The organism is Faecalibacterium sp. An121, assembly GCF_002160915.1.
Classification (GTDB): Bacteria; Bacillota; Clostridia; order Oscillospirales; family Ruminococcaceae; genus Faecalibacterium; species Faecalibacterium avium.
On sequence record NZ_NFLM01000017.1, the window covers coordinates 1 to 55,086 of the forward strand.

A 55,086-nucleotide genomic window follows, 5' to 3' on the forward strand; every position below is an offset into this window, starting at 1 on the left:
CCAGCCCACCGGGGGCTGGGGGCCGCCCCCGCTATACAGCTTATAACAATGTAGGGATAAGATCATGAAAAAATTTGACACATAAATCTATAATACTTTATAATAAGATTTAGGTGTCAAATTCTACACTCTGCCACTTATGCGATAGTTATTTGGTTCTGATCTCACAAAGAGCCAATGGTAAAGTGCCAGCTTTGTAGGTTCGTTCTCTATCCTTTAGGTCGTGGGCAAGAGTCGGCTAGCGCCTACGTTGTCTCGGCCTTACGGCCTCGACCGCCCATCGTTCCTTTTTAAGTTTTTTCACTCCGCTGCGCTCCGTGAAAAGAACTTAAAAAGCAAGCCAATGTCAGTTGGGTGGGGGTGGGGGTATAAGGAAAAGCATAGTAAATTTTTCGTATGCATCTCTGAAGGTCAAAGAGGGAGGACTATAGGGGCAGACCCCCTCTCTTTCCTTATTTCTTATGGCGTTCTTATAGCTAAAAGCAACAAGAAAACTTTGCATAACGTTGCTTACAGCATAAAAAGCTAATACATAGAAAGGAGAGCGGTTTATGGAATTAAACCTCAGCAAAATTACTGCTACTCTATCAGTAGGTCAACAATTCAAAAATTATAATGAGCTTTGTTCAACCTTGCATCTTGCTCCTAAAGGTGGTAATGGCAAAAAGTTGCAGATGCAAGAGATTGAACGCTTCATGAGTCTTGAGAAGCAAGGGCACAAGTTTATCATCAAAGAGATATACTCTACTCCCAAAGAAAAAAAGGCCAACAAGAGGAACATTAAGTACAAAGACTTGATCGAGTACCTGCTGGTTCAGCAGCTTTATGAACTGACACGAAATAATGAAAGCGAGAACATTGACATCATCTGTTGGTTTGATAACCTGACTTTTAATTTGAGCATGAGAAATGAAAATTTTGTACGATCACTCGCAGACAATCCGCTACTACAAGAATGGTTAAGCGATAACAACATATCGCCAGACATCTGCCAAACATTTTATTATGGTGCCAGACACATGTTAAAGAGCTATATTGATACTGCTCTGAGGAGCTTGGAAAAGAATTATGAGCTAGGATTCAAGAAAGAACAGCTGCTAATGAAATCTGGTCATTCAAGGTTCTTAACAGAAGAAGAAAGCAACTGGTATCGAGAAGCAGTGAAGGAAACAATAGACTCTTTCAATGCGCCGTCGCTAATAGGATTTGGCAAGCCTCTTATCAAAGAGAAAGAGTATTTCACTCTTAAAGATGTCATTCTGCATAAGAAGATAGATGACTTCTACGAACGCTTGAGCGAAAAGATCGCAGATTATTTTGGTGACGGCTTCAGAATTTATGAGGTCTACAGAATCTCCACAACTTCTAAGCTCATAGATTATGCTAAAAATCGGGTAAGCAGCTATGAAGAGCTGTTAGCAGGAGCTATCACTCTCAATGGCCTTCTGTGTGACGGAATGAAAGAAAGTAAGTTTCTGTTGGCACAGAATAAAATCACCCCAGAGCAAAGAAAAGCTCTGATCGACTGGATGATTGCTATTGATGCAAATGATTATGAGAAGCACATAGATGCACTATTAAACGGGAAAGGACTTCGTGATGCCCTTGTTATCGAAGAAATAACCAAGTACTTTCTTTGGAAAGAAGATCAACAATCATAAGCAGCATCATATCCAGCAATCTAATAAGCCGTATTGGAGTGATTGATATAAGTTATATAAAGAAAGGAAGATATTATTATGACTAAAAATGTTAAATCTACAAGACCCCAAGCAAAAGAAGATTACAACATGACTATTGACGCATTGGGAGAAGTTATTTCGGGTGATGAAGTTACAAAGGCATATCACCTATACCCATCTCTGGTTCATAGCATTGAAGAATACCTACCAGGCATTGATCTTGATTCGATTAAAGGTGAAATAGAAATCGCAACGCTAGACATTATACGGTATGGTAAGAAGCATAAGCAACAGGCAGAAAGTTACATGATAAGCCGAATCACCAAGTTAATTACCGAACTAATGAAAAGCAGCTCCGTGCAGCTTGATTGGCAAACAAATTATTGCTTACCGTCAATTATAAATTCATTAAAAAGTGAAGTTTAAAACAAATTACAGAGCAAATTCCAGCAGGCAGCTTTCATCAGCTCATTTTTGAGCCGATTGCAATATCCGTTCCCGCCGGGAATCAATAGAGGGTAAGGGAGCCCCAAAACGGAGCTGTTGACAAAAGGGCTCCAAAAGATCATCAGCCCCTTCAGAAGAAGGTTTTCACGCAAAAGAAAAAGGCCGGATTGCGGCCTTCACCAGTCGTATTAAGTTCATAGCGCATGCAGACAAGAGGCATTGCTCGGTTACTCGTTCAATGCCTCGTTTGTATGTCCACCTTAAATTGTGCTCTGATTTCTGGTGGGAGAAATTGCCTTCGCACCAGATCTTCCGCAGTCTCAGTGCAGCAAAGTATTCTGGTGTGTTCAGATTTTTCATCTGCTCCTGCCTGGCTTCTTCATGCATCAGGCGCTCAATGAGGCGGCTATTTTTGGAATTACCCATGCACTGTTGTCGGCATGGACAGATGCTGCAGTCTTTCTTTGCAGCCAGATATCTCTTCTTTTGGCTTTTCTTGCTATAACAAGAATATTCCAATATTTTTCCTTGTGGACAGACATAGAAATCTTTTTCTGAATTGTAGTTGAACGCCTCCGGTTCAAAGCCAGTTGTGTGAGAAGAAGCATTGTTGGGCTTTCTCTTTTTGGGAATATATGTTCGAATCCCGCGCTTTAACATGGCATCATACACTTCGCTGTTGTCATAACCAGCATCCGCGCAGATGGCTTCTGTTTTAAAGCCAAACTTATCAATCTGTGTTTCCAGTCGACTGGTATGAGGTGTGCAGTCATTGACATTCCCGGGCGTAACGAAAACATCTGTAATAATACCACATTCAGCATCACTGGTCTGGTGGTTCAGATAACAGAAAGCGTTGGGTTTTCCTGGACGATTCATAAGTCCTGATTCCGGATCAGTGGTACTCTTAATAATAGTTTTGGTCTTTTCTGGATATGTGACAGCTTCATCCAGCAGACCTGCTTCCAGAGCTTCCCGGTCCAGCTTTTTCACATACTCAGAAGGCGTGTCTGGAACCTCGATAACTTCCCGTTTTTCCTTTGCCGCATTTGCAAGAATGTGTGTAGAATCTGTCAGCAGAAGCTTTCCTGATACCAGTCCAGCAGCCATACATTTGCGGACAACTTCGTCAAAAATATCTTGAAACAGGGTTGTCTTCCCGAATTTTCGGCGTCGAAGCTGAGAAACGGTAGAATGATCCGGAACAGGCTCGTCAAAGTCGATTCCCAGAAACCAACGGAAAGCGATATTTATTCGAACTTCCTGCTCCAGCTTCCGCTCAGAAGGAATACCGTACAGGTATCCCAAAAGGAGCATTTTTACCAGAAGCACAGGATCAACGGAAGGTCGTCCCACTTTGGCGTATAGCGGTTCAACGATATCGTAAATGAAGCTGAAATCCACACACTGCTCCAAATTGCGAAGGAAATGACTTTCCGGCATCAGTTCCTCCAGCGTCAAAAAGGTCATTTTCAGTTGTTTGCTGCCGTCTCGTCTCATCATACGCTTCACACTCGTTTTTTCTTTATTGTACCATGGTTCAGATGATAAAGCGAGATTTCAGAGTTTGTCAACAGCTCCAAAACGGGGCCCCCTTTTGTTATTGCTTGATGCCGTACTCTTTCAGCATCCGATCCAGTGTCGGCCTGGACACATGGAGTGCTTTGGCAAACTGTCCTTTATTCAATTCCCGGCGGGTATACCTGGCATAAAGTGCGGGAAATTCCTCTGTGATAGCAACCTTCTTGCGCCCTTTGTAGACGCCGTTTCGTTTGGCAATGGCAATTCCTTCCCGCTGCCTGTCAAGAAGATTCTGCCGTTCAAATTCATTGATGGCGGCTATCATGGTAAGCATCAACTTTCCTGTAGGCGTCCCTGTGTCCAGCTTCTCTTTGTTGCTAATAAGATGAACGCCCTTCTTTTGCAGCTGTTCTACCAGTTCCAGCAGGTCTTTGGTGCTTCTAGCAAGACGGCTAAAGTCATGAATGTACACGGTGTCCCCTTCCCGCACAAAGTCCAGCATGGCTTTAAGCTGTGGACGTTCCGTGTTCTTGCCGCTGATCTTCTCCGTAAACCATTTCTCAATGTTGTGTTGCTTCAGGGCTTCAATCTGCCGCGCTTCATTTTGTTCTTCCGTGCTGACACGCACATAAGCCACTCGCATTTGATTCAGTCCTTTCAAAATAGCCTTAGAGCTGCCCTGCAAAATTGAAAAGAATTGCCAAACCGACTTTATTTTTCAATCCTAACAGGGGCTCCAAGGCTGCAAATTAGAGTACACTCTATTTTAATAGGTAGGGAGAACGATCTATTCACTGTATTAAAGTGAGCAGGAATCGTTATCAAGTCCTAGCACTGGGTTCTTTGGTAAAGTGCCAGGGCAATCTTCCCTTTAATTTCATCCGATGAAAGCACACCTTCAGCTGACCATCCATAGTCCTTATAATTAAAGGTGAACGCATTGCCAGCCAATGTAATGCCTCCATCCACACAGCCTGGCGGATTCAGCTTGTATTTGATGATGGAATAGTCCTCGCTGTTCACAAGCGTGAACAGTTCAGTTTGCACATTCATGTGAAACCATGCGCTGCCGCTGCATGGAGCATGAAAACAGGCCAGCTTATAGCTCTTGATGAAAGCATAGAGCTCTTGTGCGGTAAACGTCCTCTTTGTGTTCTTCATATAGCCTCACTCCCTTCTTTTCAATAGGAAAGTCCCAGCAACCAGTCGGAAGATACATCAAAGCATTTACATATCCCAATGATTGCATCATAAGAGGGAAGTTTTCTTCCCCGTTCCCATGCTACTACTGCCTCACGGGAGTAATTCAGCATGGATGCCAGTTGATTCTGTGTCATGTTCCGCTCTATACGCAAAGTTCGTAGATGCTTGGGAAAATCATTCATAGCCTGATCTGTCCCCCTTTCAGCTTAGAGCATCCAGTGTGATGATGCTATTGATAGTGGCAATTTCGTACTCTGTAATATCATTCAAGCACGGTATGCGTTCCATATGCAAGATGATGTCCAGGTCAATGGACAGACACCTGTTGTGGTTTGCAATGACAATGCTACCATCTTCACGGTAACAGGCTACACGCTCCATGTGGAAAGCATCTGTGCTGTGTGGCGTGTCTATGACGCCTGTAACGGTCTTACCGTTTATTTCTGTTACAAAGTAGTTGATGGATATATAAGGATAAGGCATTTTCTGATCCTCACTTGAAAACTAGTTTTTAAAATAATGCCTACTCTCACTCGGCCTGTCCATCTCTGTCTGCTGACTGCTACTCTGTCAGCTCAAAGGGTACGTTGCAATCCATGCACAGAACTTTTACCATCTTCGTGCTGCGGATGATAGTTTTACATTTAGGGCAAACCCACCTCTTATAGCTGCTGGGACGTTTGGGCCCTCTGGGAGCTCCTGTCTCACCTGTTCCCGCAGCTGTCCCCCTGGGGCCTGCAAAATCACTTAGCAACAGCTTTTCTTCCATCTGAATGTCTGTCCAGCCTTCACTAATAATGAAGTCCAGCAATTCTTCTGTGGGGCTTGTAATTGTCCAGCCATATTTTGGGTGCTGTTCAATGTGCAGGCCGTGTGCTTCTGCTGCATCCTTGAAGCGCTTGTTATGATACACTCCATTGTTGCTTGTGTCCTTGATGCCATTCTCCATGCAGTACAGGTGCACCATCTCATGCAGCAAGGTTGCTGTCGTATCTTCAATGGGGCGGGAAAGTGTGGCAGTGCTTATGTTTATCTCGTACCTATGTTCTGTGCCTGCCTGCCAGACCTTGCCGCAGGTGAAATGCCCATAGGCTCCCGGGGTTTTCTTCAGGCTGATAATGGGCTCTGATAGCTCTCCATTGAAATAATGTACATTCAACTCACGGAACATCTTTTCAAGCTGTCCAGCTGTGCGGGAGGTCTTAACGGTCTGTTTCATGATGTTTCCCTCTGTTCTCTTGAAAAAAGAAAGGGGCGATGTTATACTATCTATACACCGCCCCTTTGGCGGTTATCGTGGAGCCTGTACAGTGAAACTTTGGTCGGTGTCTACTGTATGGGCTCTTTTAGTTAATGGTGAGGCGCTTGCCTGAAACAGTTTTGCTGTACTGTTCATACAGTGCAGGGGCCACGGTCTTGATGGCTTTGCTGTCCAGCCTTGTCTGTGTGTAGTCGGTGAGCTTGATCTTGTGGCATCCGACTTCCAGGCTGTTTGTGTCCCGGCGGGCCAGCTCTTCCTTGATGCGATCACGGATGGCCTCTTGCTCTGCCTGTGCTGCTTCAATCAGCTGTGCAGCCTCTTTGTACTGTTCTACCAGTGCAAGCAAATTGTCCATACTCATTGTGTTGTTCCTCCTATTATGTAGTAGTGTGAACTGTTGTTCACTTGATGGGGTGTGAGGCCGTGGAGCCCTGTCCCTGAGGACACCTAAAGTATAGCATTTTATGGGCCCATAAACAATAGGCAAAATATACAAGCGTTATGGGCCCATAAAACATCAAATGTAGCACAATGTACAAACAGCTGAAAAATTGACGATATACTGATAAAAGCAAAAGGCGGTTAAACATGGCAAATATTAGAAAGTATAAAAATACAGATGAAGCAAAACAGGCGCAAAGAGAACAAAGAGCGCGATATATCGAAACCAACCTAGTAGAGATAAAAGCCAAGCTGCCCAAAGAGTACAAGCCAAAACTTGAATATATAGCTCAAAGAATGAATACAAGTAAAGCACAAGTGCTAAAAACACTCATAGATATAAAATACAATGAACTGATAGAAGCAGAGTCACAACAGCCAAGCCCTGAAGAATCTGATACCTGATAAAAAGAACCCGCTGGGGTAGTTTCCATTTCCAGGAAACATAAGCCCCAGCGGGATTGTTCTGTAGGAAAATCTAAAATATTAGCTTCAAAATTCACGTCCGTATATTTATACGATATATCGTTATTTATTCACATATAGCTCAAATTTCACAGTGAATTACAGGAATTTCTGCAAAGAACATCCTCACATGAAGAATTTGCCATGGAAGGCTTATACTCAAATTTTCCCATAACTCATGGGAGATTTTAGGCTATACGGCGATGCTAAGCACCAGTTCTCAAATGCCAACCAATCATCGCCATTTTTGGCAAACTGCTTTAGGAGCGGGAAATTTCCTGCCCCCTGCCTGGAAAGCATCTGCACGCAATCACTTTGTTTCGGCGCTTCTGCTGAAAGATCGGATGTATTGCCACTTGTCACAACAAGACAAGAAGTTCCCCTACAAATTTGGGGAAACTCAACCAGCGCAAAATTGCGCCCGTTAATGGAGTAGTAGATTTCCCAACTTGTGGGGAAAGATATTCAATCCAAAAGCTCTTTAGCGTCGCCACTTGTGCGATGGAAAGTGTAAGGGCAAAGGAGAGTCAAATTTGACGCCCCTTGATGAGCGTTGGCTTTGAAAGTTATGGACAAAAATGTCCAATAGCTGTTGCTTGGCGCAAAATTGCGCTCAGTCCAAATTTGGATTCAGTACTTTTTTGTACAGGTTGCCTATTGGTCGTTTTTGAGCGTAAGTCAGAGAGGCCAAAGGGAGGACGAGATTTCGTCCCCCTTCTAATCAAAAAGAAGGGCCAGATTTGACCCCTCCCGGTTTTTGAGTAATATAGGGTGCGTCAAATTTGACGCAAGGGTCATCAATTCAGTGACCCATTCTTATCGGATTCCCAAAACAGGAACCTGACCCGTCGTTTTGACTGGTCAGGTTTTTTTCTTCCTTTGCTAATAGAAAATAGGATGTGTTCTGCTGAAAGGCAAAAACTGTTCACGCAATGGTGTAATCTTCTATTTCTATGGTTCGGAAATAGAGAATTGAAGCTGAAACAACGCATCTCACAGGATTCTCTAAAGATAATTGCAAAAGTACCTTTACCTAGCTCTAAGTCGCTGTCAATCACTCTGCTTCATTTCCGCTCCCGGCGGGCCAAACATAAGAGACAAGGGAGATGTTGTGCTTTTTCTCTCTTAAAACTTAGTATTCAAAACAGCTTTTGCTACAAATAGAAAGACCTCTACCTATTGAAAGGCAGAGGTCTTTAGTTTAGGTGTTAACTTTGCTTTTAAGCTGCATTATACAGCTTTACGGCCTTCCGCTTTACCAGAAGAAATGTAGTGCTCATAGTATTTTACATTGTCATCACCAAAAGCAGCTACAAGATCGGGATTGTTTAATATCCAGATAGCATATTCAGAATTTCAGACATTTCATTATAATGTTCAGTACAATAATATTCGGTTTCACCAGAAATTCCTATGATGGAATGTGTACCTTCCTTTGAACATACTTCACAAGTGTGTTTACTTGCTGTGCCTGTCCCAACATCTTCCTCCATCATACCAATAATATCCATTATTTCATCATAATGTTCTTGGCAATACCATTCTGTCTCACCCGATATTCCAGAATAAGATTTTATCCCTTCCCTCATACATCCATCCGCATCACAATAATGCATGATAGTAGCCTTAGAACCAGTCGATACACTACTAGAGCTTACAGAATTACTTTCAGGTTTATTAGAAATTGTTGTAAATATTACGCCACCTGCAAACAAAAGCATCGCCATACTAAAACATACAATAACCCCAGATATCAACTTGTGTTGCATCTGAAAACCTCCACTTCATTTCTTTGGACTTGAAATAACTTTCCATAACGCCCATACAATTAAAACCAGGAGCCACGCTCCACCAGTCGCCACTACCAAGAGAAGATTAATAATTACCATTAAGAATCCCATACTAACCATCCTTTTTATTACCCAGGAAGATGAAATGCGTTCAAATACTTTGCCAGTGCATGGAACACCAGCGACGCAAGCAAACTAGAACAAAGTAATAGCCCTATATTGTCTTTCCTCACCCCACCAGTGAACTATTTTCACAAGAATAACACAAGCTTGTCATTATGTCAAGCAATAGAGCCAAAATGATAAAGATAAATCAAATTGTCCAGCTATACTTGACAAAAGAGGTGTTGCACATGACTGCTGATCGAATCAAAACGCTGCGGGAAGCACGGGGTTGGACACAGGCTGAACTGGCACGGCGGTTGAATATGACACGCAACGGCGTTAATTCCTGGGAACAAGGACTGTCTATGCCCTCTCCCCCTCTACTTGTAGAGCTGGCAAAGCTGTTTTATGTGTCTACTGACTATCTGCTGGGACTTGAACCTCACCAGACTGTTAATGTAAGCGGGCTGGATGAAAAGGACGTGGCTCTGATTGCACAGCTGGCAGACCGATTGAGGGAACGCTGAACGGTCTTTATTTTAAATCTTAGCATTCAAAAAGGGCAAGCCTTTCACGGGCCTGCCCTTTTATTTTGTCATGTGATTCAGGGGACTGTGTTTCCTGTACAGCTCTGCCAGATCGTCCTGTGTGATGTCCAGATATGCCTGTTCTGTAATGGTCACACTGCTGTGCCCCAAAAGTCTGCTTAGCGTGTAAATATCTCCCCCATTCATCAAGAAGCGCTTAGCAAAGTTATTGCGGAACACATGAGGGTGAATGTTGGCAAGACCAACACGCTTTGCATATTTTGTTATATTTTTCTCAAAATTGGACACCTCTACGGGCTTTCCCTGATTTGTACAGAATAGGAAATCACTGTCTCTGTATCTGTCCTTGTACTTCAGCCATCTCTGAAGCATGGAAGCCATCTTGTCCGAGTAGAATACATATCTTCCCTTCTTGCCTTTCGTATGGTCAGAAGGCAGGTAGATACAGTGCTTTCTCAAATCCACATCTGTCACATGAATCAGCAGACATTCGCTGATCCGCATTCCTGTGTCCAGAAGTAGCTGTACAATAATGGAGTCTCTGTACTCGCTGAAATGGGATATATCCATACACTTCAGCAGCCTGCGGAAGTCCTCATCTGAGACAAACTCAAGAGGCTTTCTCTCCACTTTGAGGTAGTCTCCCTTCTTGATCGGGGAGCGCAGCATCAAACCTTCTTCCACACACCAGTTGAAGAATACACTCATATTCCTCAAGTAATTATTGATGGTCGTAGGAGATACTTTCTTTCCGTAGTCTCTCCGGCGTTCTGGACAGTTACTGCTGTATGAGCTGACAGCTACGGTGTACTTTCCTCTCTGTTGAATGCATCTGACATAATCTCGTATCACTGTGTGCGTGATCTGATCTATCTGGTGAATTCCCTGTGCATCCAGATACTGAATGAGTAGGCGCAGCGTCTGCTCATAACTGGCAATCGTTTTAACGGCCAGACCTTTTTCCGTACAGTGTTCTATAAAAATCTCGACATCCTGCAACAGCATACAGCCTCCTGTCTTCCCAAGCTTTCACCCAATGAATACAGGAAATTGGTTGCCCTGAGCCAAATAAATTGGTTGGCCTGGATCCATACGGCCATACGTTTTTTCAAAAATAGGTCGGCATGGATGTTGCCATGCAGGAAACAGCACCAGAAAAACGGGCTTTTTATCGCTGTTTTATCAGCCTGTGCGGCGTTTTTTGTCCAGACGCATTTTGTCGGCGATCATGGCGATGAACTCGCTGTTGGTGGGCTTGCCGCGCAGGCTGTGGACGGTGTAGCCGAAATAGTGGTTCAATGTCTCCACGTCGCCCCGGTCCCAGGCCACTTCAATGGCGTGACGGATGGCGCGTTCCACCCGGCTGGCGCTGGTGTTGTTCATCCGGGCGATCTCCGGATACAGGCGCTTGGTCACCGCGTTGATATAATCGGGATCGTTCATGGTCAGCAGGATCCCGTCCCGCAGGAACTGATAGCCCTTGATATGGGCCGGCACCCCGATCTGGTGCAGGATCTCGGTCACCGTCATCTCGTCGCTGTCTGCACTGGAATAGGCAGGCTGGCGGTTGCGTCCGGCCGCCGCTTTCAGCACACGGGCCGCGAGGATGTTCTCATCGAAAGGCTTGACAAAGTAGTAGGAGAACCCCGCATCCAGCAGCTCCTGGATCACGTTCTCACTCTGAAAGGCCCCTGTCACAAAGAAAGCTGTGCTCAGCTCCCCCGCGGTGTTGTAGCGCTGCTTGACCGTCAAAGCATCCAGCCCGGGCATAAAGGCGTCCAGAAGCACCACATGGGGACGAAGCACCAACATTTTCTGCAGTACCTTTAAACCGTCCTTTTCCACCACGGTCACTTCAATGCCTTTCTGCTCCAGCGCTTCCCGGCATAAAGGGGTGACATCCGGCCCCGTATCAGACATCAAAAATCTCACTTTGTCCATGATCGTTCCTCCAGCATGTGTCAAAAGGTTTCACAGCGGCAGGGCCGTCCGCGCCCGACAGGGCAGCGGACAGTCCGTGGAAATGTCCCAGCACAATGGATTTTACCATAATTTCCCAGTTACTTCAACAGTATAAATTGGCAATTTTTGGAAATTACAGTCATCTGCCAACCGCCTTTTGTCCTGCAGCACAGCTTCGACAGGTTACGATCCGATCATCGACAAAAACTCCGCCTCGCTGAGCACCGGCACACCCAGCTGGCGGGCCTTGTCCAGCTTGCTGCCGGCGGCCTCGCCTGCCAGTACATAGGCTGTCTTTTTGGACACCGAGCTGCTGGCCTTGCCCCCGTTCTGAACGATCATCGCCTCGGCTTCCTTGCGGGAAAGGGTGGGCAGCGTCCCGGTCACAACGATGGTCTTGCCGGCCAGTTTATCGGTGCGCACCTGGCCCTGCCACCGCATATTCACTCCCTGGGCGGCCAGACGCCGCACCAGGTCGGCAGTCCCCTCCCGGGCGAAGAACTCCACCACACTCTGGGCCATCACCGCGCCAAATCCGTCGATCTCACAGATCTGCTCTGCGGTGGCGGCGGCCACTGCCTCCATCGTGCCAAAGTGACCCGCCAGCAGGGCGGCGGCCTTGTCGCCGATGTTTCGGATCCCCAGGCCGAACAGCAGCTTGTCCAGGTTGTTCTCCTTGCTGTGGGCAATGGCCGCCAGCAGGTTGTCGGCGCTCTTGTCCTTGAACTTGTCCAGGGTCAGCAGCTGCTCCCGGGTCAGGGTATACAGGTCTGCGGCCGAGCGCACCAGGCCCCGGTCCACCAGTTGGGTGCATACCGCCACTCCCAGCCCGTCGATGTCCATGGCATCCCGGGAGGCAAAATGGATCAGGTTGCGCAGGGCCTGGGCGGGGCACTCGGGGTTGACACAGCGCAGGGCAGCTTCATCGGCCAGATGGGCCACAGGCGCCCCGCAGCTGGGGCAGACGGCAGGCATCTGCCAAGGCTGCGCCTCCGGAGCGTGGGCGGTCACACCGATCACCTCGGGGATGATCTCCCCTGCCTTCCGCACCTGGATGGTGTCCCCGATGCACAGACCAAGCTGCCGGATAAAATCCTCGTTGTGCAGCGTCGCCCGGGACACGGTGGTGCCCGCCAGGGTGACCGGCTCAAAGGAAGCCGTCGGGGTCAGCACGCCGGTGCGGCCCACCGCCACCTCGATGTCCAACAGTTTGGTCTCCTTGACCTCGGGGGGGTACTTGAATGCAATGGCCCACCGCGGGAATTTGGCAGTGGAGCCCAGCTGGGTCCGCTGGGCCAGGCTGTCCACCTTGATCACCGCGCCGTCCATGTCGAACCCCAGGGCTGCACGCTCTGTGCCGATCTGCTCGATCTCCGCAATGGCGTCCTCGATGTTGTCCACCAGGTGATACCGGGGAGACACCGGCAGCCCCAGCTGTTTCAGATAGTCCAGGCTGGCGGCATGGCTGGTCAGCTCCATCCCCCGCACCTGCTGCACATTGAAAATGAAGATGCCCAGACCACGGCTGCCTGTCACCTTGGGGTCTTTCTGGCGCAGGCTGCCGGCGGCGGCGTTGCGGGGATTTTTGAAGGGGGCCGCTCCCTGCAGTTCCTGTTCTTCGCATAGCTTCTGGAACGCCTTGTGAGGCATATACACTTCACCGCGCACCTCCAGATAGGCGGGGGCCCCTTCCTTCAAAGTCTTGGGGATGCTGCGGATGGCCCGCACGTTGGGGGTCACATCCTCCCCCACCTCGCCGTCCCCCCGGGTGGAGGCCCGTACCAGCTGGCCATTCTCATACTCCAGGCTGCAGGACAACCCATCGATCTTGATCTCCACCACGTACTGTGGCTGGATCCCTGCGTCCCGCACACGGCGGTCAAAGTCCCGCAGTTCGTCGTAGCTGAATGCATCCAGCAGGCTCTCCATTTTGACCGTGTGGGTCACCTTGGCAAAGCGGCCGCTGGGGGTGCCGCCCACGTGCTGGGTGGGGGAATCGGGGGTGACCAACTGAGGGTACTCCGCCTCGATCTGACGCAGCTCCCGCATCAGGTCGTCGTACTGGAAATCTTCCAGCTGGGGGGCGTCCTGGTCGTAGTACAGGCGGTTGTTGTATTCGATGACCCGCCGCAGCTCCTGTGCACGCTGGCGGGCCTGTTCCAGTTCCATCATAGATCCTCTCCTTCCGCCCCGGCAGCCGGGGCCTCTCTTACATAATACCATAAAACGCCCGGGAAGGGAACGTTCCAACCGGAATCCATCTCTTTTAAAAATGTGACCCGCTCACAGGGAAGGTTGACTTTCCCGCCGTTCCATGCTATGATTAGTACATACAAACCACACGGCTGCACCCGCAGCCTTTTGACCATACACAGGAGGTTCTTTGCCATGGATCAGAAAGTTTATGAACTGCTCAACGCCCAGATCAACAAGGAGTTCTACTCCGCCTACCTCTATCTGGAGATCGCCAACTACTATGACGCCAAGGGCCTGGACGGCTTTGCCAACTGGTACGAGATCCAGGCCAAGGAAGAACAGGATCACGCCATGCTGTTCTACCGCTACCTGCACAACAACGGCCAGCCGGTGGTGCTGGACACCATCCAGAAGCCTGAGACCAACTTCACCGACCTGATCGGCCCTCTGAAGGCTGCCCTGGGCCATGAAAAGTATGTCACCAGTCTCATCAACGCCATCTATGCGGCTGCTGTGGAGGCCAAGGACTACCGCACCGTCCAGTTCCTGGATTGGTTCATCAAGGAGCAGGGCGAGGAGGAAAAGAACTCCGCCGACCAGATCACCAAGATGGAGCTGTACGGCGGCGATGCCCGCAGCCTCTATATGCTGAACAGCGAGCTGCTGAGCCGTACTTACACCGCACCTTCCCTGACTTTGGACTAAGGTGTATCTGAAAAAACGCAACGCTGTGTTCCATTCTGCCAAAAACGCCCATCTGCCTTGCATTTGGGCATTTTGACTTCAGATACACCCTAAAAGCAAGCCGTTCATTCCACATCCGCGCCCCCGTTCCTCTGCGAACGGGGGCTTTTTCTGTCGATGCAAAAAAGGTCCCTCTTACGTTGATTTTACATCTACGTAAGAGGGACTTCTTTTTCGCTTTTCCGAAACGTCGTCCGGCACCGCCCGGGGGTATGCAGATAGGCAGGCCCGATCGGCGTTTTGGGTGATTGTGAATCACCACGCGTTATACAATTCGTATTATCGTGCTTTTTATAGTCGTTCCTGCGTTGTTTTTAAACAAAAGCGCGCGGCACAGGCTTTTGCACCTGCGCCGCGCGCCGGAATGTAGTAACTTTATGTTTCAGACAGGAAGAGCCTCAACCAGCCGGCCGGCCTCTCCCCTGCCCTGCATCAGATCGAAATGGTATTGCAGACATCCAGCAGCACCGGGTCCAGACCCTTGGTCATCTCCAGGGCCTCGTCCACCGGGTAATCCACCAGCTGTTCGCCGCGCATACCCACGATGCGGTTGTACTTGCCCTCATCGATCAGGCAGACGGCGCGGTAGCCCATGGCCGAAGCGTTCACGCGGTCCCGCAGGGTGGGCGAGCCGCCGCGCTGCACATGGCCCAGGATGGTGGCGCGGGAGTCGATGCCGGTGCGCGCCTGGATCTCGTTGGCGATCTCCTGGGCGTGGCCCACACCCTCGGCCACAATGATGATGAAGTGGTTCTTGCCGGTCTTTTTGGTCAGCTCGATCTTGTCCAGGATGTCCCGCTGCATATCGAACTCATATTCGGGCAGCAGCACTGCCATGGCGCCCGAGGCGATGGCCACGTTCAGTGCGATGTAGCCGGCGTTGCGGCCCATGACTTCCACGACGCTGCAGCGGTCGTGGCTCTGGGTGGTATCGCGCAGCTTGTCGATCATCTCCATGGCGGTGTTCATGGCGGTATCATAGCCCACCGTGTAATCGGTGCAGGCGATGTCGTTGTCGATGGTGCCGGGCAGGCCCACCATGGGGATGCCGCGGTGCGCCAGCTCACGGGCGCCGCGGTACGAACCGTCGCCGCCAATGACCACCAGCGCGTCGATGCCCAATTCACGGCACTTGGCCGCGCCCTTGTCCTGACCTTCTTTGGTCTTGAACTCCAGGCAGCGGGCCGTGTAAAGGATGGTGCCGCCGTCCTGGATGATGTTGGACACACTGCGCAGGTTCATCTCATAGCACTCGCCGTTCAGCAGGCCGTTGTAACCGCGCTGGATGCCGATCATCCGGTAGCCTTTGTGGATGCCGGTGCGCACGACAGCACGCACCGCGGCATTCATGCCAGGTGCATCGCCGCCGCTGGTCAGCACGCCGATGGATTTGATCTGTTTCTCCATAGTAGAAACCCTCCCATTCACATATTTCCCTTTTTGCCAGGGCCTTCTGGCCCTCTATGCTTTGGTCCTTCTTATCCATAGGCCGCGTGCCGGGACCCTGCCGCCCCAGCCGCGCCCGCAGCAAAGACCCGTCCCGCCGCAGCTGCAGCGGAACGGCCCCTTTGCCTTATTACAGACATTATAACACATTTCGCCCGGTTTGGGAACAGGGCACCCGTTTCGATTCACTCACATACATGTTATTTTGTTGCAACATTTTCAGCCCCCAGCAGCCGGCCCAGTTCCTGCATCAAAAGCGGATGGCCCGAGGTATACAGCCGGCGGGGGGCCGCCAGCTTCTTTTTTTCGTCCTCCAGATACAGCACCACCGGCATATCCCCGTCAAAGATCTCCAGCAGGTTGACCACCTTCTGATAGACCATCCCCTTGCGGGAGGGCAGGCGCAGGTACAGCCGTTTGGGTGCTTCCCGCAGCGGGTCGGGACGATAGCCGTCGGGCCGGGCAGGATCGTACCGGTCGATGGGGGTGACGGTCTCGGCCATCAGCTTGGCCGGCTCATCCTCCCGCACCGACAGCTTCCCTTCGATCACCACCACAGCGTTTTCCTGCAGGGCGTCCCGGTAGGTATCCAGCACCCGGGGAAAGACGATCACTTCCATGGTGCCGGTCAGGTCCTCCACGCTGGTGAAGGCCATCATCGAGTTGTTCTTGGTGGTCATCATCCGGTTTTTGACCACCGTGCAGACGATCTTGACCCGGGTGTTGTCCAGCTTGTGGGCGTCCTCCCCAGTCAGCATCTTGATGCTGTGGGAGGAAAAGCGGGCCGACTGCTCCCGATAGGCGTCCAGCGGGTGGCCCGACAGGTACAGCCCGCTGACCTCCTTTTCCATCCGCAGCAGCTCGCTGTGGGTGTATTCGGGCAGGGCTTTCATCTCATAGCCTTCCTGGGGAGCCGGGCCGTCCCCACCCACCATCACCGAGAACAGGTCCAGCTGGCCTTCCAGGTTCCGGCGCGCGTCGTTTTCCACGCTCTTGAGGATTCCTTCCACCGCTTCCACCTGGCTGTGGCGGGTGGCCCCCATCCCATCGAAGGCGCCCGCCTTGATGAGGCACTCCAGGGCGCGGCGGTTCAGCTCACTGCCATGCATCCGGCGGCAGAAATCGTACAGGCTGCGGAACGGCTCTTTCTCCCGTTCCTTCAGCACCCCTTCGATCAGGTTGCGGCCCACATTCTTGACAGCGTTCAGCCCGAAACGGATCTTCCCCTCCCCGTCGGCGGTGAAGCCGCCCGCCGACCGGTTGATGTCAGGGGGCAGCACCTTGATGCCCAGGCGCGCGCATTCGGCGGTGTACTCGATCACCTTGTCGGTGTTGTCCAGCACACTGGTCAGCAGCGCCGCCATGAACTCGGCGGGATAGTGGCACTTGAGGTAGGCGGTCTGGTAAGCCACATAGGCATAGCAGGCCGCATGGCTCTTGTTGAAGGCGTAGGAGGCAAAACTGGACATCTCGTCGTAGATCTCGTTGGCCACCTGCTCGGAGATGCCGTTGGCCACGCAGCCGGGGCACTCATGGCCCGGCTCGGTGCAGCCGTGGACGAAGTGTTCCCGCTCGGCCTCCATCACGTCGTGTTTCTTCTTGCTCATGGCCCGGCGGACGTTGTCGGCCTGGCCGAACGAGAAGCCCGCCAGCTCCCGAAAGATCTGCATCACCTGCTCCTGGTAGACGATGCAGCCGTTGGTGACGTCCAGGATATGGGCCAGCTGGGGGGTCTTGTAGCTGATCTTGTCCGGCTGATGGCGGTTGCGCAGATAGGTGGGGATGGAGTCCATCGGCCCGGGGCGGTACAGGCTGATCAGAGCGATGACATCTTCCAGGTTCTGGGGCTGCAGGCCCATCAGCACCTGCCGCATCCCCGTGGATTCGAGCTGGAACACGCCCTCGGTCTCGCCCCGGCCCAGCATTTCATAGGTAGCCTTGTCGTCGTAGTCCAGGCCGGACATACAGAAGCCGGGGTCCTTTTTCTGGGCGGCGGTCTCGGCGTCCCGGATGACCGTGAGGGTGCGCAGGCCCAGAAAATCCATCTTGAGCAGGCCCAGCTCCTCGATCTCGGTCATGTTGAACTGGGTCACCGGCAGGCCGTCGTTGGTGGCCAGGGGCAGGTAGTGATCCACCGGCTCCGGGGTGATGACCACCCCTGCCGCATGGGTGGATGCGTGCCGGGGCATCCCCTCCACCTTGGCGGCCGTGTCGATCAGCTCCCTGACCTGCGGGTCGATGTCGTAGAGCTTTTTCAGCTCACCGGACACCTCCAGCGCCCGCTTGAGGGTCATCTTGAGCTCCATGGGCACCAGCTTGGCCACCGTATCCACGCTCTGGTAGGGCAGGCCCATCACTCGGCCCACGTCCCGGATGGCATTGCGGGCGGCCATGGTGCCGAAGGTGACGATCTGGGCCACATGGTCCGAGCCGTATTTCCGGTTGACGTAGTCGATGACCTCCTGCCTCCGTTCGTAGCAGAAGTCCACATCAAAGTCGGGCATACTCACCCGCTCGGGGTTGAGGAAGCGCTCGAAGATCAGGTTGTAGCGGATGGGGTCGATGTCGGTGATGCCCACACAGTAAGCGGCGATGCTGCCCGCGCCCGAACCGCGCCCGGGACCTACCGGGATGTTCTGGCTTTTGGCAAAGTTGATGTAGTCGAAAACGATCAGATAGTAGTTGGTATACCCCATCGACCGGATGACGCCGATCTCATAGGACAGCCGGTCCTTATTGGCCTGGGGGACCTGAGGGCCGTACCGGCGCTCCAGTCCCTCCCAGCACAGCTTCTCAAAATAAGCCTGGTTGTCCATCCCGTCAGGGGCCTTGTAGTAGGGGATCTTGGTGTGCCCAAAGTCAAAATCGAAATCACACTGCTGGGCGATCCTGACCGTATTGGCGCAGGCCTCGGGGACCACGGCGAACAGGTCGTACATTTCCTGCGTGGTCTTGAGGTAGAATTCGTCGGTCTGGAACTCCATCCGGTCGGCGTCCTGGATGGTCTTACCCGTCTGGATGCACAGCAGGATCTCCTGCACGCGGGCGTCCTCCCTGCGCAGGTAGTGGGCGTCGTTGGTGGCCGCCATAGGGATGCCGGTATCCCGGGACAATCGGATCAGCTGGGGCAGTACCGTTTCATCCTCGGCCAGGTTGTGGTCCTGCAGCTCGATGTAGTAGTTGCCCGGACCGAACAGGTCATTGTACCACAGGGCCGCGGCCTTGGCCCGCTCATAATCCCCTGCCAGCAGGGCCTGTGGGACTTCTCCCGCCAGGCAGGCCGACAGGCAGATCAGGCCCTCGTGGTACTGCTCCAGCAGCTGCTTGTCCACCCGGGGCTTGGAATAGAACCCCTCGGTGAAGGCTGCCGACACCATCTTGATCAGGTTGCGGTAGCCCGTCTCGTTTTTGCACAGCAGGATCAGATGGTTGTTGCCGTCGATCTTGTTCACCTTGTCAAAGCGGGTACGGGTGGCCACATAGACCTCGCACCCGATGATGGGCTTGATGCCCGCCTTTTTGGCGGCCTTGTAGAACTGGACGCAGCCGTACATCACGCCGTGGTCGGTGCAGGCAATGGCGGTCTGGCCGCACTCCTTCACCCGGTCCATCAGCTGGTCGATGCGGCAGGCGCCGTCCAGCAGGCTGTATTCGGTGTGGACGTGCAGGTGCACGAACCCCTGTCCGTCTGCTTGGGTCTCGCTCATGATGCGGGTCTCCCTCCTTCCCTTCTGGTCCGCAGGTCGGCGGACAATTCCTCCAGCCGCTTGAGGCGGTGGGCCAGCCCCGACTTGCTGGGCCGCGGCTCCATCTTTTCACACAGGGCCGCCAGGGACAGCTCGGGGTACTCCAGCCGCTTGACGGCGGTCTGCCGCAGGGGCTCGGGCAGGGTATCCAGAGCGCCCTGCTGCTGCAGATAGCGCAGGGCCTTGATGGCCGAAGCGTTGGCCCGCACCGTCTTGCCCAGGTTGGCGGTCTCACAGTTGATCGAGCGGTTGACGCGGTTGCGCACCGACTTGACCGCCTGCTGGGTGCCCATCAGGCCGGCGGCCTGGCCGGCCCCCATAAAGACCAGCAACGCCTGGATATGGGCGCAGGCCTTGAGGTAGATGACATTCACCCCTTTGCGGCGGCTGCGCCGGGGGCCGAACTCGTGCTCGGCCAACAGAGCCTCAAAATCCCGCGCCAGATTGGTGCGGGGGGTGGTAAACTCCAGATGGTAGCCCTTTTGGGGATCGGTGACGGTGCCGCAGCACAAAAAAGCCGCCCCCACATAGGCGCTGACGCTGCGGGGGGTGCGGATGAGCGCAGGGTTGATCTGCAGACTGGGTTCGGCGCCGGTGGTGCCGAACAGGGCGTGCATCTGGGCCACCGGACCGGCCTGGTCGATCTTGAATTCATAGACGGGGCCGCTGGCGTGTTCCCGGCAGCGGATCTGTCCCTGGATGCCGCAGCAGGCAAAGCACTGCTGGGCATAGAGGGCTGTCTCCTCCTGCTCGGTCTGGATCACCAGACCCCTGGTGTCGAAATGTTTGGCAAAACAGGCCAGCCCATAACAGGCCGCCCGGACGTCGCTCTCACTGGTCAGTGCGCGCCGGGCGATCTCGCCCCTGGCCCCGGAAGCAAAGCTCATGCTTTGGTCTACTCCTTTGTTTCTGTTCAGCGGGCGGCGTCGCGGTGCTGGATGCTGACGGCATAACCCTGCTGCTGGCAATATTCCGCGATCTTGCGGGCAAAGGTGATGGAGCGGTGCTTGCCCCCGGTGCAGCCCACCGCAATGGTCAAGGCGCTTTTCCCCTCCTTGACATAGAGAGGCAGGGCGTAGGCCAGCAGGTATTCGATGCGGGCCAGCAGTTCCCGGGACTGGGCAAAGCTCATGACATAGTCCACCACTTCCTGCTCCATGCCGGTCTTGTGCTTGAGTTCGGGCACATAGAAAGGGTTGGGCAGGCAGCGCACATCCAGCACCAGGTCCGCCTCCCCCGGCAGCCCGAACTTGAAGCCGAAGGACATGACGGTCAGCCGCATGGCGGCCTTGGCCCCGCCACCCGGCACAAACAAATCACAGATCCGCTCTTTGTTCTGGGCGGTGGACAAAAGGCTGGTGTCGATGATATAGTCGGCGCGGTCCTGCAGGGGACGCAGGATCTCCCGCTCCTTGGCCAGTGCTTCCTGGGTGGAGATGTTCTCGGCCAGGCTGATGGGATGGCGGCGGCGGGTCTCTTTGTAGCGGCGGCGCAGCACATCGTCCGATGCGTCCAAAAACAGGATCTTATAGGGGGTCTGCTGCAGATCCAGCTGGTCCAGCGCCTCCAGGATCTCCTGCTGCGAGTGGCACCCGCGGACATCCATCGAGATGGCCACCCGATCCAGCTGGCTGTCGCCCGCCCGGGAAAAGGCCACGATCTTGGGCAGCAGCCGGGCCGGGATGTTATCCATACAGAAAAAGCCGATATCTTCCAGCGCATTCATTGAGACAGATTTGCCCGAGCCCGAAAGCCCGCTCACGATCAACAGCTCCATAGCCGCCTCCCCGGTTCCTTTCAGCATTCCACTACCCGGATCTCTTTTTCCAGGGTATAGCCGGTCTGTTCTTTCACGATCTGCTGCACTTCCCGGCACAGGGCCAGCACATCCGCACAGGTGGCGCCCCCCAGGTTGACCACAAAGCCGCAGTGTTTTTCACTGATGGCGGCCCCGCCGTGGCGGTGGCCCCGCAGGCCGCACTGTTCGATCAGCGCGCCCGCGAAAGCGCCCACAGGCCGCTTGAAGGTGCTGCCTGCGCTGGGTTTGTCCAGGGGCTGCTTGTCGCGGCGTCGGCCCATCAGTTCATCCATCCTGGCGCGGATGGCCGCCGGGTCCCCTGCCTCCAGCCTGACCTGTGCCGACAGGATGCAGCCACCGTTCGATTCAAAAATGCTGTGGCGGTAGCCCAGATCCAGACCCTCGGCGGGGGCCTCCTCGATCTGCCCTTCGGCGGTCAGATACCGCACCGAGAGCAGGACGTCTTTCATCTCGCCGCCATAGGCGCCTGCATTCATATACACTGCGCCCCCCACCGTGCCGGGGATGCCATAGGCGAACTCCAGCCCGGCAAGGCCGACCTCCCAGGCGGCGGTGCACAGGGCGCTCAGGGGCAGGCCGGCCGGAGCGGTCAGGGTGTTCCCTTCCCGGCGGACGCCGCCCTTCATGCCGGCCAGGCAGATGACCGCGCCGGCCCAGCCCTTGTCTCCAAACAGGACGTTGCTGCCGTTGCCCAGGATGTAGTAAGGCACCGCAAGCTCCCTACACAGGGCCACGGCGGCGCACAGCTGCGCTTCGTCCGCAGGCTGTACAAACACGGCCGCCGGCCCGCCGATTTTAAAGGTGGTGTGGCCTGCCAGAGGTTCCTGTTCCCTATAAGGCAGGGCGGCTGCCTCCAGCCGCTCCTTCAATGTTTGTATCTGCTCCAAAATCCCACTCCTCAGTCCATGGTGGCATCCAGACCCAAACGGATCAGCAGCTCCTTGGCTGCATTGTAGCCCATCTTTTTCTGGCGGTTGTTGATGGCCGCAGTTTCCAGCACAACGGCCAGGTTGCGCCCGGGAGACACCGGGATGGCGGTGCTGGGGATCTTGACCCCCAGGATCTCGTAATACTCCGTCTCCAGGCCGGTGCGCTGGTAGTTCTTGCTGGGGTCCCAGGCCTCCAGCTGCACCACAAAGTCCACCGTCTCGGTCACCTTGACGGCACCCACGCCGTACACCCGGGCCACGTTGACGATGCCCACGCCCCGCAGCTCGATGAAGTGGCGGATGTTCTCGGGGGCGGTGCCCATGATCTGCCGGTTGGACACCTTGCGCAGCTCGACGGCGTCATCCGCCACCAGACGGTGGCCCCGCTTGACCAGCTCGATGGCCAGCTCGCTCTTGCCGATGCCGCTGTCGCCCAGGATCAGGATACCTTCGCCGTACACCTCCACCAGAACGCCATGGCGGGTGATGCGGGGCGCCAGCTCCATATTCAGCACGCTGAGCAGGCTGCCCATCAAAACGCAGGTGGCCTCATTGGAACGCAGCAGCGCCACCTTGTATTTCTGGGCCAGCTCCAGCATCTCGGGGAACGGGGCCAGCTCGTCGCTGCGGGAGACGATCACCGCCGGGGGCATGGCCCCAAATAGGTGGTCCAGCGCTTCATAGCGGCGCTCGGGGGTCTGCACCGACAAAAAGTTCATCTCGGCCAGGCCCATGATCTGCAGCCGCAGGTTGTCAAAATACTCATAGTACCCTGCCAGGAACAGGCCCGGGCGGTTGACCTCCGCGATCTCCACATGGATCTGGCTGAGCTCGCGGGGGGTGTAGACCACCTCCATGTTGACCCGCTCAGACAGTTTGGCCAGCGATACGGTAAAATTTTCCATCCTTATATCCTCCCTGGTAACAGGCTGTGCAGTCTGTCCGTTTCGGTCGGGATTTGCAGGCTGTGCGCAATTTCCCATTTTTTATATTATAATCAAAACAGGACGGGATTACAATTCCCCCGCCTGCAATTTTCACCGCTTGTACAAAAGGGTCTTTGCCTGTATACTATATTTGGAAAGTCGGTATTTATGTAAGATTTTCTTTACTTTAATTTTACATTGGGCCGATTTCGCATTTTACATCCCAAGGACTATACTCAGAACAGGTACAGGTAAATTTTTTGTAAAACCGCAGAAACGAGGACAAAACATGAACATTACGCACGTATTTTCCCTGCTTGGCGGCTTGGCATTGTTCCTATATGGCATGGATCTGATGGGAAAATCCCTGGAGCGGCAGGCCGGCAGCCGGCTGCAAAAGATCCTCAGCCGCCTGACCGACAACCCCTTCAAGGGCTTTCTGCTGGGCCTTGCGGTCACCGCTGTGATCCAGAGCTCCAGCGCCACCACCGTGATGGTGGTAGGCTTTGTCAACAGCGGCATCATGCAGCTGCACCAGGCCGCCGGCATCATCATGGGCAGCAACGTGGGCACCACCGTCACCAGCTGGCTGCTCAGCCTCACCGGCCTGGAGGGAGACAGCCTGCTGATCCAGCTGTTCAAACCCTCCACCTTCAGTCCGCTTTTGGCATTCATCGGCATCCTGCTGTTCATGTTCGGCGGCGAGAAGAAAAAAGGGATCGGCGGCATCCTGATCGGCTTTGCCATCCTGATGACCGGCATGACCGCCATGTCCGACGCCGTCTCCCCGCTGGAGAATGAGCCCTGGTTCACCGAACTGTTCGTCCGCTTCTCCAATCCCATTCTGGGCGTGCTGGTGGGCGCTTTGGTCACCGCTGTGATCCAGAGTTCCAGCGCCAGCGTGGGCATTCTGCAGGCCCTCAGTTCCACCGGCGTCATCACCTACGGCAGCGCCATCCCCATCATCATGGGCCAGAACATCGGCACCTGCGCCACCGCCCTCATCTCCTCGGTGGGCACCAACAAGAACGCCCGCCGTGCGGCCATGATCCACCTTTACTTCAACGTCATCGGCGTGACGGTCTTTCTCGTCCTTTTCTACGGCCTCAACGCGGTGTTCCACTTCAGCTTCATCACCGACGTCATCGCCCCCTGGGGCATCGCGGTGGTGCACACCGCCTTCAATCTGGGGGCCACTGCCCTCCTGCTGCCCTTTACCGGGCTGCTGGAGCGTCTGGCCTGCCTGACCATCCCCGACGATGAAAAGAAGGAAAAGTTCGCATTGCTGGACGAGCGTCTGCTGAACACCCCCTCGGTGGCGGTGGAGCAGGCCCGTTCGGTCACCTCCGAGATGGCGGAAATGGCCCGTTCCGGCGTCCTCCAGGCCATGAGCCTGACCCACCGGTGGGACGCCGACCTGGCCCAGAAAGTGCGGGAGCAGGAAAAGCAGGTGGACCGCTACGAGGACGCGCTGGGCACTTACCTGGTCAAGCTGTCGGGCCACGAACTGAACCACGACGACAGCCAGCAGGTGAACACCCTGCTGCATACCATAAGCGATTTTGAGCGGATCAGCGACTATTCGCTCAACCTGCTGCTGTCGGCCCAGGAGATCCACGACAAGGAGATCACCTTCTCCGCCGATGCGCAGGAAGAGCTGAGCGTGCTGGAAGATGTGGTGCAGGATCTGCTGAACCGCACCACCGAGGCCTTCCGTCAGAACGACCTGCACCTGGCCAGCAAGGTGGAACCCATGGAGTCGGTGCTGGGCGAACTGGTGCGGGCCATCAAGGCCCGGCACATCGCGCGGCTGCAGGCGGGCAGCTGCTCGATCCACTATGGCTTTGTGCTGGACGACCTTCTGACCAGCTACTCCCGCATCTGCGCCCATTGCAGCAATGTGGCGGTGGCCCAGATCGAAGTGGCCCAGGACAGTTTTGATACCCACGCATACCTGTCCGACCTGCGGCACAACAAGGCCGCCGAGGAGAGCAAGGCCTTCCAGCGGCGTGTGGACCGCTACCGGGCCCGGTACAGGTTTCCCCAGGATGAGGCAGCCGGCGGCGGACCGGACGACAAGAAGGAGGAATTTTGATGATCTACATTGTTGAGGACGACGCTTCCATCCGGGAGCTGGAGCAGTACGCGCTCCAGTCCAGCGGATACGATGTCAAGTCGTTCGAGGAACCCGAGGCCTTCTGGCAGGCCATGCGGATCACTGAGCCGGAGCTGGTGATCCTGGATGTCATGCTGCCGGGGGAGGACGGCTTTTCGATCCTGAAAAAGCTCCGCGGCACCCCTGCCCTGCGCCAGCTGCCCATCATCATGGTCACCGCCAAATCCAGCGAGCTGGACACGGTGCGGGGGCTGGACTGCGGCGCCGACGATTATATCACCAAGCCTTTCGGCATCATGGAGTTCCTCAGCCGTGTGCGGGCCGCTCTGCGGCGTTCGGCCCCGCCGGCCAAACCCAACGTCTACACCTTCCACGAGCTGATGCTGGACAACGCCCGCCACAGCGTGACGGTCAACGGCACCCCGGTGGACCTGACCTATAAAGAATACAGTCTGCTGCGCCTGCTGCTGGAAAACACCAACCTGGTGGTCACCCGGGAGACCATCCTGCAGGTGGTGTGGGGCACCGACATTTCGGTGGAGAGCCGCACGGTGGATATGCACATCCGTACCCTGCGCAAAAAGCTGGGCAGCGCCGGCAGCTATATCCTGACTGTGCGCAAGGTGGGCTACAAGCTGGCAGACAGTGAGGAGGGCGCCGAGGAATGAAGACCCGCAGCATGGAGGAGACCATCTGCCGCCGGCTGTACCTGATGGGCCTGCTCAGTCTGGTGCTGGCGGTGGCAATGTGCGTCTTTGTCTTTCACAGGGCCTTCACCATGCAGGCCTGGCGTGCCCTGGAGAACGAATCCTCCATCGTGGCCGCCCAGTACTCCTACGACCCCAAAGGCCTCAACGCCCTGGACCTGAACAACGTCCGGGTGACCCTGATCTCTCCCGCGGGCGAAGTGCTGTACGAATCCACCGAGGCCGACGAACAGGAGCAGATGGAAAACCATCTCTCCCGCCCCGAGGTGCAGCAGGCCTTCGCCGGCGGCTCCGGCCAGGACATCCGGGATTCCGCCACCACCGGCTATGAGACCTATTACTATGCGGTGCTGCTCCCGGACGGCAACGTCCTGCGCACCAGCCAGGATGCCGAGACCATCTGGTCCCTTTACAATGCGGCGCTGCCCGCCATCCTGGTCAGCTGCTTTGTGATCATGGGCATCGCCGCCCTGCTGGCCGGGTTTTTGACCCGCCGGCTGGTGCAGCCCATGCTGCAGATGGCCGAAGATCTGGACCATATCCAGGAGAACGTCCCCTACCGGGAGCTGGTCCCCTTTGCCGACGCCATCTATTCCGACCGCAGTATGCGGGAGAGCAACGAAAAAATGCGCCAGGAGTTCACGGCCAACGTCAGCCACGAACTCAAGACGCCTTTGACCAGTATTTCGGGCTATGCCGAGATGATCGAGACCGGGCTGGCTCGTCCTGAAGATGTGGCTTCCTTTGGACAGAAGATCCACAGCGAGGCCAGCCGGATGCTCCGCCTGGTGAACGACATCATCCAGCTGTCCCATCTGGATGCCTCGGGCAGCACCCATGACTCCCCTTCCATGGAGCCGGTGGACCTGTCGGTGATCGCCAAAGAGTGCGCCGAGCGCCTGATGGTCAACGCCCGCCGCTCCTATGTCACCCTGAGCTGCAGGGGGGAGAGCGTCCAGGTGATGGGCTCGCCCAGCCTGCTGGAGGAGCTGTGCCAGAACCTGTGCGACAACGCCATCCGCTACAACCGGCCGGGGGGCAGGGTGCTGCTGGAGACCGGCTGCACCAAAGAGGGCCACCCCTATCTTTCGGTCCAGGACAACGGCATCGGCATTCCCAAGGAGGCGCAGTCCAGCGTCTTTGAGCGGTTTTACCGGGTGGACAAGAGCCGCAGCAAAGCCACCGGCGGCACCGGCCTGGGGCTGGCCATCGTCAAACAGATCGCCCGCATCCACAAAGCCCGCATCCGCCTGGAAAGCGAGGTCAACGCAGGCACCACCGTCACCATCACCTTCGAGGCCATCCATTGACCCTTTCAGTATACTTTCACGCTTGTCCGCAGCTGCGGGCAGGCGTTTTTTGCTGGGTCCAGGGCGGCGCCGGGTCCCAGCGCCAGGGCCTGCCGGGCGCCCAGTCCCAGCAGATCCTGTCCGGCCGCCCAGCGCTCGGCCAGCAGCCGGCTGCATACGCTGCCCAGACGGTCCAGCATTTCCTGGGTGGGGGCGGCGCTGCCCGGGCCGGTCTGGCAGTCCAGCCGGACCGCAAAGCTCCCCTCCTCCGTCCTTTCCACGCTCAGCAGCGGACGCCGCAAAATCAGAGGCCGCTCCCCCAGCCAGAAGGCAAACGACTCTCCGCGGCCGGTCAGCAGCCTGTAAGCGGCGGTGGGCTCCGCCTCCCACAGCGCCTGTTCCTGCTCCGAAAGGAACAGCCCCTCCGGCAAAAGGACCGCGTCTCCCTCCCCCAGATCCAGCACCGGCAGCAGCAAAGCTCCCCGGCTGCCCGCCTCGTACAGCCGGGGGCTGGCCTTCCGGGCCTGCTTGAGGGTCTGCAGCAGCCCGGTCAGCAGCGAACCGCCCTCCTCCGTCTCCTCGGAGAGCCGGGCGCAGGTGAAGGTGCAGGCCGCCACCAAAGCGCTGGTCCGGCCGCAGCGGCGCTCCAGCACCAGCGCCTCATAGCTGCGCAGGGCATCCCAGCCGCCGCCGGGCATCAAAAGCAGATGGTCGCACAGGCGGTAGTTGGGGTCCAGGGGAAGGGCGCTCTCCGCGTTCTGCATGGCGCGCTCCAGGCTGCTCCCCTGGGCCGCTGCAAAGCGGATGCCATCCGAAGCCTCCGCCGAATCCGCCGAACCCTCGGGGGCCTGGTACAGCAGCCCCACCGTCCAGCCCGAAGGGCCCGGCTCCAAAAGCAGAGCGCGCACCATACTTTTGGCGGCGGTGTCGCTGCGGGCAAAGGCGAGACAGAACACCCCCAGCAAAACCGCTGCCAGGCAGCGCAGGGCTCGGTTTGGCATCCAGGCCACCTCCTCATCCGTTTTTCTCAGTATGCGCAGGGGGCGGCGGAATATGCGCCCATTGACCCGCCCGCCGGGCTGTGCTACACTGGAATCAGTAGTTTGTGACCAAAGGAGGAATGCCCTATGCAATACGATTTCACTTCCATCCTGAACCGCAGCGGCAAAGACGCCCTGGCACTGGACAGCCTGGGCCATAACCCCGGCTTTGCCCCTGATGCGCCCCAGCCCGGTTTCGACCCCATCCCCATGTGGGTGGCGGACATGAACTTTCCCACCGTGCCCACCGTTCCCCAGGCCCTGATCGAGCGGGCCAGCCACCCCGCTTACGGCTATTTCAGCCCCGCCGACGCCTATTATGACGCCATCATCCGCTGGCACGTCACCCGCAACGGATGCGACCCCGCCCTGCTGACCCGGGACTGCATCGGCTACGAAAACGGGGTGCTGGGCGGCGTGGTCAGCGCCCTGACCAGCTTTGCCAACCCCGGCGACCCGGTGCTGGTGCACAGCCCCACTTACATCGGCTTCACCAAATCGCTGTCCAACAACGGTTTTTCCATCGTCCACTCTCCCCTGGTGCGGGATGCGCAGGGGGTCTGGCGGATGGACTATGACGATATGGAGCGCAAGATCCGGGAGAACCACATCCATGCAGCCATCCTGTGCAGTCCCCACAACCCCTGCGGCCGGGTATGGGAGCGCTGGGAGCTGGAGCGGGCCATGGAGATCTACAAGGCCAACCACTGCGTGGTCATCTCGGACGAGATCTGGTCCGACATCCTGCTCAACGGTCACAAGCACACCCCCACCCAGAGCATCAGCGCTGACGCCCGCAGCCGCACCATCGCCCTGTATGCCCCCAGCAAGACCTTCAACCTGGCGGGTCTGGTGGGCAGCTACCACATCATCTACGACCCCTATCTGCGGGACCGGTGCCGTGCCAAGAGTTCCAAGTGCCATTACAACGACATGAACGTCCTGTCCATGCATGCGCTGATCGGCGCCTACCAGCCCGAGGGCTATGTCTGGGTGGACGAGCTGTGCCAGGTGCTCAGCGGCAACATCAACTTTGCCTGCGACTACATCCGCGACCACTTTCAGGGTGTGGAGGTGTCCAGGCCCGAGGGCACCTATATGCTGTTTGTGGACTGTTCGCAGTGGTGCCAGGCCCACGGCAAGACCATCGAGGACGTGGAAAAGGCCGCCTGGGCGGTGGGCGTAGCCATCCAGGACGGCCGGATGTTCCATGGCCCCTGCTCGGTGCGGATGAATCTGGCCCTGCCCTTCTCCCGGGTGGAGGAGGCCTTCCACCGGCTGGACAAATACGTCTTCAACGCATAAACCGGACGCACACTGAAAGGCCCGGATGCATACAGCATCCGGGCCTTTGTTTGTGGTGCGGGAGAAGAGGGTCGAACTCTCACTCTTTCGGAACTGGTGCCTAAAACCAGCGCGTCTGCCATTCCGCCACTCCCGCATGGAGACAGCCGGCACAGCGTTTTTCCGGTTTCTCAGATACACCCTAGTCTACCAATCCGGGCGGGAATTGTCAATCCATATTTTTGCCGCAGAAAGCACCCGGCCTCCTGGAAGGCGGCCGGGCGCTGTTTTTTCAGATGTTTTTTTCGACGTCCTGCCAGTAGGGATTGTGCGCCAGCTCGGCGTCCGGGCCAAAAAAGGCTTCCCCCGCCTGGGCATCTCCCTGCAGCCAGTGCATAAACCAGGCGGTCATGTAGCCGTCCGCCCAGGGCAGCATCTCGGCGTGGTCCGCTCCCATGCGCCGCGCCCGCACCTTGGGGGTGGCGTCGGGGACGTTTTTATAGTTTTCCTCCTGGGACCACAGGGGCGAGATGGACAGCTCCTGGGCCTGCTGGGCCACTTCGTCGGTGCCGCCCCCGCCCGCATCCAGCAGGCCGGTGCCTGCCGCCATCAGGTATGGGATCCGAATCTGGGAGACATCGTATGCCCAGTTCAAGGTCTGGGCGTAAAGGCTGGAAGGGGTGCTGGCGGTGTACAGCGCTTTGTAGCGGAAACCGTTGTCCTGTGTTGTCACCGCGTTGATGGCTCCGATGGCCCCCTGGGAGTGCCCCGCAGCGCCCACCCGTTCCAGGTCCAGTTTGTGGTAAAAGACGGTGCTGGGGTTCTCGTTCAGGTCCTCCAGCAGCTCGATGCCGGCATCGGCGTCGGCGCCGCTCCAGGAATTCTGCTGTTCGTTGCCCACCACCACAAAGCCCCAGGAAGCCAGGTGCTCAAAGATGGGGGTATAGCGGGAGGCCGCCACCCCGGTGCCGTTGCACATCATCACAACGGGCCAGGTCCGGTCCTGCTCTGCCATAGCCTCGGGATACCAGATCTCATACCGGCCCACCGACAGAAGATCCGCCGCCGGGTACTCGGCATAGGCCACCTCATAGTCCCCCATGGCGGTGTACTTTTCTTCCAGAGGGCCGCCGGTGACGGTCTGGACGTAATAGTCCTGCGCCACCGAAGGGGCGTCCGTTTTCCAGTCCTCCACCGCCCCCAGTACTGCCACCGCCACCGTTGCGGCAATGGCGATCCGTTCCAATGTTTCGATCATCGTTTCACCTCATGCATCATGTTGCAGCGTCCGCAGCAGCCGGTCGATGCCGGCCCGGTCGGCCAGGCCCAGGCTGAAAGCGGTGGCGCTGCCGCAGGCCGTTCCCAGCCTGAGGGCACAGGCATAGTCGCCGGACTGCAGCCAGCCGGCCAAAAAGCCCGCCAGCATACTGTCCCCTGCCCCCACGCTGTTGACCACCCGGCCCTGGGGACAGCCCATCCGGTGGACCGCGCCTGTCTCGTCCACCAGCAAAGCGCCGTCCCCCGCCATGCTCACCAGCACATTGCGGGCGCCCTGCTGCTGCAAACCGCGGGCCGCCGCTTCGATCTCCGTTTGGGTGGTCAGGGGCCGGCCCGCCAGGGCGGTCAGCTCGCAGTGGTTGGGCTTGATCAGGAACGGCCGTGCCGGCAGCACCGCCGCCAGCGCTTCCCCGGCCGTGTCCACGGCCGCCCGGATGCCCCGGCCCGCCAGCCTGTCCAGAATGCGGCGGTAAGTATCGGAGGGCAGGTCGCCCGGCAGGCTGCCGGCCAGCACCAGGATGTCTCCCTCCCGCAAGGCATCCAGCTTGGCATACAGCTGCTCCATCGCCTCGGGTGTGATGTCCGGGCCGCGTCCGTTGAGTTCCGATTCGGTCTGCGCCTTGATCTTGACGTTGATGCGGGTCATCCCGCCGGGTAGATGGATCCAATCGGTGTGCAGGCCCTGCGCCTGCAGTCCCTGCTCCAGCCAGCTGCCGGTGGCTCCAGCCACAAAGCCCAAAGCCACGCTGGGACAGTCCAGACGGGCCAGCATCAGGGATACATTGATCCCTTTGCCGCCGAACTGGTAGTCCTCCTGCGCAGAACGGTTGACCTGCCCCGGCACAAAAGGCCCGTCGGTCCGGACCACATAGTCGATGGCAGGGTTAAACGTTACGGTGTAGATCATGCTGCGTCCTCCTTGGGGTGCGTCCGGCCAGGCGCAGGAACACCGCACCCGGTATCCGTGCCATCCGGCTTTTCCGATCCGCCCCAGAGCTTTTTGGATTTCCTCTATTGTACCAGTCTGCCCGGTCCCTGTAAATAATCTTGGGCAAAATTCACAAATGGCAACCCTAGCCCTTTCTCTTTCCGGGCGGATGTGTTAGAATCAGGACAATGAATCCATGTCAAGGAGGAGATCCCGATGCCCTTCACCGACCGAAGCATCCTGCAGGCCGCCATGGCACAATCCGCCATCGATGTGGCCTGCCGCCCGGAAGACTTTGCAAAGCAGGAAAACGTCATCGTGCGGTCCAAAGCAGACCCGCGGGCCCGCAAATATCTGAGCCTGCCCTTTGACTGTCACCTGATCTCTTACGGAAGCAACATCGTGGCGTCGGTCCGTGCGGACTGCCGCCCCATTGTGGAGCCGTTCATCCGCAGCTATCCGGCCGAGCACTGTTTCGAGACCCCCAACCTCCATGTATTGAACGACGCCCTGCAGCAAAAGGGGCTGCGGGTCTGTTTTATGGCGGAATACTTTCTGCCCAGACTGGAGCGGTTGCAGCCTCTGGACTGTCCCCTTCCCTGCAGGGAGCTGCATCCGGAGGACTTTGTCCCGCTCTACACCGATGCATGGAGCAACGCCCTCTGCGCCCGGCGCAAGGAACTGGACGTCCTGGGGATAGGCGCTTACGATGGCGGCCGTCTGGTGGGGCTGGCGGCCTGCTCGGCCGACTGCGACTCCATGTGGCAGATCGGGATCGACGTACTGCCCGCATACCGCCGTCAGGGCATCGCCTCCGCCCTGACCAGCCGGCTGGCACTGGCCATCCTGGAGCGGGGCAAAGTCCCCTTTTACTGCGCCGCCTGGTCCAACATCAAATCGGTGCGCAACGCCATACGCAGCGGCTTCCTCCCCGCCTGGGTAGAACTGACCGCCAAAAGCGTCTCCTTTGTGGATGAGCTCAACCGCCGGGGCGCTTCCTCCGTGTCCGGCCTCTGAAAGGAGCACTGCCATGAATCCTCCTCTCCTGTGGACCATGCGCCTGGCCGCCGTGGCCCTGCTGCTGGGCAGCTTTCCGGTACGGCAAGTCTGGGGCCCCGTCCCCTGTGACATCATGCGGCTGGGCGGTTTTCTGCTGGTGCTCCTGCTGGCTGTCCGGGCCTGGATCGCGTGGCGGGGCAAGCCCGGCCCAAAGCAGGGTACCCTGGGCCGCGATCTTTTCTTTTTGTCGGGGGCCCTGTTCTTTCTCAGCGGGTGGCTGGGCGGATCGCCTTCTTTTTATGCGGTAGGTTTGTGCTTTTTTGTCCTGGGGCTGAACGCCGGCCGGGAGGACAAATAGGCCGTTTACAATCCCCGGTGTGGGTGTTACAATAAGCACAGCACACAGGATGGGAGGTGTGACATATGAAACAGGGCCTTGATGCCCCTCCATGCAAAGCCTGAGATCTTTTGCATGGAGCCTATGCACGATCCCGGGACTTTGCAGTTCTGTTGCCAAGCCACAGATCGCAAAGGAGGATCAAGATGCACAAACAGATCATCGACCTGGACAGCTGGGACCGAGGCCAGCTTTTTTCCTTTTACATCCACGAAATGCCCATCGTCATGAGTCTGACGGTGGATGTGGACGCAGCGCCGCTCGTTTCGTTTGCAAAGCGGCACGGCCTGCGGTTTTACCCCGCCATGATCTGGGCGGTTTCCAAGGTGGTCAACGCCCACGACGAGTTCAAATACGGATGGGACCCGCAGGGCCGTCTGATCCGGTGAGACTGCGTCTTTCCCAGCTACGCCGATTTCCATAAGGAGGACCAGCGGTTCACCAAGCTGGTCACCCCCTACACAGAAGACCTTTTTGCCTTCCATGCCCGCTTTCTTGCGGACAAGGAGCGCTTTGCACAGGACCGGGGCATCCTGCCCGGCCAGCCTCCCAACTTCTTCGATGTGTCCTGCCTGCCCTGGGTGCGGTACCGCCACTTTGACGTCCACGTCTTTGACCAGGGCCGGTTCCTGGCCCCGGTGATCACCTGGGGCCGCTTCGAGCCGGAGGGCAGCAAGCTGGTCCTGCCCCTGACCATGAATATCCATCACGCCGTGGCGGACGGGTTCCATCTGTCCCGGTTCTTTAACGAGGTGCAGCAGCTCATTTATACCATGGCCTGACCTCAAGTTTCCCCGCAAACCACACAGCCCCCCGCCGGCTTTCCCGGCGGGGGGCGTTTTTTGCATCAGCGGGCGGTTTCTTTTCGCATCTGCTCTTTATGGTACTGCAACGTATAAAGCTGGTAGTAGCGGCCCCGCTTTTCCAGCAGCTGCTGGTGGGTGCCCTGCTCCAGGATGCGGCCATGTGAGAGGACGATGATGTTGTCGGCGTGCTGGATGGTGGACAGCCGGTGGGCCACGATCAGCATGGTGCCCACCGAGCGCATCTTCTCCAGAGAGTCCTGGATCAGCAGCTCGGTCTCGGTGTCGATGTTGGCGGTGGCCTCGTCCAGGATCATCACGGCAGGCTCATGCAGGATGGTGCGGGCAAACGAGATCAGCTGCCGCTGGCCCGCCGAAAAGTTGTTGCCGCGCTCCCGCACCGGCTCGTCCAGGCCGCCCTCCAGCTTGTCGATGAAGTGGTCGGCATTGACATAGCGGCACACCTCCAGGATCCGCTGGTCGGGCACATCCTCCATCCGCAGGACGATGTTGCTGCGGATGGTGCCCGAGAACAGGAACACATCCTGCAGCATCTGGCCGAAGTGGCTGCGGATGCAGGAGATCTTGATCTTGCGGATGTCCACCCCATCGATGAGGATCTGCCCTTTCTGGAACTCATAATTGCGGCAGATCAGGGACAGGATGGTGCTCTTGCCCGAGCCGGTGGAGCCCACAAAGGCCACCGTCTGGCGGGGGGATACATGGAAGGAGACCCCCTGGAGCACCCATTCCCCGGGCACATAGCTGAACCACACATCCCGGAATTCGATATCCCCCTGGATCACAGGCAGGTCGATGGCATCGGGAGCGTCCACCATGGTGGGCTTGAGGTCCAGGATGGAAAAGACTTTCTCGGAAGAAGCCATGGCCGACTGCAGCCAGTTGAACTGCTCGGCCAGGTTCTGGATGGGGTTGTAGAACTTGGAGATGTACATATAAAAGGTGACGATGGTGCCTCCCGAGATGGTCTGTCCCAAAAAGGAATGGCCGTCCAGGTAGCCCATGCCGCCCAGATAGAACAGGCACAGCACCGAACTGATGTACAGCATATACACCAAAGGCCGGAAGACGCCGAACACAAAGATCTCGTCCCGCTTGGCCTTGCCCAGCGCCTCGCTGCGGCGGCGGAAGTCCTCCATCCGCATATCCTCCCGGCCAAAGATCTGGGTGATCTTGATGCCCGACAGGTTTTCGGACAGATAGGTGTTGATGTCGGTGGTGCAGTCCTTGACCCGGCGGTAGGCCCGGCGGGAGAACCGCCGGAAAATGACGGTGAACAGGACGATGAAGGGCACAAAGCAGAGGACCATCAGGGTCAGCTCATAGTTGACCAGCAGCATGGCGCCCAGGATGCCCAAAATGACAAAGCAGTTCTTTGCCAGGTTGACCAGAAGGTTTGTGAACATCATCGAGATGGCGTTGGTGTCGTTGGTGACACGGGTCACCAGCTTGCCCACCGGGATCTCGTTGAGCTGCTGGTGGGAGAGGGACTCGATGTGGGTGAACAGATCCTCCCGCAGGTCCGAGATGATCCGCTGGCCCGCCTTTTGCAGGATGACCGCCTGGAAATAGGAGCTGACCATCGAAAACACCAGCACGCCGGCGTATACCGCCACCGTGGCAAACAGGCTGCGGAGGGCGAAGTCCCCCACCAGCATCTCCTCCACATAGCCCACGATGAGGGGCGACACGATATCGTAGACGATGGAGAACAGCATCAGCAGGCCCGCCACTACAAAGCTGCCCAGATAGGGCCGGGCGTAATGGGCCAGCCGCCGGACGATCTCGCCGTCCGAGATGTTGCGCTCAAAGCCCATGGAAGTCTTTTTGTCCTTGACCAGGGCGTAGGCCAGGATCAGCAGCGCCGACACGCCGCCGATCAGGCCGCCCGCCAGCCAAAGCGGATTCAGTTGGATCATTGATTTCCACCTCCCAGCTCGTCCTCCAGCCGCTGCAGATCCACCATCTTGCGATAGTCGGGGCAGCGCTGGTACAGAGCGGCATGGCTGCCCACGTCCACCACACGCCCGTCGTCGATGAACACGATCTTGTCCATCTGCTCCACCGTCGAGATGCGGTGCGCGATGAGGATGGTGGTCTTGCCTGCGCGCTCCCGATTGAGGTTTTCCAGGATGACCTTTTCGGTGCGGGTATCCACCGCCGACACCGAATCGTCCAGGATCAGGACAGGGGCGTCCAGCAGCAGGGCCCGGGCGATCGAGATGCGCTGCTTCTGTCCGCCCGAGACGGTGACGCCGCGCTCGCCCAGAATCGTGTTGTAGCCCTCCTTGAAAGCGGCTACGTTGTCATGCACATCGGCCATCCGGGCCGCGTGCTCGATCTCCGCCTGGCCGGCGGCGTCCACGCCAAAGGCGATGTTGTGGGAAATGGTGTCCGAAAAGAGGAAGTTGTCCTGAGGCACATAGGCGCAGGCCGAGCGCACCGACCGGATCGACAGGGTGTTCACATCCTGGCCGTCCATCCAGAGGGTGCCGTCGGGCACATTGTAGATCCGCAGGATCAGGTCCACCAGGGCGGTCTTGCCCGCACCGGTCTTGCCCACGATGCCCACACGCTCTCCGCTGTGGATGGTAAAGGAGATGTCCCGCAGCACATCGTATTCCCCGTCGGGATAGCGGAAGGTCAGGTGCCGGAACTCGATCTCCCCTTTGGGGTCGGTCAGATCCCGGACGCCGGGCCGGTCGGCCACATCCACCGGAGCATCCAGCAGCTCACTGATGCGGTTGAGGGACGCCTTGCCCCGGGAGGTCTTTTCGATCAGCATGGACACCGCCATGATGGGCCACACGATGGCGGAAAAGTAGCCGATGTACTCCACCAGCTGTCCGGCATTGAACCGTCCTGTATAGACAAGATACCCGCCATAGCCCAGGATGACGCAGGTGACCGACTCCACAAAGAGGGTGATGAGGATATTCAGCAGGGTGGCGATGCGGGTATAGATGACGTTGATCTCCTCATTTTCGCGGTTCAGTTTGCGGAATGCCAGCAGCTCCCGGGTCTCCTTGACAAACGCCTTGACCACCGCAATGCCCGAAAAGTTTTCCTGGGCAAAGTCGGACAGGTCCGCAAAGGCCTGCTGCCGCTCCTCCCAGCGGCGGGTCAGCACCCGGCTCACCATGCTGCCCACCAGGAACATCAGGAAGGCGGGGATCATGGCCATCATGGTCAGGGAGCGGTCCATCTGCCACATCTTGATAAAGGCGAGCAGCCCCAGAAACAGCGCGTCGCAGAACATCAGCACGCCGTCCCCAAAGCACTCCTGGATGGTCTCCAGATCGTTGGTGTATAGGCTCATCAGGTTGCCCACCTTGTTCACCTGGTAATAGGACTGGGACAGGTCCTTGCTGTGGTCGAACATCCGGTTGCGCAGGTCGGTCTCCACCCGGATGGCCGCTCCAAAAAAGCAGATGCGCCACAAAAACCGGCCGATCACCATGGATACGATGATGCCGATCATGGGCATACAGATATTCTGCATCAGCACCTGGGCGGTAAAGGTTACCGGCGCCCCTCCCACCAGCACCTGCCCGCTGTTGATCCCGTTGATCAGCATCCGGTACAGCTCAGGAATGATCAGCTGCATATAGTCCACCAGGATCAGCGCCGCCACGCCCAGCAGCAGGGCCGGGGCGTTTTTGAGGTAATAGCGGTTGATGTATTTGCCAAAGATCACAGTTGTTCCTCCTTGTCTTTCCGGGCCCCAACAGCCCGTTTTTCTGCCTGGCCGCCCACGCAGTTCTACCAGTATATCCCCCGCGGGCGGACTTTGTCAACACTGCCCGAAAGGACAGGAAAACAGAAACGCCGGCATCTGCGCTTAGGCGCTGATACCGACGTTTCTGTCTGTTTGGAGCGGCCGACGAGGCTCGAACTCGCTACCTCCACCTTGGCAAGGTGGCGCTCTACCAGATGAGCTACGGCCGCATATGGTGCCTCCGATCGGAATCGAACCAATGACACGGGGATTTTCAGTCCCCTGCTCTACCAACTGAGCTACAGAGGCATAATGGCGACCCGGATCGGGCTCGAACCGACGACCCCCAGCGTGACAGGCTGGTGCTCTAACCAACTGAGCTACCGGGCCACATGGTGGAAGTTAACGGGCTCGAACCGCTGACCCTCTGCTTGTAAGGCAGATGCTCTCCCAGCTGAGCTAAACTTCCATGCAATGGAGCGGCCGACGAGGCTCGAACTCGCTACCTCCACCTTGGCAAGGTGGCGCTCTACCAGATGAGCTACGGCCGCACACTCCATGTGCCGTGCCGGTCTGCGGGACCGGCGACGAGCAATATTATACCTGAGTTTGGGCCGGTTGTCAACACCAAATTTCAGCTTTTTCCGCAAACCCCCGGTTTGCATTGCAATATCCCTCAAAAAACTGTATAATAAAAATCAGATTTGCAGCAGAGGGGCTGCATCCCCCTGCGGGAATGGAATCAACAGTATATAAAGGAGTTGTCACAATGTATAGGATCACGCAGAAGGTCGAGCTGAACCCCACGGTGACCAAACTCGTCATCGAGGCGCCTCTGATCGCACAAAAGGCGCAGCCGGGCCAGTTCATCATCGTGCGCCCGTTTGAGGACAGCGAGCGCATCCCCCTGACGGTGGCCGGCTATGACCGGCAGACCGGCACGGTGGACATCATCTTCCAGATCGTAGGCGGCACCACCATGGAGCTGAACTCCCTGAAAGCAGGCGACTGCGTCCACGACTTTGTGGGTCCCCTGGGCCGCCCCACCGAGACCGACGGCCTGAAGAAGGTCTGCGTGGTAGGCGGCGGCGTGGGCTGCGCCATCGCTCTGCCCGTGGCCCGCAAGCTGCATGAGCAGGGATGCGTGGTGCACAGCGTTATCGGCTTCCGCTCCAAGGACCTGCTGATCCTGGAGGACGAGTTTGACGCCTGCAGCGACGAGCTGCGTGTGATGACCGACGACGGCAGCTACGGCACCAAGGGCGTGGTCACCGCTGCTCTGGAGGAGCTGATCAACGCCGGCAACCAGTACGACGAAGTGATCACCATCGGTCCGCTGATCATGATGAAGTTTGTGGTCAAGACCTGCCAGAAATACGGCATCAAGAGCGTCGTGTCGATGAACCCCATCATGATCGACGGCACCGGCATGTGCGGCGGCTGCCGTCTGACCGTGGGCGGCAAGACCAAGTTCGCCTGCGTGGACGGCCCCGATTTCGACGGCGACCTGGTGGATTTTGACGAGGCAATGGCCCGGGGCGCCATGTACCGCCCCTTTGAGGCCCATGCCCGCGAGGAAGCCTGCAACCTGCTGCATATGGAGGTAAAGTGACCATGGCCTTTAATATGGACCCCAAGAAGTGCCCCATGCCCACCCAGGACCCCAGCGTCCGCAACAAGAATTTCAGCGAGGTGGCTCTGGGCTATACCGCAGAGATGGCCGTCAACGAGGCCAAGCGCTGCATCCACTGCAAGAACAAGCCCTGCGTGGAGGGCTGCCCTGTGGGCATCAAGATCCCCGATTTCATCGCCCAGGTCGCCGAGGGCAACTTCGAGGCCGCCTACCAGATCATCAGCCAGGACTCTTCCCTGCCAGCCGTCTGCGGCCGTGTCTGCCCCCAGGAGAGCCAGTGCGAAGGGCGCTGCACCCGCGGCATCAAAAACGAGCCGGTGGGCATTGGCCGCCTGGAGCGGTTCGTAGCCGACTGGCACCGGGAGAACGTCCACACCGACCCCGCAGTGCCCGCTCCCAACGGTCACAAGGTGGCTGTCATCGGCGCAGGTCCCGCGGGCCTGACCGCCGCCGGCGACCTGGCCAAGATAGGCTACAAGGTCACCGTCTACGAGGCGCTGCACGTGGCGGGCGGCGTGCTGATGTACGGCATCCCCGAGTTCCGTCTGCCCAAAGCCATCGTCCAGCAGGAGATCGACGGCCTGAAAGCCATGGGCGTGGATTTCGAGTGCAATATGGTCATCGGCAAGGTGCTGACCATCGACGAGCTGATGGGCCAGTACGGCTATGAGGCCGTGTTCATCGGCTCGGGCGCGGGCCTGCCCCGGTTCATGGGCATCCCGGGCGAGAGCCTGAAGGGCGTCTACTCGGCCAACGAGTTCCTGACCCGTTCCAACCTGATGAAGGCCTACCTGCCCAACAGCAAGACCCCCATCTACGTGGGCAAAAAGGTGGCCGTGGTGGGCGGCGGCAACGTGGCCATGGATGCCGCTCGCAGCGCCCTGCGTCTGGGCGCCGAGCAGGTGTACATCGTCTACCGCCGCGGTATGGAGGAGCTGCCCGCCCGCAAGGAGGAGATCGAGCACGCCGAGGAGGAGGGCATCATCTTCAAGACCCTCACCAACCCCGTGGAGATCCACGGCGACGAAAACGGCTTTGTCAAGGCCATCACCTGCATCCAGATGGAGCTGGGTGAGCCCGACGCCTCCGGCCGCCGCCGCCCCATCGAGGTCCCCGGCAGTGAGTTCACTCTGGAGATGGATACCGTCATCATGAGCCTGGGCACCAGCCCCAATCCCCTGCTGCGGGCCACCACACCCGGCCTTGAGACCAACCGGCACGGCTGCATCGTCACCGGCGGCGACGACGGCGATACCAGCCGCGAGGGCGTCTATGCCGGCGGCGACGCGGTCACCGGCGCAGCCACCGTCATCAAGGCCATGGGCGCCGGCAAAGCTGCCGCCAAGGCCATCGACCAGTACATCAAAACCAAAGCGAAGGGGTAAAATCCCCGGACCTTTTCAGTTTTGACAAGAACAGTGAAATGAACACTGCTCTACTGGACGAGCTGCTGAGCCAGTAAAATCTGCCTTTTAAGCGCCCTGTGCCGTGCAAAACCGGCCCGGGGCGCTTTTCTTTTTATCGTCAACTCTTGCGTAAAGCTCTTGACACACCTCCCACAAAGTGCTATATTTGTCTCATAAAGATACAAATATATCTCTTTTCGGGAGGCCTTTTTATGCAGAGAAAAACGGTGCGAGGTTTTGTGGCGGCGGGGCTGGGGTGCGCCGGGCTGATGGCCGGCGCGGTCTGGTACAGCGTCACCTACAACGAGGCGCGGCTGGTCGAGCCCATGGATTTTTCCACCTACGTGTTCCGCCCGCAGGACCTGCCCATGATCCTCGGGATACTGGCGGTGGCGGCCTACGCGCTCTGCCTGGCCGCAGCCGTGGTGCGGGCGGCGTTCCGCGCCCGGCGCGACCCGGACAGCGCCGTCTATACCCGCCGCATCGATCCACGGCTGGGTTGGCTGGGACTGCTGGGCTTTTTGGGCTTTGGCGGCTTTTGGACCTACAGCGTGGACAAAAGCGTCTTTCCTTTTCTGTTCTTTTTATTCTTTGGTTTCTTTGGCTTTTTTTACGAAGGCCGGCTGTCCCATACCTTTATGGACGAGCGCTTTCGGGAAAACCGGATGCGGGCTCAGCTTTCCGCCAGCCGCATTGCTTTGGGGATCATCTTTCTGGTCACCGTGCTGCTGGGCCGGGGGCAGCTGCTGGGGAACCTGGAATATACCTTCATCGCCTACCTGGCGGCTGTCTCGCTGGCGCTGGCCTTGTGGCTGTTCCTCAGCGAGTACCTGCTCTACCACTACGACCGGGACGGCGACGGCGGCGAAAGCGAGGATTGAGCCATGCCGGATTTCACCTGCAAGCTGAAACAGTACCGCCAGGCCCGGGGCCTGACCCAGGAACAGCTGGCGGCCCTGGTGGGCGTCCGGCGGGAGACCATCATGCGGCTGGAAAAGGCCCAGTACAACCCCTCCCTCAAGCTGGCGGTGGACATCTCCCGGGCCGTCGGCGCCCCCATCGAGGACATCTTCCTGTTTGACTGAGCGTGCAAAAAGCCGCCCGGCTCCCCTTCATCTGCGGAGGGCCGGGCGGCTCTTGTTTTCAGATCTGCAGTCCCTTCCGGCCCGCGTATCCAGGCAGAAGGGGATCCCGGGTCTTTCAGGACTGGCAGGCGGTGATGAGGCTCATCTTGTAAACCTCATCGGCGTTGCAGCCGCGGGACAGGTCATTGATGGGCGCATTCAGGCCCTGCAGGATGGGGCCGTAGGCCGCATAGCCGCCCAGACGCTGGGCGATCTTGTAGCCGATGTTGCCGGCCTCGATGCAGGGGAAGATGAAGGTGTTGGCCTGGCCGGCCACAGCGCTGCCCTTGCACTTGGTCTTGGCCACCTCGGGGGAGACGGCGGCGTCGAACTGCAGCTCGCCATCGACGGCCAGTTCGGGGGCCAGCTCCTGTGCCTTAAGGGTGGCGTCGTGGCTCAGGGCCACCGTGCCGCCCTTGCCGGAACCCTTGGTGGAGAAGCTCAGGATGACCACCTTGGGGTCGATGCCGAAGATGGCGGCGGTCTTGGCGGTCTCGACGGCCACCTCAGCCAGCTTGCTGGCAGCGGACAGCTTGACTTCGCCGGTGGCCTTGTCCACGGTGTCCTGGTAGTCGATGTTGATGGCGCAGTCGCCCATGGCGATCCGCTTCAGGCCCTCATCGCCCCAGTCGCGGTCCAGGATGAAGCAGGAGCTGACCAGATGCGCGCCCTTCCGGGTCTTGATCAGCTGCAGGGCGGGACGGACGGTGTCCGCCGTGGAATAGGTGGCGCCGCCCAGCAGGCAGTCGGCCTTGCCCATCTTGACCAGCATGGTGCCAAAATAGTTGGATTTCTTCAGCAGCTCACGGCACTCCTCGGGGGTCATCTTGCCCTTGCGCAGCTCTACCATGGTGCTGACCATCTCATCGAAGCCCTCGTAAGTATCGGGGTCAACGATCTCAGCGCCCGAAATATCAAAGTTGCCGGCCGCAGCCGCAGCTTCGCACTCGGCCTTATTGCCCACCATGACCACCTTCAGGATCTTTTCGGCCAGCAGCTTGCTGGCTGCCTCCAGGATGCGGGGGTCGCTGCCCTCGGTGAAAACGATGGTTTTGGGGTTCGCCTTCAGCTGCTCGATCAGCGGCGCAAACATATCTGCCATTGTGATACCTCCGATTACGTTCCAGTATTTGCTTTTGTGTTGGACACAAGAGCCTTTCCGTCTCTATTTTAACACAAGGCGCTAAAACTTCAATATTGAATTGGGATTTTTTATGGAAAATTCCGGCTCGATCCCCAAAAATTTGCGCTTTGGAGCCTTTTGGGTCGGCCCATGGCGCTTGACAGACGAAGCAAACCGATGCAAAATAAAAAATACAGCCCTGCCCAGGGATGTAAAAATCAACCGAAAGAGGGAATGTTATGAAGCGCAAGGCTCTGAAAGCAGCCTTCCCCTACACCCTGCCCATCTGCGTGGGGTTTCTGTTCCTGGGGATCTCCTATGGCTTTCTGATGCGGAGCAAAGGGTTCTCTTTTGTATATCCTTTGTGCACCAGTCTGTTCATCTTTGCCGGGTCGATGGAGTTTGTGACAGCTGAGCTGCTGCTGTCGGCCTACAATCCCCTGCACGCTTTTCTGCTGGCCCTGATGGTCAACGCGCGGCACCTGTTTTACGGGCTGTCCATGCTGCAGAAGTACCGGGGCACCGGCATGAAAAAGTTTTATCTGATCTTTGGCATGTGTGACGAGTCCTTTTCCATCAACTGCACCGTCACCCCGCCCCCCGATGTGGACAAAGGCTGGTTTATGTTCTTTGTCACCCTGCTCAACCACATCTACTGGGTGACCGGCTCCACTCTGGGGGCGCTTCTGGGGTATGTCATCCACTTTGACACCACCGGCATCGAATTTGTCATGACCGCCCTGTTCGTGGTCATGTTCCTCAACCAGTGGCAGGAGGCCAGGGACCACCGGCCCGCCCTGCTGGGGCTTGGCTGCTCGCTGCTCTGCCTGCTGGTGTTCGGCAGCAGCAGTTTCATCGTGCCCGCCATGGCTCTTATCATCCTCAGCTTCCTGTTCACCCGCAGGAGCTTTGCAGCCGGCAGGCCCGAAAAGGAGGGCGGCGCATCATGACCATGACCGTTGCCCAGAGCATCCTCACCATCGCGGCGGTGGTGCTGGCCACCATGCTCACCCGCTTTCTCCCCTTCCTCATCTTCCCCGAGGGCAGGACGCCCCCCGCCGCCATCACCTACCTGAGCACCGTGCTGCCCTATGCGGTGATCGGGCTGCTGGTGGTCTACTGCCTGAAGGACACGCTGTTCACATCCTGGCACGGCCTGCCCGAGCTGATCGCCATCCTTTTCACCGCCCTGGTGCACAAGTGGCGGAACAACACCCTGCTGAGCATCGCAGGAGGCACGATCCTGTATATGATCCTGGTCCAGAATGTTTTCTGAGCCCCACAACAAGGAGGTATCCCCATGAACAAACTGACAAAAGAACAGGCATGGCAGCTGCTGTCCGCCTACACCGAGACCCCTGCCCTGCAAAAACATGCCCTGCAGGTGGCCGCCGCCATGGAGCACTTTGGCCGCATGGCCGATGAGGACCCGGAAATCTGGTGGGCCGCCGGCCTGCTGCACGATCTGGACTATGAAAAATACCCCGAGGAGCACTGCCATAAGGCCCGGCAGCTGATGGAGCAGCACGGCGTGGACCCGCTCTACATCCGGGCCATGGAGTGCCACGGCTACGGCCAGTGCACCAATACCCGGCCCGAGAGCCTGCTGGAAAAGACCCTGTTCACGGTGGACGAGCTGACCGGCCTGATCAATGCGGCCTGCCTGGTGCGCCCCTCCAAAAGCGTGCTGGACCTGGAAGTCAAGTCGGTGAAAAAGAAGCTGAAGGACAAGACATTTGCCGCCGGGGTCAATCGGGATGTGATCCGCCAGGGCGCCGAGATGCTGGGCACCCCTCTGGATGATGTGATCCGGGAGACCATCGAAGGGATGAAGGAGCACGCAGAGGAGATCGGCCTGAAAGGCAGCCTCTGACCTGCAAACCCGCTCCCGCAGAAAGAAACACGCCGCAGAGCCAACCAGAGCCCTGCGGCGTGCTGTATTCCAGCGAACCTTTTTCCATGTAGAAGATCTCCACCGCGCTGTGCCAGTGCCAGGGCACAACGCGCCCGGGATAGCGGTCTATCTCCACCCAGGAGGCAATGTAGGGAAAATCGGGGGCAAAGCCGGGCAGCCGTTCCTCTCTGCTGCCGGCAAAAAACTCAATGTCATGGATGGGTCTCATCTCTCTGTCCTCCCGATTCTGCAAGGCGGGCGCCGCCCGCAACAACAAAGCGCCGTCGGCCCGTCCAAAGGCCAGCGGCGCGTTTTTCTATGGATCAGCCGTTGCCGTCCGCCGGCTCCTCGTCCTCCAGGACCTGGAGGGCGGCGTCCTCCTCCGCGGCCTGCGCCTGCCGGGCGGCCGCCATTTTGCGCTCGATGCGGGCGTTCACCGACTCTTTCAGCAGGATATAGACCACCGCCATCACCGGGATGAAGAAGATCATGCCCAGGACGCCGAAGGCCGCGCCGCCCACCAGGACCGCAATGATGGTCCACAGCGGCTCAAGGCCCACCGAACTGCCCACCACATGGGGGTAGATGAATTGGTTCTCAATAAACTGCACCACCTGGTACACCACCAGGCAGAGCAGCGCCTGCAGGGGATTCACCAGCAGGATCAGCGCCACGCCGATGCCGCAGGACAGGAATGCGCCGATATACGGGATAAAAGCGCACACCGCCGTCAGAACGGCGATCAGGCTGGCATAGGGGATGCGGAACACCGACAGGGCGACGAACATCAAAAAGCCCAGCAGGCAGGATTCGATGGACTGGCCGCCCAGGAACTTGCCGAACACTTCCCGGATCAGGCTGCCCACATGCCAGATCTTGTCCCCTACCTGGGGCTCGACAAAGGCGTAGAGCAGCTTGCGGCACTGACGGGAGAGGTTCTCCTTGTCGATGAGGATATACAGGGCGATGACGGTGGAGAACAGCGCGTTGCCCAGCACCGAGACAGTGGCGGTGACCGCCCCCACCAGCGTGCCCAGCATACTGGAAGCGCCGGTGATCATCTGCTGGGCCACTTCCCGCAGGTTGATGGATGCAAGCTGCTGTTCCACCATGGTCAGCACGCTGGAGTCGATGCCCAGACTGTAAAGGTAATCGATGATGCCGGGCAGGCTCTCCTGGATCTGCACGATCACGCTCATGATGGACTTGCGCAGCTCCGGGATCAGCATCAGCACCGCCAGAGCCACCACCACGATGATGCACACAAAGGTCAGCAGCAGACTGAGCATCCGCAGTCCCTTGCCCGCCCGTTTGGGCTGGCGGCGGAACAGTTTTTTCAGGCCGTTCTCAATGGCGGTCATGGGCACATTGAGCAAAAAGGCAATGATCCCGCCGATCACCACCGGGGTGCACAGACCGATCAGCGCACTGGCCCAGTGGGTCACCGTGTTGAAATGGGTCAGCCCGAAATAAAAGGCGATCCCTCCGAACACCAGGAAGGCTGCAAAGCGTTTGTTCTGTTTTTCCATCCGTTTTCTCCTGACTTTCCTATTCTTACCGGTCTGCCGGGGCAGCGTTTCGCCGCAGCCCGCAGCTCCCGTCGCGCTTCGTCTCTTTCCATTATGCACGGATTTTCAGCCCAGGTCAATAGATGGGTGGGATTGTTTGTGAAAAGTTCACTTCTCCTCCGGCCGCCCCTCCCCCTCCTCCAGAAAGGGCACCGCGACCTTCATCCACTCCTCGGGCAGATAGACCGCCAGGTAGCCGTGGCCGCAGCCCTTGGCCTCGTAGATCCGGCAGGAGGGCACCTTCTCCTGGAACAGCCGGGCGGACCGCTTGACGCATTTCATCTCCTTTTCCCCATACCAGTACATCACCTGGGCCCGGGTGGCGGAGATGCTTTCCTTCAGGCGGTAGCGCATCATATAGGTGCGGTACATGGCATACAGGGTCCTGCGGGGAGTGCGGGGCAGATCCTCCAGATAATGGGCCTGGATCTCGGGCGGGAACTGCATCGCGGCCGGCAGCACACGGGGCATCAGGGCCAGCTGGAGACGGCAGGCCCTTTGACTGAACATCCACCTGCCCGCCAGCCAGACCGACGCCATACAGAACCATCCCATAACGGGCTGGGGGATGCACAGGCTGCCGTCAATGATGGCCTTACGGGCCAGGTCCGGCCTGCGGGACAGCAGCTCCATGACGATCTGGCCGCCCAGCGACACCCCGCACAGTGCGAACAGGTGCCCGCCGCAGTGTTCGTCGATGTAAGCCAGCAGGGCGTCCGCCTCCTGCTCGGTGGAGACGTAGGGCACGGCACATTCCTCCCCGTGGCCGTCCAGGGTGGGCAGGATCACATGATACCGCTCCGACAGGGCACGGGCCTGCCGCAGATAGTTCCACCAGGCGTTCCCTCCGCCGTGGATCAGCATGACCGCCGGCAGCCGGCGGTCCCCCAAGGTATGAAAACGCATTCCAGCATCCCTCCCGGAAGGTATAAGATGGGCTCATTCTATCACCTGCCCCCGCCCGGTGTCCAGCCCCCGCGCCCGGGCCGTTGCCCCTGCAAAACTTTGGAGGACAAACGCTGCGTTTTGTGTTATAGTAATAGACAAGCAAGCCAAGAAAAGGAGGAAGTTCCATGGATCTTGAAACCTTGCAGGCCAAATGCCTGACCTGCCAGCGCTGCCCCCTGTGGGAGACCCGCCAGCACGTCGTCTTTGGCCAGGGCGTGCCGGACGCCGAGGTGCTGTTTGTGGGGGAAGGGCCCGGCCAGAACGAAGATCAGCAGGGCCTGCCCTTTGTGGGCCGCAGCGGCCAGCTGCTGGACAAATACCTGTTCGCCATCGACCTGGACCGGAGCAAAAACTGCTACATCGCCAACATCGTCAAGTGCCGCCCGCCCCAGAACCGGGACCCCCTGCCCGCCGAGAGCGAGGCCTGTATGCCCTGGCTGCGGGAACAGTTCCGCATCCTGAGGCCCAAGATCGTGGTCTGCCTGGGCAGGATCGCAGCTCAGCGGATGATCCGCCCCGACTTCTCGGTGACCAAGGAACACGGAGTGTTTGTGGACAAGGGAGGGGTGGCCTTTATGGGCACCTTCCATCCGGCCGCCCTGCTGCGCCAGCCCCAGAACAAGCCTCTGGCTTTTGGGGACTTTACGGCCCTGCGGGATAAGATCGAACAGGTGTGCACCCACACCTACTGAGACAAAATCTCGCCGCCCGGACCCGGGGCAGTGGCAATCCGCCTCGCTTTTGCATACCTTGTGCCAAAAGCGAGGTGTTTTACTATGGAGACAAAGTGTCCGCAAGCCGTCGATTTCTTTCTGGGCACCACCACCCCCGCCGGGTTCCGGGGGTATTTCCAGGAGCTCGGGCAGGAACCCGAGATGCAGCTGTACCTCATCAAAAGCGGCCCGGGCTGCGGCAAGTCCACCCTGATGAAGCAGCTGGCCCGCAGCTCCGACGGGCCGGTGCAGCGTATCCACTGCTCCAGCGACCCCGACAGCCTGGACGGGGTGGTGTTCTGCGACAAAAACGCCGCCATCCTGGACGCCACCGCCCCTCATACCCTGGAGCCTTTGGCCCCCGGCGCCGGAGAAGTGGTGGTCAGCCTGTACCACACCCTGGACCCGGACGTCCTGCGTCCCCACCGGGAGGAGATCCGCAGCCTGTTTGCTCGCAACGCCGCTCTGCGCAGCCGGGCCGCCCGCTACATCGCATCGGCAGGCAGTCTGCTTCTGGACAGCCGTCGGGCCGAGGCGTGCAGCACCGACTTTGAAAAGGTGCGCCGCTACGTCAAGCGGCTGTGCGCCCGTCTGCTTCCCCGCAAGGGGGGCCAGGGCGTCGAACAGGTGCGTCTGCTGTCGGCAGTGACCCCCCAGGGGCCGGTTTTTTACAACGCCACCATCCAGGCTCTGGCCGACCGGGCGGTCATCTTCCGGGACGAGTACGGGGCGGCTTCCCGCTTCCTGCTGGAACAGATCCGGACCGAAGCCCTGGGCAGGGGCTACCGGATCATCACCTGCCCCTGCGCCCTCCACCCCGAGGATAAGATCGACCATATCCTGATCCCCGAACTGCGGCTGGCCTTTGTCACCGACAACAGCTGGCATCCCGCCGGCCTGCCGGGCCAGCAGGCGGTGCGGTGCAGCCGGTTCCTGGACCGGAACAACCTGTCCGGCTTCCGGGCGCGGCTGCACTTCAACGCCCGGGCCGCCCAGGAATTGATCCAGCAGGCAGTGGACCTGATGTCCAGCGCCAAAGCCTGCCACGACGAGCTGGAGAGCTATTACCGAGCGGCGGTGGACTTTGCCGCCGTGGAGCAGATCACACAGGACTGCGCCCGGATGATCGGCCTGCCCACAAGCTGAAAAGCAAACAACAAGGAAGGTGAAACCATGCACGAGATCCGTCTGGCCGTCCGCCAGCTGGTGGAGTTTCTTCTCCAGCGGGGGGACATCGACAGCCGGTTTTCCGGCTTCGACCGGGCCAACGAGGGGGCCCGCATCCACCGCCGCCTCCAAAAGCAGGCGGGGGAAGGCTACCGCCCCGAGGTCTTTCTCTCCATCACACAGCAGGTGGAGGAAGTCGTCTACACCATCGAGGGCCGGGCCGACGGCATCTTTGAGGATGCAGAGGGCCGCACCGTCATCGACGAGATCAAGACCACCGGCGTTCCCACCGACCAGATCACCGAGGGGATGAATTTTTGCCACTGGGCCCAGGGGATGGTCTACGGGGCCATCCATGCCGCCCACAGCGGCCTGGAAAAACTCGATGTCCGGCTGACTTATTACCAGGTCGACGATGACAAGGTTATATACTTTACACGTCATTTTACCGGCGCAGAGCTGCAGGATTTCCTGCTGGGGCTGCTGCGGGACTACCTGCCCTGGGCCAGACGGCAGCTGCGCTGGGCGGGCCTGCGCCAGCAGAGCCTGACCGCCCTTCCGTTCCCCTATCCCAGTTACCGGCCGGGCCAGCGGGCTCTGGCCGGCGAGGTGTACCGGGCCTGCCGCACCGGCCGGGCCGGCTCCAAAAAAGGCTCCCGCCTGTTCTGCCAGGCGCCCACCGGCACCGGCAAGACCATGAGCGCCCTCTTTCCCGCCATGAAGGCGATGGGGGAAGGAAATGGCGAAAAGTTGTTTTACTTTACAGCCAGGACCACCGCCCGGACGGCCGCCGAGGACGCCGTGCAGCTGCTGCGCCGCGCCAGCGCCGGCCTGGCTTTCCGCTCGGTGACCCTCACCGCCAAGGAAAAGGTTTGCCTGTGCAAAAACGAGGCGGGCAGGCCGGTCTGTATGCCCGATGCCTGCCCCTATGCCCGGGGCTATTACGACCGCCTCAAACCTGCCCTGGCCGCCCTGCTGGACGGGGACGGCTGTTTTGACCGGCCTGCCATCGAAGCAGCGGCCCGGCAATACAGCGTCTGCCCCTTCGAACTCGGGCTGGACCTGAGCGACTGGTGCGACCTGATCATCGGGGACTACAACTACCTGTTTGACCCCACCGTCCACCTGCGCCGCTTCTTCGAGATGGCCGGAGACTGGGTGTTTCTCATCGACGAGGCCCACAATCTGCCCGACCGTGCCCGGGATATGTACTCGGCCCGCTTTGCCAAGAGCAGCATCCTCCAGGCCAGGCGGGCCATCCTGCGGGGCAAAAACTCCCTCAAGGGACATCTGATGCGGGCAGACAAGGCGCTGCTGGCTGTCCGCCGGGCCTGCGAGGCCCTGGCCCCCCGCCGCGAGGGCAAAGAGGGCGGCGCAGAGGATGCGCCGGCCCAGGCCGAACAGCTGGGCCTGTTTGACCAGCCCGCCCAGGCCGGCGCTCCTACGCTGCCCCAGCCCCTCTATGCCCAGGATGGCACCTGCTTTTTCAGGGAGCTGCCCCCTGCCCTGATCCGGCCTCTGCAGGGGCTCCTGTCCCCTTTGCAGGACTGGCTGGAGAAGAATCCCGATGACCCCGCCCACGAGGCCCTGCTGGACCTCTATTTTGAGCTGCACGACCTGATCCGCACCGCCGAGCGGTACGACGAGCACTATGTCACCCAGCTGACCGCCCGGGGCAGTGAGCTGATCATCCGGCTGCTCTGCCTGGACCCGTCGGCCTTTGTGGACAGCAGTCTGGCCTGTGGGCGCACTGCGGTGCTGTTCAGCGCCACCCTGATCCCTCCGGGCTATTACAAGAGCGTGCTGGGATGCAGCGGGGCCAGGGCGGTGGCACTGGAAAGCCCCTTCCCTGCCGGCAATCTGGGGCTCTATTGCCTGCCCGACATCTCCACACGCTACCGCTGCCGGGAAGCCAGCATACGGCCCATCTCGGACGCGCTGGCGGCCCTGGCGGCCGGCCGGGTGGGCAACTACCTGGCCTTCTTCCCCAGCTATGCCTACCTGCAGCAGGTGTACGAGGACTTTACCGCCCGCTATCCCCACATCCGCACCATTGCCCAGGCCAGCGGCCTGGACGAGGCGGGGCGGGCTGATTTCCTGTCCCGGTTCGCTCCCGACCCCGCCGATACCCTGCTGGGCTTCGGAGTGCTGGGAGGCGTTTTTGGCGAAGGGGTGGATCTGGCGGGCAGCCGCCTGATCGGCTGCGCCATCGTGGGGGTGGGACTGCCCCAGGTCAATCCCCAGCAGGAGATGCTGCGCCGTTATTTTGACGAGAAGGACGGCTGCGGTTTTGACTACGCCTATCGGTTCCCCGGCATGAACAAGGTGCTGCAGGCCGCCGGCCGGGTCATCCGCACCGAGACCGACCGGGGTGTGGTGCTGCTGCTGGACGACCGCTTTGCCCAGGAGAGCTACCGCAGGCTGTTCCCCCGGCACTGGGCCCACATCCAATACCTGTCCGGCACCGGGGCCCTGCAGCAGGCTCTGGAGGCCTTCTGGGGGCAGGAAACTTGACACAGCCCCGTCCCATAGGCTACAATAAACCCGTATGTAAAAGCAAAAACAACGGAGGAATCGGTTTGAAGATACTGAAAGTGAAATGCCTGGCCCCTACCCGGCTGGACCATTACCTGATGCAGCAATACCCTGCCCTGACCCCCGGCCGCCTGAACAAGGCCCTGCGGGAGAACAAGATCAAGCTGAACGGCAAAAAACAGCCCCTCTCCACCCGTGTGATGGCCGGGGACGAGATCAAGCTGTTCATCCTGGACGATCAGCTGGACGCCGGTCAAGATACCGGCGGCCCCGGCTGGCTGCGGGCCCGGGGACCGGCCCAGGTGGTCTACGACTGCCCCCAGCTGCTGGTGGTGAACAAGCCCGCCGGCCTGACGGTGGACGGTCCCGAAAACGATACCCTGCTCAACCGCGCGCTGCTGTATCTGCACCAGCAGGGGCAGTACGGTCCTGACAGCCTGTACCAGCCCGCTTTGTGCCATAGACTGGATACCGGCACCAGCGGCCTGGTGTTGATCGCCAAGACACCGGAGGCCGAGCAGATCCTGCTGGAGGCCATCCGGGAGCGGCAGGTGAAAAAGACCTATCTCTGCGTCACCTTCGGGCGGCCGGTGCCCCCTGCGGGCACCCTGGGCGGCTATCTGCTCAAAGACGCCGAGCTGGGCAAGGTTCAGATCCTGCCCGAGAAAAAGCCGGGGGCCAAAGAGGTGTGCACCGAGTACGAGACAGTGGCCGTGTCGGGGCGGCTGGCCCTGCTGAAGGTGCGGCTGATCACCGGGCGCACCCATCAGATCCGAGCCCATATGGCCAGCATCGGCTGCCCCATCCTGGGGGACAGCAAATATGGCAACAACGCCGCCAACCGGGAGCTGAAGCTGAAATACCAGGCCCTCTGCGCCTGGGAACTGGCTCTGCCCTCCTTCCCCGACGGCAGCCCCCTGGCCGATGTGGGCGGCAAGGTCTTCCATGCGCCCAAGCCCTGGTACTACGGCCAGATCCTGGACGGCACCTTGCAATAAACGATAGACGCACAAAAGCGGCAGCCGTCTGGCTGCCGCTTTTCTTGTTTCTATTTTCCTTTTATCTGCCTCTGCCCTGTGTCAGAAGACCCTCCAGCCTGACCTGCAGGTCACCCGCAAATGCGGACCATGTCGGGGGTGATCTGCGTCAGGGTGCGGGCGCCGCACATCTGCATGGCGTCGGCCAGCTCGGCTCCCAGCTTCTGGATGTACAGGCGTACCCCCTCTTCCCCGCCGCCATACACAGCGGTGACGAAAGGCCGGGCGATCAGCACCCCTTTGGCCCCCAGGGCCAGCGCCTTGAACACATCGGTACCGGTGCGGATGCCGCCATCCACCAGGACGGCGGTCTCGCTGCCCTGCAGAGCGGCGACGATCTCAGGCAGCACTTCGGCAGTGGCGGGGCACTGGTCCAGCACACGGCCCCCGTGGTTGGAGACCACCACAGCGGCGGCGCCAGCCTGCTGTGCTTTGAGCGCCCCCTTGACCGTCATGACGCCCTTGACAATGAAGGGCTTGTCCAGCATCCGTGCGATCTGACCCAGCTGTTCCACGCTCTTGCTGCCCGCAGGGGGATTGCGGTCTTTCAAAAAGGGCAGCCCTGCCGCGTCGATGTCCATAGCCACCGCAAAGCAGCCGCTCTGCCGCGCCTGTTCCATCTTGGCCCGGATGGTATCCATATCCCACGGCTTGATGGTGGGCACGCCGCAGCCGCCCGCAGCCTCAATGGCCTGGGTGGCCTGCGTCATAACGTTGGGGTCGGTACCGTCCCCGGTAAAGGCCGCGATGCCGCCTGCGGCGCAGCTGCGCACCAGCACATCGTTGTAGGTCATGTCATTGTAGGCATCGGAATAGTGCAGGTTGACCGCCCCCACAGGCCCCGCAAAAAAGGGATAGCGGAAGGTGCGTCCAAACAGCTGGCAGGTGGTATCGGGGGCGCCGCCCTCGCAGATGGTGTCCATATTCAGGCGGATGTCAGCCCATTTGTTGTAGTTGCGGATGGCGGTATCTCCTACCCCCTTGGCTCCCGGGCCGGGGATGCGGTTGCGGCAGGCAACGCCATTGCAGATGGGACAGGCCTTGCAGGTATCTCCCAGGCAGGCGCGGGCATTTTCCAAAACGTCGGTGTATGTCATAGGTTGCTCCTTTTCCATAGGACGGCAGCGCCGCCCGTTCTCTTTGACACACATCATACGCCAGTTCGGCCCCGCCGTCAAGCAAAGCCGGCAAAAAGAAGCCCAAAAACAAACCGCAAAACTTTTTTTCAAAAAAGGCTTGACAAAACCCGGCAATTCATGTATTATTATGGAGCGCTCCACGCTGAGCGGCAAAACAAAAGAAAAACAGATGGAAAGATGGCTGAGTTGGTCTAAGGCGCACGACTGGAAATCGTGTAACGTGTAAAAGCGTTCTGGGGTTCGAATCCCCATCTTTCCGCCAGGAAACCCTCGCAGGTTCGAAAGTTCCTGCGAGGGTTTTTGTTTTATCTGCAAGGCCGTCCGACCGCCGCAGGGGCACGGCATCTGCATTGGATCACCCCCCTGTCCGGAATGCAATGCAAGGTAAGCCGGAGCACCCTCCGCACCGTGCATTTTCCATACGGAGTGTTTTGCCGACCCCGACCGGATGCCATGCGGAACAATGTAAAACAACTGCGCAAAGCGGCAGGCCTGCGCCAGAAAGATCTGGCCCGTATGCTGGGGGTCAGCCGCCAGACCATCATTGCCATTGAAAACAACAAATACGATCCCACTCTGGCCCTCAGCCATCAAGCTTGCTCGGCTGCTGGGCCTCCATGTGGACGAACTTTTCTTCCTGGACGAATAGGCACAAACACCCCCGCATACAAAGTGCGGGGGCGTTTGTGTTGTCGTTCCAAAAAGCAAAACCCCCAAGGCATACGCCTCAGGGGTCTTGTTTTGAGAGAAGCCGGCATCTACCTATTTTCACAGGCCGTGTCCAGCCAACTATCTTCGGCACAAGTGAGCTTAACTTCTGTGTTCGGAATGGGAACAGGTGGGACCTCACCGTCATCGACACCGGCTGCCCGGAATGATCTTCCGGACAATTCTCTCTATTCTTTTTTAGAAGGACGTGCCTTCAGAACTGAATAATAATCTGCTTTGCAATCAGAGTACAAGTGCTTTTACCTGGTCAAGCCCTCGG

47 protein-coding genes, 7 tRNA genes, 1 rRNA gene and 2 pseudogenes are annotated in these 55,086 nt (G+C 58.3%); 25 read left to right on the top strand and 32 right to left on the bottom strand.

Annotation, left to right across the window (positions count from 1 at the left end):
• The first annotated feature begins 551 nt into the window (after positions 1-551).
• Positions 552-1,661: a hypothetical protein gene (locus tag B5E66_RS09470; protein WP_087232043.1), complete on the top strand. Its 1,110-nt coding sequence runs from the start codon at positions 552-554 to the stop codon at positions 1,659-1,661.
• Between the two features lie 78 nt (positions 1,662-1,739).
• The gene (locus B5E66_RS09475; protein WP_087232046.1) at positions 1,740-2,108 is read left to right on the top strand and encodes a hypothetical protein; all 369 of its coding nucleotides are present in this window, start codon (positions 1,740-1,742) and stop codon (positions 2,106-2,108) included.
• Between the two features lie 165 nt (positions 2,109-2,273).
• Here B5E66_RS09475 and B5E66_RS09480 read toward each other — a convergent pair whose 3' ends face one another.
• From B5E66_RS09480 to B5E66_RS09510, 6 genes are all read right to left on the bottom strand, one after another.
• A complete protein-coding gene (locus B5E66_RS09480; protein ID WP_087232049.1) occupies positions 2,274-3,632 on the bottom strand; it encodes an IS1182 family transposase in 1,359 nt (452 codons plus the stop codon).
• A 97-nt stretch (positions 3,633-3,729) separates the two neighbouring features.
• On the bottom strand, positions 3,730-4,293 hold the full coding sequence (locus B5E66_RS09485; RefSeq protein WP_087232052.1) for a recombinase family protein: 564 nt from the start codon (positions 4,291-4,293) through the stop codon (positions 3,730-3,732).
• 185 nt (positions 4,294-4,478) lie between these two features.
• Complete coding sequence (locus B5E66_RS09490; RefSeq protein ID WP_087232055.1) at positions 4,479-4,811, bottom strand: hypothetical protein; 333 nt, start codon at positions 4,809-4,811, stop codon at positions 4,479-4,481.
• A gap of 20 nt (positions 4,812-4,831) precedes the next feature.
• Positions 4,832-5,035, bottom strand: a complete 204-nt coding sequence (locus B5E66_RS13640; RefSeq protein WP_087232058.1) for a helix-turn-helix domain-containing protein — start codon at positions 5,033-5,035, stop codon at positions 4,832-4,834.
• 380 nt (positions 5,036-5,415) lie between these two features.
• Positions 5,416-6,072 carry a SprT-like domain-containing protein gene (locus B5E66_RS09505; protein ID WP_087232064.1) on the bottom strand — a complete coding sequence of 219 codons (657 nt, stop codon included), beginning with the start codon at positions 6,070-6,072 and terminating at the stop codon, positions 5,416-5,418.
• Between the two features lie 127 nt (positions 6,073-6,199).
• Positions 6,200-6,475: a hypothetical protein gene (locus tag B5E66_RS09510; RefSeq protein ID WP_087232067.1), complete on the bottom strand. Its 276-nt coding sequence runs from the start codon at positions 6,473-6,475 to the stop codon at positions 6,200-6,202.
• 227 nt (positions 6,476-6,702) lie between these two features.
• Between B5E66_RS09510 and B5E66_RS12900 the strand changes: the two genes are divergently transcribed.
• Positions 6,703-6,960, top strand: a complete 258-nt coding sequence (locus B5E66_RS12900; protein ID WP_143406973.1) for a hypothetical protein — start codon at positions 6,703-6,705, stop codon at positions 6,958-6,960.
• Positions 6,961-8,348: 1,388 nt separating this feature from the next.
• Here B5E66_RS12900 and B5E66_RS12905 read toward each other — a convergent pair.
• Positions 8,349-8,789, bottom strand: coding sequence for a hypothetical protein (locus tag B5E66_RS12905; protein ID WP_143406974.1), 441 nt, complete (start codon positions 8,787-8,789; stop codon positions 8,349-8,351).
• Positions 8,790-9,163: 374 nt separating this feature from the next.
• On the opposite strand from B5E66_RS12905, the gene B5E66_RS09515 reads away from it, so the two are divergent.
• Positions 9,164-9,442 (top strand): helix-turn-helix domain-containing protein, encoded by a 279-nt coding sequence (locus tag B5E66_RS09515; protein WP_087232168.1) that lies wholly within the window; start codon positions 9,164-9,166, stop codon positions 9,440-9,442.
• Positions 9,443-9,502: 60 nt separating this feature from the next.
• Here the strand turns inward: B5E66_RS09515 and B5E66_RS09520 are convergent, their stop codons facing one another.
• The 3 genes from B5E66_RS09520 to ligA all read right to left on the bottom strand — a co-directional run bounded on the left by B5E66_RS09520 (position 9,503) and on the right by ligA (position 13,594).
• Positions 9,503-10,468 (bottom strand): tyrosine-type recombinase/integrase, encoded by a 966-nt coding sequence (locus tag B5E66_RS09520; RefSeq protein ID WP_242958147.1) that lies wholly within the window; start codon positions 10,466-10,468, stop codon positions 9,503-9,505.
• Positions 10,469-10,645: 177 nt separating this feature from the next.
• Complete coding sequence (gene spo0A / locus B5E66_RS09525; RefSeq protein WP_087232070.1) at positions 10,646-11,404, bottom strand: sporulation transcription factor Spo0A; 759 nt, start codon at positions 11,402-11,404, stop codon at positions 10,646-10,648.
• Between the two features lie 204 nt (positions 11,405-11,608).
• Complete coding sequence (gene ligA, locus B5E66_RS09530) at positions 11,609-13,594, bottom strand: NAD-dependent DNA ligase LigA (RefSeq protein WP_087232174.1); 1,986 nt, start codon at positions 13,592-13,594, stop codon at positions 11,609-11,611.
• A gap of 219 nt (positions 13,595-13,813) precedes the next feature.
• Between ligA and B5E66_RS09540 the strand changes: the two genes are divergently transcribed.
• Entirely contained in the window at positions 13,814-14,326 is a 513-nt protein-coding gene (locus tag B5E66_RS09540) for a ferritin (protein ID WP_087232076.1), read from the top strand.
• A gap of 471 nt (positions 14,327-14,797) precedes the next feature.
• Here the strand turns inward: B5E66_RS09540 and pfkA are convergent, their stop codons facing one another.
• The 6 genes from pfkA to hprK all read right to left on the bottom strand — a co-directional run bounded on the left by pfkA (position 14,798) and on the right by hprK (position 23,210).
• The gene (gene pfkA / locus B5E66_RS09545) at positions 14,798-15,772 is read right to left on the bottom strand and encodes a 6-phosphofructokinase (protein WP_087232079.1); all 975 of its coding nucleotides are present in this window, start codon (positions 15,770-15,772) and stop codon (positions 14,798-14,800) included.
• Between the two features lie 239 nt (positions 15,773-16,011).
• A complete protein-coding gene (locus tag B5E66_RS09550; protein ID WP_087232082.1) occupies positions 16,012-19,518 on the bottom strand; it encodes a DNA polymerase III subunit alpha in 3,507 nt (1,168 codons plus the stop codon).
• Positions 19,515-20,444 (bottom strand): DNA-binding protein WhiA, encoded by a 930-nt coding sequence (gene whiA / locus B5E66_RS09555; RefSeq protein WP_087232085.1) that lies wholly within the window; start codon positions 20,442-20,444, stop codon positions 19,515-19,517. The genes B5E66_RS09550 and whiA overlap by 4 nt, the downstream gene beginning before the upstream one ends.
• Positions 20,445-20,470: 26 nt before the next feature.
• Positions 20,471-21,334 carry an RNase adapter RapZ gene (gene rapZ, locus B5E66_RS09560; RefSeq protein ID WP_087232177.1) on the bottom strand — a complete coding sequence of 288 codons (864 nt, stop codon included), beginning with the start codon at positions 21,332-21,334 and terminating at the stop codon, positions 20,471-20,473.
• 20 nt (positions 21,335-21,354) lie between these two features.
• Positions 21,355-22,263: a UDP-N-acetylmuramate dehydrogenase gene (gene murB, locus B5E66_RS09565; RefSeq protein WP_446718511.1), complete on the bottom strand. Its 909-nt coding sequence runs from the start codon at positions 22,261-22,263 to the stop codon at positions 21,355-21,357.
• 11 nt (positions 22,264-22,274) lie between these two features.
• Positions 22,275-23,210, bottom strand: a complete 936-nt coding sequence (gene hprK / locus B5E66_RS09570; protein WP_087232088.1) for an HPr(Ser) kinase/phosphatase — start codon at positions 23,208-23,210, stop codon at positions 22,275-22,277.
• 310 nt (positions 23,211-23,520) lie between these two features.
• Between hprK and B5E66_RS09575 the strand changes: the two genes are divergently transcribed.
• From B5E66_RS09575 to B5E66_RS09585, 3 genes are read left to right on the top strand one after another with little or no spacing between them, the layout of a single operon-like run.
• A complete protein-coding gene (locus B5E66_RS09575; protein WP_087232091.1) occupies positions 23,521-25,326 on the top strand; it encodes a Na/Pi cotransporter family protein in 1,806 nt (601 codons plus the stop codon).
• Positions 25,326-26,015, top strand: a complete 690-nt coding sequence (locus B5E66_RS09580) for a response regulator transcription factor (protein ID WP_087232094.1) — start codon at positions 25,326-25,328, stop codon at positions 26,013-26,015. The genes B5E66_RS09575 and B5E66_RS09580 overlap by 1 nt, the downstream gene beginning before the upstream one ends.
• On the top strand, positions 26,012-27,364 hold the full coding sequence (locus B5E66_RS09585; protein WP_087232097.1) for a sensor histidine kinase: 1,353 nt from the start codon (positions 26,012-26,014) through the stop codon (positions 27,362-27,364). Before B5E66_RS09580 ends, B5E66_RS09585 begins: the two co-directional genes overlap by 4 nt.
• Before the next feature lie 5 nt (positions 27,365-27,369).
• On the opposite strand, the gene B5E66_RS09590 is transcribed toward B5E66_RS09585, so the two are convergent.
• The gene (locus B5E66_RS09590; protein ID WP_087232101.1) at positions 27,370-28,344 is read right to left on the bottom strand and encodes a hypothetical protein; all 975 of its coding nucleotides are present in this window, start codon (positions 28,342-28,344) and stop codon (positions 27,370-27,372) included.
• Positions 28,345-28,470: 126 nt separating this feature from the next.
• On the opposite strand from B5E66_RS09590, the gene B5E66_RS09595 reads away from it, so the two are divergent.
• Complete coding sequence (locus B5E66_RS09595; RefSeq protein ID WP_087232103.1) at positions 28,471-29,688, top strand: MalY/PatB family protein; 1,218 nt, start codon at positions 28,471-28,473, stop codon at positions 29,686-29,688.
• Between the two features lie 53 nt (positions 29,689-29,741).
• Here the strand turns inward: B5E66_RS09595 and B5E66_RS09600 are convergent.
• The 3 genes from B5E66_RS09600 to pfkB form a co-directional block, all read right to left on the bottom strand.
• A tRNA-Leu gene (locus tag B5E66_RS09600) sits at positions 29,742-29,824 on the bottom strand.
• A gap of 135 nt (positions 29,825-29,959) precedes the next feature.
• Positions 29,960-30,925 (bottom strand): poly(ethylene terephthalate) hydrolase family protein, encoded by a 966-nt coding sequence (locus B5E66_RS09605; RefSeq protein ID WP_087232106.1) that lies wholly within the window; start codon positions 30,923-30,925, stop codon positions 29,960-29,962.
• Between the two features lie 9 nt (positions 30,926-30,934).
• Positions 30,935-31,852, bottom strand: coding sequence for a 1-phosphofructokinase (gene pfkB / locus B5E66_RS09610; RefSeq protein ID WP_087232109.1), 918 nt, complete (start codon positions 31,850-31,852; stop codon positions 30,935-30,937).
• 237 nt (positions 31,853-32,089) lie between these two features.
• Between pfkB and B5E66_RS09615 the strand changes: the two genes are divergently transcribed.
• From B5E66_RS09615 to B5E66_RS09625, 3 genes and pseudogenes are all read left to right on the top strand, one after another.
• The gene (locus tag B5E66_RS09615; RefSeq protein WP_087232112.1) at positions 32,090-32,890 is read left to right on the top strand and encodes a GNAT family N-acetyltransferase; all 801 of its coding nucleotides are present in this window, start codon (positions 32,090-32,092) and stop codon (positions 32,888-32,890) included.
• A 13-nt stretch (positions 32,891-32,903) separates the two neighbouring features.
• Positions 32,904-33,230, top strand: a complete 327-nt coding sequence (locus B5E66_RS09620; RefSeq protein ID WP_087232115.1) for a hypothetical protein — start codon at positions 32,904-32,906, stop codon at positions 33,228-33,230.
• Between the two features lie 185 nt (positions 33,231-33,415).
• Positions 33,416-34,051 (top strand): annotated as a pseudogene (locus B5E66_RS09625) (CatA-like O-acetyltransferase).
• 65 nt (positions 34,052-34,116) lie between these two features.
• Here the strand turns inward: B5E66_RS09625 and B5E66_RS09630 are convergent.
• The 7 genes from B5E66_RS09630 to B5E66_RS09660 form a co-directional block, all read right to left on the bottom strand.
• Positions 34,117-36,012, bottom strand: a complete 1,896-nt coding sequence (locus tag B5E66_RS09630) for an ABC transporter ATP-binding protein (protein ID WP_087232118.1) — start codon at positions 36,010-36,012, stop codon at positions 34,117-34,119.
• Positions 36,009-37,790, bottom strand: coding sequence for an ABC transporter ATP-binding protein (locus tag B5E66_RS09635; RefSeq protein WP_087232121.1), 1,782 nt, complete (start codon positions 37,788-37,790; stop codon positions 36,009-36,011). Before B5E66_RS09635 ends, B5E66_RS09630 begins: the two co-directional genes overlap by 4 nt.
• A gap of 175 nt (positions 37,791-37,965) precedes the next feature.
• Positions 37,966-38,041, bottom strand: a tRNA-Gly gene (locus B5E66_RS09640).
• A 3-nt stretch (positions 38,042-38,044) separates the two neighbouring features.
• A tRNA-Phe gene (locus B5E66_RS09645) sits at positions 38,045-38,120 on the bottom strand.
• 4 nt (positions 38,121-38,124) lie between these two features.
• Positions 38,125-38,201: transfer RNA gene (locus B5E66_RS09650), tRNA-Asp, on the bottom strand.
• A 3-nt stretch (positions 38,202-38,204) separates the two neighbouring features.
• Positions 38,205-38,280, bottom strand: a tRNA-Val gene (locus B5E66_RS09655).
• Positions 38,281-38,286: 6 nt separating this feature from the next.
• Positions 38,287-38,362 (bottom strand) — tRNA-Gly (locus tag B5E66_RS09660).
• A 218-nt stretch (positions 38,363-38,580) separates the two neighbouring features.
• Between B5E66_RS09660 and B5E66_RS09665 the strand changes: the two genes are divergently transcribed.
• From B5E66_RS09665 to B5E66_RS09680, 4 genes are all read left to right on the top strand, one after another.
• Positions 38,581-39,423, top strand: coding sequence for a sulfide/dihydroorotate dehydrogenase-like FAD/NAD-binding protein (locus B5E66_RS09665; protein WP_087232124.1), 843 nt, complete (start codon positions 38,581-38,583; stop codon positions 39,421-39,423).
• A gap of 2 nt (positions 39,424-39,425) precedes the next feature.
• The gene (gene gltA / locus B5E66_RS09670; RefSeq protein ID WP_087232127.1) at positions 39,426-40,829 is read left to right on the top strand and encodes an NADPH-dependent glutamate synthase; all 1,404 of its coding nucleotides are present in this window, start codon (positions 39,426-39,428) and stop codon (positions 40,827-40,829) included.
• Positions 40,830-41,062: 233 nt separating this feature from the next.
• On the top strand, positions 41,063-41,731 hold the full coding sequence (locus B5E66_RS09675) for a DUF3796 domain-containing protein (RefSeq protein WP_087232130.1): 669 nt from the start codon (positions 41,063-41,065) through the stop codon (positions 41,729-41,731).
• A 3-nt stretch (positions 41,732-41,734) separates the two neighbouring features.
• Positions 41,735-41,935 carry a helix-turn-helix transcriptional regulator gene (locus B5E66_RS09680; RefSeq protein ID WP_087232133.1) on the top strand — a complete coding sequence of 67 codons (201 nt, stop codon included), beginning with the start codon at positions 41,735-41,737 and terminating at the stop codon, positions 41,933-41,935.
• 115 nt (positions 41,936-42,050) lie between these two features.
• Here the strand turns inward: B5E66_RS09680 and pta are convergent, their stop codons facing one another.
• Complete coding sequence (gene pta / locus B5E66_RS09685) at positions 42,051-43,076, bottom strand: phosphate acetyltransferase (RefSeq protein ID WP_087232136.1); 1,026 nt, start codon at positions 43,074-43,076, stop codon at positions 42,051-42,053.
• 260 nt (positions 43,077-43,336) lie between these two features.
• Here pta and B5E66_RS09690 point away from each other — a divergent pair, with 260 nt between their 5' ends.
• The 3 genes from B5E66_RS09690 to B5E66_RS09700 are packed head-to-tail and all read left to right on the top strand — an operon-like array spanning position 43,337 to position 44,970.
• Complete coding sequence (locus tag B5E66_RS09690) at positions 43,337-44,047, top strand: AzlC family ABC transporter permease (RefSeq protein ID WP_087232139.1); 711 nt, start codon at positions 43,337-43,339, stop codon at positions 44,045-44,047.
• On the top strand, positions 44,044-44,373 hold the full coding sequence (locus B5E66_RS09695; protein WP_204245652.1) for an AzlD domain-containing protein: 330 nt from the start codon (positions 44,044-44,046) through the stop codon (positions 44,371-44,373). Before B5E66_RS09690 ends, B5E66_RS09695 begins: the two co-directional genes overlap by 4 nt.
• Before the next feature lie 24 nt (positions 44,374-44,397).
• Positions 44,398-44,970 carry an HDIG domain-containing metalloprotein gene (locus tag B5E66_RS09700; RefSeq protein ID WP_087232142.1) on the top strand — a complete coding sequence of 191 codons (573 nt, stop codon included), beginning with the start codon at positions 44,398-44,400 and terminating at the stop codon, positions 44,968-44,970.
• 344 nt (positions 44,971-45,314) lie between these two features.
• On the opposite strand, the gene B5E66_RS09705 is transcribed toward B5E66_RS09700, so the two are convergent.
• Together B5E66_RS09705 and B5E66_RS09710 are read right to left on the bottom strand one after the other, a co-directional pair.
• Positions 45,315-46,520, bottom strand: a complete 1,206-nt coding sequence (locus B5E66_RS09705) for an AI-2E family transporter (protein WP_087232145.1) — start codon at positions 46,518-46,520, stop codon at positions 45,315-45,317.
• A 147-nt stretch (positions 46,521-46,667) separates the two neighbouring features.
• The gene (locus tag B5E66_RS09710) at positions 46,668-47,465 is read right to left on the bottom strand and encodes an alpha/beta fold hydrolase (RefSeq protein ID WP_087232148.1); all 798 of its coding nucleotides are present in this window, start codon (positions 47,463-47,465) and stop codon (positions 46,668-46,670) included.
• 167 nt (positions 47,466-47,632) lie between these two features.
• Between B5E66_RS09710 and B5E66_RS09715 the strand changes: the two genes are divergently transcribed.
• The 4 genes from B5E66_RS09715 (at position 47,633) to B5E66_RS09730 (ending at position 52,920) form a co-directional block, all read left to right on the top strand.
• Positions 47,633-48,199 carry a uracil-DNA glycosylase gene (locus tag B5E66_RS09715; RefSeq protein ID WP_087232152.1) on the top strand — a complete coding sequence of 189 codons (567 nt, stop codon included), beginning with the start codon at positions 47,633-47,635 and terminating at the stop codon, positions 48,197-48,199.
• Between the two features lie 84 nt (positions 48,200-48,283).
• Positions 48,284-49,366 carry a hypothetical protein gene (locus B5E66_RS09720; RefSeq protein WP_087232155.1) on the top strand — a complete coding sequence of 361 codons (1,083 nt, stop codon included), beginning with the start codon at positions 48,284-48,286 and terminating at the stop codon, positions 49,364-49,366.
• A gap of 27 nt (positions 49,367-49,393) precedes the next feature.
• Positions 49,394-51,901, top strand: coding sequence for an ATP-dependent DNA helicase (locus tag B5E66_RS09725; RefSeq protein ID WP_087232158.1), 2,508 nt, complete (start codon positions 49,394-49,396; stop codon positions 51,899-51,901).
• A gap of 65 nt (positions 51,902-51,966) precedes the next feature.
• Positions 51,967-52,920, top strand: a complete 954-nt coding sequence (locus B5E66_RS09730; RefSeq protein ID WP_087232161.1) for an RluA family pseudouridine synthase — start codon at positions 51,967-51,969, stop codon at positions 52,918-52,920.
• Positions 52,921-53,030: 110 nt separating this feature from the next.
• Here the strand turns inward: B5E66_RS09730 and B5E66_RS09735 are convergent, their stop codons facing one another.
• Positions 53,031-54,056: an alpha-hydroxy-acid oxidizing protein gene (locus B5E66_RS09735; RefSeq protein ID WP_087232165.1), complete on the bottom strand. Its 1,026-nt coding sequence runs from the start codon at positions 54,054-54,056 to the stop codon at positions 53,031-53,033.
• A 213-nt stretch (positions 54,057-54,269) separates the two neighbouring features.
• On the opposite strand from B5E66_RS09735, the gene B5E66_RS09740 reads away from it, so the two are divergent.
• Both B5E66_RS09740 and B5E66_RS09745 read left to right on the top strand, forming a co-directional pair.
• A tRNA-Ser gene (locus B5E66_RS09740) sits at positions 54,270-54,360 on the top strand.
• A 191-nt stretch (positions 54,361-54,551) separates the two neighbouring features.
• Positions 54,552-54,747: pseudogene (locus tag B5E66_RS09745) on the top strand (helix-turn-helix transcriptional regulator).
• A 100-nt stretch (positions 54,748-54,847) separates the two neighbouring features.
• Here the strand turns inward: B5E66_RS09745 and rrf are convergent.
• Positions 54,848-54,964 (bottom strand): 5S ribosomal RNA (rrf, locus tag B5E66_RS09750).
• Between the last annotated feature and the right edge of the window lie 122 nt (positions 54,965-55,086).

Excerpts from the sequence above, each read along its gene's own strand:
- B5E66_RS09470 (WP_087232043.1), top strand. The coding sequence starts at position 552 with ATGGAATTAAACCTCAGCAAAATTACTGCTACTCTATCAGTAGGTCAA.
- B5E66_RS09475 (WP_087232046.1), top strand. The coding sequence starts at position 1,740 with ATGACTAAAAATGTTAAATCTACAAGACCCCAAGCAAAAGAAGATTAC.
- B5E66_RS09480 (WP_087232049.1), bottom strand. The coding sequence starts at position 3,632 with ATGATGAGACGAGACGGCAGCAAACAACTGAAAATGACCTTTTTGACG.
- B5E66_RS09485 (WP_087232052.1), bottom strand. The coding sequence starts at position 4,293 with ATGCGAGTGGCTTATGTGCGTGTCAGCACGGAAGAACAAAATGAAGCG.
- B5E66_RS09490 (WP_087232055.1), bottom strand. The coding sequence starts at position 4,811 with ATGAAGAACACAAAGAGGACGTTTACCGCACAAGAGCTCTATGCTTTC.
- B5E66_RS13640 (WP_087232058.1), bottom strand. The coding sequence starts at position 5,035 with ATGAATGATTTTCCCAAGCATCTACGAACTTTGCGTATAGAGCGGAAC.
- B5E66_RS09505 (WP_087232064.1), bottom strand. The coding sequence starts at position 6,072 with ATGAAACAGACCGTTAAGACCTCCCGCACAGCTGGACAGCTTGAAAAG.
- B5E66_RS09510 (WP_087232067.1), bottom strand. The coding sequence starts at position 6,475 with ATGAGTATGGACAATTTGCTTGCACTGGTAGAACAGTACAAAGAGGCT.
- B5E66_RS12900 (WP_143406973.1), top strand. The coding sequence starts at position 6,703 with ATGGCAAATATTAGAAAGTATAAAAATACAGATGAAGCAAAACAGGCG.
- B5E66_RS12905 (WP_143406974.1), bottom strand. The coding sequence starts at position 8,789 with ATGCAACACAAGTTGATATCTGGGGTTATTGTATGTTTTAGTATGGCG.
- B5E66_RS09515 (WP_087232168.1), top strand. The coding sequence starts at position 9,164 with ATGACTGCTGATCGAATCAAAACGCTGCGGGAAGCACGGGGTTGGACA.
- B5E66_RS09520 (WP_242958147.1), bottom strand. The coding sequence starts at position 10,468 with ATGCTGTTGCAGGATGTCGAGATTTTTATAGAACACTGTACGGAAAAA.
- spo0A (WP_087232070.1), bottom strand. The coding sequence starts at position 11,404 with ATGGACAAAGTGAGATTTTTGATGTCTGATACGGGGCCGGATGTCACC.
- ligA (WP_087232174.1), bottom strand. The coding sequence starts at position 13,594 with ATGGAACTGGAACAGGCCCGCCAGCGTGCACAGGAGCTGCGGCGGGTC.
- B5E66_RS09540 (WP_087232076.1), top strand. The coding sequence starts at position 13,814 with ATGGATCAGAAAGTTTATGAACTGCTCAACGCCCAGATCAACAAGGAG.
- pfkA (WP_087232079.1), bottom strand. The coding sequence starts at position 15,772 with ATGGAGAAACAGATCAAATCCATCGGCGTGCTGACCAGCGGCGGCGAT.
- B5E66_RS09550 (WP_087232082.1), bottom strand. The coding sequence starts at position 19,518 with ATGAGCGAGACCCAAGCAGACGGACAGGGGTTCGTGCACCTGCACGTC.
- whiA (WP_087232085.1), bottom strand. The coding sequence starts at position 20,444 with ATGAGCTTTGCTTCCGGGGCCAGGGGCGAGATCGCCCGGCGCGCACTG.
- rapZ (WP_087232177.1), bottom strand. The coding sequence starts at position 21,334 with ATGGAGCTGTTGATCGTGAGCGGGCTTTCGGGCTCGGGCAAATCTGTC.
- hprK (WP_087232088.1), bottom strand. The coding sequence starts at position 23,210 with ATGGAAAATTTTACCGTATCGCTGGCCAAACTGTCTGAGCGGGTCAAC.
- B5E66_RS09575 (WP_087232091.1), top strand. The coding sequence starts at position 23,521 with ATGAACATTACGCACGTATTTTCCCTGCTTGGCGGCTTGGCATTGTTC.
- B5E66_RS09580 (WP_087232094.1), top strand. The coding sequence starts at position 25,326 with ATGATCTACATTGTTGAGGACGACGCTTCCATCCGGGAGCTGGAGCAG.
- B5E66_RS09585 (WP_087232097.1), top strand. The coding sequence starts at position 26,012 with ATGAAGACCCGCAGCATGGAGGAGACCATCTGCCGCCGGCTGTACCTG.
- B5E66_RS09590 (WP_087232101.1), bottom strand. The coding sequence starts at position 28,344 with ATGCCAAACCGAGCCCTGCGCTGCCTGGCAGCGGTTTTGCTGGGGGTG.
- B5E66_RS09595 (WP_087232103.1), top strand. The coding sequence starts at position 28,471 with ATGCAATACGATTTCACTTCCATCCTGAACCGCAGCGGCAAAGACGCC.
- B5E66_RS09605 (WP_087232106.1), bottom strand. The coding sequence starts at position 30,925 with ATGATCGAAACATTGGAACGGATCGCCATTGCCGCAACGGTGGCGGTG.
- pfkB (WP_087232109.1), bottom strand. The coding sequence starts at position 31,852 with ATGATCTACACCGTAACGTTTAACCCTGCCATCGACTATGTGGTCCGG.
- B5E66_RS09615 (WP_087232112.1), top strand. The coding sequence starts at position 32,090 with ATGCCCTTCACCGACCGAAGCATCCTGCAGGCCGCCATGGCACAATCC.
- B5E66_RS09620 (WP_087232115.1), top strand. The coding sequence starts at position 32,904 with ATGAATCCTCCTCTCCTGTGGACCATGCGCCTGGCCGCCGTGGCCCTG.
- B5E66_RS09630 (WP_087232118.1), bottom strand. The coding sequence starts at position 36,012 with ATGATCCAACTGAATCCGCTTTGGCTGGCGGGCGGCCTGATCGGCGGC.
- B5E66_RS09665 (WP_087232124.1), top strand. The coding sequence starts at position 38,581 with ATGTATAGGATCACGCAGAAGGTCGAGCTGAACCCCACGGTGACCAAA.
- gltA (WP_087232127.1), top strand. The coding sequence starts at position 39,426 with ATGGCCTTTAATATGGACCCCAAGAAGTGCCCCATGCCCACCCAGGAC.
- B5E66_RS09675 (WP_087232130.1), top strand. The coding sequence starts at position 41,063 with ATGCAGAGAAAAACGGTGCGAGGTTTTGTGGCGGCGGGGCTGGGGTGC.
- B5E66_RS09680 (WP_087232133.1), top strand. The coding sequence starts at position 41,735 with ATGCCGGATTTCACCTGCAAGCTGAAACAGTACCGCCAGGCCCGGGGC.
- pta (WP_087232136.1), bottom strand. The coding sequence starts at position 43,076 with ATGGCAGATATGTTTGCGCCGCTGATCGAGCAGCTGAAGGCGAACCCC.
- B5E66_RS09690 (WP_087232139.1), top strand. The coding sequence starts at position 43,337 with ATGAAGCGCAAGGCTCTGAAAGCAGCCTTCCCCTACACCCTGCCCATC.
- B5E66_RS09695 (WP_204245652.1), top strand. The coding sequence starts at position 44,044 with ATGACCATGACCGTTGCCCAGAGCATCCTCACCATCGCGGCGGTGGTG.
- B5E66_RS09700 (WP_087232142.1), top strand. The coding sequence starts at position 44,398 with ATGAACAAACTGACAAAAGAACAGGCATGGCAGCTGCTGTCCGCCTAC.
- B5E66_RS09705 (WP_087232145.1), bottom strand. The coding sequence starts at position 46,520 with ATGGAAAAACAGAACAAACGCTTTGCAGCCTTCCTGGTGTTCGGAGGG.
- B5E66_RS09710 (WP_087232148.1), bottom strand. The coding sequence starts at position 47,465 with ATGCGTTTTCATACCTTGGGGGACCGCCGGCTGCCGGCGGTCATGCTG.
- B5E66_RS09715 (WP_087232152.1), top strand. The coding sequence starts at position 47,633 with ATGGATCTTGAAACCTTGCAGGCCAAATGCCTGACCTGCCAGCGCTGC.
- B5E66_RS09720 (WP_087232155.1), top strand. The coding sequence starts at position 48,284 with ATGGAGACAAAGTGTCCGCAAGCCGTCGATTTCTTTCTGGGCACCACC.
- B5E66_RS09725 (WP_087232158.1), top strand. The coding sequence starts at position 49,394 with ATGCACGAGATCCGTCTGGCCGTCCGCCAGCTGGTGGAGTTTCTTCTC.
- B5E66_RS09735 (WP_087232165.1), bottom strand. The coding sequence starts at position 54,056 with ATGACATACACCGACGTTTTGGAAAATGCCCGCGCCTGCCTGGGAGAT.